Here is a 46,602-nt window from a genome sequence, read left to right on the forward strand (position 1 = left end):
AAGGCCGAGGCCGCGGCGGGGCACCGCGCGCGGCATGCGCGCTTTCGCAAGCTCTATCCGCTGCTGCGCGCGTCGTTCGAGGCCTGACCCTCCCCATCGGGGAGAGGGTCCGGCGCCTCAGTGCGCCGCGACGATCGCGATGCCCTTGATCTGCCCCGCGGCCTTGGTCGAGGCCGGCGCCGGATAGCGCTGCGGCCGCAGCCGGTGCAGCAGTTCGGCTTCGCGCGCACGCGCCAGTGCGAGGTTGCCGATCTTCACGTGGCCGTAGCCGCGAATCGTCATCGGCAGCGCGGCGATGTCGGCCAGCAGCTTCTGGTCGGCGGCCGCCATGTCCTGCGCCAGTTCGTCGAGCCGGGCCTCGAAGTGGGCGATCAGCTCGCGTTCCAGCCGCCGCTCCTGCGTACGGCCGAAGGGATCGAAGGGCGTGTGGCGCAGCGCCTTGCCGTGCGCGAGCACGCGCATCGCCGGCAGCATCCAGGCGCCGAAGCGGATCTTGCGCGGGGCCTGGCCATTCTTCGGCGGTGCGAGGAAGGGCGGCGCCATGTGGAACTCGAGCTTGATCTTCTCGCCCTCGAACTGCTCCATCAGGCTGCGCTGGAAGCTGCCGTCGGTGTACAGGCGCGCCACCTCGTACTCGTCCTTGTAGCTCATGAGCTTGAGCAGGCTGCGTGCCGCGTTGCGCGTGAAGGGCAGCGAGGCATCGCCGCCGAGCGCCGATTCGCGCTGCTGCAGCGCGCGGATGCGGGTCTCGAAGCGCCGCGCCCAGGCGGCGTTCTGGTAGCCCGAGAGATGCGCCACGCCGCGCGCGACGATGGCCTCGAGATCGTTGCCGTCGGCCGCGTTCGCGAGGTCCATCGCCGACGCGGGCTGCAGCGTGTCGCCCAGGCGCTTGAGCCCTTCGGGATCGGCCGCGGCCATGCGGCCCAGAGCGAAGGCCAGGCGATTGGCGGCGACCGCCACGCCGTTGAGTTCGATGGCGCGCATCAGCGCCTCGAAGCCCAGCGGCACCAGGCCGAGCTGCCATGCGTAGCCCACGGCGAGGATGTTGGCGGCCAGCGTGTCGCCGATGAACTCCTCGGCCAGCGCCTGCGCGTCGAAGGTCTTCACCTGTTCCTCGCCGGCCGCGAACTGCAGCTTCTCGAGCAGCAGGTCGATGTGCAGCTCGGCGTCGGGATTGCGCAGCGACTCGGCGACCGGGATCTCGTGCAGGTTCGCGAGGATGCGCGTGCGGCCGTGGCGCACCGCCTGCAGCGCTTCGGGCGAGGCGCCGACGACGAGGTCGCAGGCCAGCACGGCATCGGCCTGCTGGGTGTCGATGCGGGCCTGGTTCAGGCGCTCGGGATGGCTCGCCATGCGCACGAAGCTCAGCACCGAGCCGCCCTTCTGCGCGAAGCCCATGAAGTCGAGCACGCTCGCGGCCTTGCCCTCGAGGTGCGCGGCCATCGCGACCAGCGCGCCCACGGTCACCACGCCGGTGCCGCCGACGCCGGTGACCAGCAGGTCGTAGGGCGCGTTGTCCCAGTCGTGGCCCGGGGGCTGCGGCAGCGCGGCGGCGCGCGCCAGCACGGCGTCCTTCTCGCGCTGCAGCGCGCCGGCCTTGCGGCGCAGCGAGGCACCGGTGACGCCGACGAAACTCGGGCAGAAGCCCTGGGCACACGAATAGTCCTTGTTGCAGTGGGTCTGGTCGATCTGGCGCTTGCGGCCCAGCGGCGTCTCGTGCGGCACCACGGCCACGCAGTTGCTCTGCACCGTGCAGTCGCCGCAGCCTTCGCACACCGCCTGGTTGATGAACAGGCGCTTGGGCGGATCGGCGAGCTCGCCCTTCTTGCGCCGGCGGCGCTTCTCGGCGGCGCAGGTCTGCTCGTAGATCAGCACGGTGACGCCCGCCACCTCGCGCAGCTCGCGCTGCACCGTGTCGAGCAGGCTGCGGTCGTGGAAGCCGGTGCCGGCCGGGAAGCGGTCCTTCTGGCCGTCGTACTTGCGGATGTCGTCGCTGACCACCACCACGCGCGCCACGCCTTCCGACTCCACCTGGCGCGCGATCGCGTCGACGGAGATCACGCCGTCCACCGGCTGGCCGCCGGTCATCGCGACCGCGTCGTTGAACAGGATCTTGTAGGTCATGGTGGCCTTGGCCGCCACCGCCTGACGGATCGCCAGGTAGCCCGAGTGGTAGTAGGTGCCGTCGCCGAGGTTCTGGAACACGTGCGGCACGCGCGTGAACTTGGAATGCGAGATCCAGTCCACGCCTTCGCCGCCCATCTGCACCAGGCCCGCGGTGCCGCGCTCCATCCAGCTGGCCATGAAGTGGCAGCCGATGCCGGCCCGCGCGGTCGAGCCCTCGGGCACCTTGGTGCTGGTGTTGTGCGGACAGCCGGCGCAGAAGTAGGGCAGGCGCTTGACCGCATCGCTGGCGTTGGCCAGCAGGTCGGGCGGCGTGAAGTCGCGCACGCGCTCGGTCGGGCGGCCGATGCCGTCGGCGCCGCCGACGTGGCGCTCGAGCCATTCGGCCACGCGCTCGATCAGCCGCGAGGGCCGCAGCTCGCCGAGCGCCGAGATGAAGGGGCGGCCGTCGCGGTCGTGCTTGCCGACCAGCGCCGGGCGTGCGTCGGCCGGCGCGTTGTAGAACATGTCGCGCAGCTGGCTCTCGACGAAGGCGCCTTTCTCCTCGATCACCAGCACCTCGGCCAGGCCCGCGGTGAAGGCGCGCATGCGCGTCTGCTCGAGCGGGAAGCTCAGGCCCACCTTGTAGATGCGCACGCCGGCCGCGGCCAGGCGCTCGGTGGAGATCTCGAGGCGGCGCAGCACCTCCATCAGGTCGTAGTGGGCCTTGCCGCAGGTCACGATGCCGACCCGGGCCTCGGGGCTCTCGACCGCCACGCGGTCGATGCTGTTGACGCGCGCGAACGCGGCCACCGCCTCGTGCTTGTCGGCCAGCCGCGATTCGATGCGCAGCGAGGGCAGGTCGGGCCAGCGGTAGTGCAGGCCGTCGGTCGGCGCGCGGTGGCCGGTGGCTTCGCGCACGCCGTCGGCATCGAGCCAGGCGGCGCTGCGCGCGAGGATCAGGTCGAGGTCGACCGTGCTCGAGCTCTCGACCACCTCCGACAGCGCCGGCATGCCGACCCAGGTGCCCGAGTAGCGCGAGAGCGCGTAGCCGTAGAGCCCGAACTCCACCAGCTCGGCCACGTTGGCCGGCTGCACCACCGGCATGCCCCAGGCCGCGAAGGCCTGGTCGGACTGGTGCGGCATCGACGAGGACACGCAGCCGTGGTCGTCGCCCGCCACCACCAGCACGCCGCCGTTGGGCGAGGCGCCGTAGGCATTGCCGTGCTTGATCGCGTCGCCCGCGCGGTCCACGCCCGGGCCCTTGCCGTACCACATGCCGAACACGGCCTCGACCTCGCGCTCGGGGTCGGACTCCACGCGCTGGGTGCCGAGCACCTGGGTGGCGGCCAGTTCCTCGTTGATGGCGGGCACGAAGCGCACGCCCTCCTGCTCGAAGCGGCTGCCGGCCTTCCAGATCGCCTGGTCGACCATGCCGAGCGGCGAGCCGCGGTAGCCGCTGACGAAGCCGCGGCTGTCGAGGCCGCGCGCGGCATCGCGCTGGCGCTGCATGCACAAGAGGCGCACCAGCGCCTGCGTACCGGTGAGGAAGACCACGCCCGAGCTCGCCCAGAGGTTGTAGTCGAGCTGGTAGCCCGGACGGGCGAGGGTGGTCGTGGCGGCGGTTTCGGCGGCGCGGGTGGGGGCTGCGGCCGAAGAGTGGTCATTCGAATTCATTGCGAGATTGTTGTTCTCGCTCAGGAGGAATATTCTCTTGAATCACTACAGGGTGACCCTGGAATCAGGAATATCCATCTCGAAAATCGCCATGAACGACGAATTTATCCCTCTCGACCATCATTCGCTGCGCATCCTCGACGAACTGCAGCGCGACGCGCGCCAGACCGTGCAGCAGATCGCCGACGCGGTGGGGCTGTCGCCCACGCCGTGCTGGCGCCGCATCAAGGACATGGAGGCCAGCGGCGTGATCCGCGGCTACACGGTGATCGTCGACCGCGAGAAGGTGGGGCTCAACCTCGCGGCCGTGACGGAGGTGAACCTCGACCGCCACAGCGAGGCCAAGGTGCGCGACTTCGAGCGTGCCGTGGCCGCGAGCCCGCAGGTGGTGCGCTGTGCCTCGGCCACCGGGCCGGCCGACTACATCCTCACGGTGCTGGTGCCCGACATCAAGCACTACGAGCAGTTCCTGCACACCACGCTGTTCGAGCAGGCCGGCGTGACGCACGTGCGCTCGGCGATCGTGCTGCGCGAGGTCAAGGCCGACGCGCCGCTGCCGATCGACATGGCGTCGACCGCAGCGGGGCCGCGGCGCAGGGCGCGCGGCTGAAGCGGCGCGCCCAAAGAAAAAGGCCGGGGCGAACCCCGGCCTTCCGTCGTGTCTGAACGACCCGCCCGTCGAACGCCGAAGCGCTCGCCGGGCGAGAGGCAATTACATGCCCATGCCGCCCATGCCACCCATGCCGCCCATGTCGGGCATGCCGCCGCCGGCAGGAGCGTCGTCCTTCGGAGCGTCAGCCACCATGGCTTCGGTCGTCAGCAGCAGCGAGGCCACCGAAGCGGCGTTCTGCAGCGCGGTGCGGGTCACCTTGGTCGGGTCCAGGATGCCCAGCTCGAGCATGTCGCCGTACGAGTCGTTGGCGGCATTGAAGCCGTAGTTGCCCTTGCCGGCCAGCACCGCGTTCACCACCACCGAGGCTTCGCCGCCGGCGTTGTTCACGATTTCGCGCAGGGGGGCTTCGATGGCCTTCAGGACCAGCTTGATGCCGGCGTCCTGGTCGGCGTTGTCGCCCTTCACGCGGTCGCCCACGGCTTGCTTGGCGCGCAGCAGGGCCACGCCACCACCGGCAACCACGCCTTCTTCCACTGCAGCGCGGGTGGCGTGCAGGGCGTCTTCGACGCGAGCCTTCTTTTCCTTCATTTCGACTTCGGTGGCAGCGCCGACCTTGATCACTGCAACGCCGCCGGCCAGCTTGGCCACGCGCTCTTGCAGCTTTTCACGGTCGTAGTCGCTGGTCGCTTCCTCGATCTGCACGCGCACTTGCTTCACGCGGGCTTCGATGTCGGCAGCAGCGCCCGAACCGTCGATGATGATGGTGTTTTCCTTGCCCACTTCGATGCGCTTGGCTTGACCCAGGTCGGCCAGCGTCACCTTCTCGAGGGTCAGGCCGACTTCTTCGGCGATGACCTTGCCGCCCGTCAGGATGGCGATGTCTTCGAGCATGGCCTTGCGGCGGTCGCCGAAGCCAGGCGCCTTGACGGCCACGACCTTCAGGATGCCGCGGATGGTGTTCACGACCAGCGTCGCCAGGGCTTCGCCCTCGACTTCTTCGGCAATGATCAGCAGCGGACGACCGGCCTTGGCGACTTGTTCCAGCGTGGGGAGCAGGTCACGGATGTTGCTGATCTTCTTGTCGAACAGCAGCACGAAGGGGTTGTCGAGCAGCGCCGATTGCTTCTCGGGGTTGTTGATGAAGTAGGGCGACAGGTAGCCGCGGTCGAATTGCATGCCTTCGACGACGTCCAGTTCGCTGTCCAGCGACTTGCCGTCTTCGACGGTGATCACGCCTTCCTTGCCGACCTTGTCCATCGCGTCGGCGATGAGCTTGCCGATGGTTTCGTCGCTGTTGGCCGAGATCGAGCCGACTTGAGCGATTTCCTTCGACGTGGTGGTGGGCTTCGAAGCCTTCTTCAGCTCTTCGACCAGGGCCGTCACGGCCTTGTCGATGCCGCGCTTCAGGTCCATCGGGTTGATGCCGGCGGCCACGTACTTGAAGCCTTCGCGAACGATGGCTTGTGCCAGCACGGTCGCGGTGGTGGTGCCGTCACCGGCGTTGTCCGAAGTCTTGGAAGCCACTTCCTTCACGAGCTGGGCGCCCATGTTCTGCAGCTTGTCCTTGAGTTCGATTTCCTTGGCGACCGACACACCGTCCTTGGTCACGGTGGGGGCGCCGAACGAGCGCTCGAGCACCACGTTGCGGCCCTTGGGGCCCAGGGTCACTTTGACCGCGTTGGCCAGGATGTTCACACCCTCGACCATGCGTGCGCGGGCTTCTCCGCCGAAGACGACGTCTTTTGCTGCCATGTTTGTTTACTCCGAATGGGATGGGTGGATTACTTCTCGACGACCGCGAACAGGTCGTCTTCCTTCATGACGAGCAGCTCGTCGCCATCGACCTTGACGGTCTGGCCGCTGTACTTGCCGAACAGGACGCGGTCGCCGACCTTCACGGTCAGGGCCGACAGGTCGCCCTTGTCATTGCGCTTGCCCGGGCCCACGGCCAGGACTTCACCCTGATCGGGCTTCTCGGCGGCGGCGTCGGGGATGACGATGCCCGAGGCAGTCTTGGTTTCGCTGTCGATACGCTTGACGATCACGCGATCGGCCAAAGGACGAAGTTTCATTGCATCTCCTGGATAAGAAACTGGGTGGTGGTTTTTTGGGCGCCCATCCTGCAGGACCGGTTGCCCGTCGACTGGAGGCGAGGCTTGTTAGCACTCAACCACAGCGAGTGCTAATCATAAGGGCAATCGCCGGGGTTTCAAGCGCCGGAGCGGGTTGCGCGGGAAGTCGGTTGCCACGATTCAATATTTCAACGATAATTGAAGTATGGAAGAAGAAGCCGTCATCCGCGCCCTCATGGCCCTCGCACAGAGCGTGCGCCTGCGTGTGTTTCGCGCCCTGGTCGTGGCCGGCCCGCAGGGCATGACGCCCGGCGCGCTGACCGAAACGCTGGGCGTTCCGGCCACGGGCCTGTCGTTTCATCTCAAGGAGCTGGGCCGTGCGGGCCTGGTGTCGCAGGAGCGGCAGGGGCGCCACCTGATCTACCGCGCCTCGTTCGACCAGATGAACGGGCTGCTGGCCTATCTGAGCGAGAACTGCTGCCAGGGGCAGCCCTGCGAAGTCGATGCGCAAGGCGCGTCCTGCGACTGCTGACGGTCGGCGCCGCATCGTTTCCTCGCCCCATGCTCACCGCCGTTCTCATCTTTCTCGCGACCCTGGTGCTCGTCATCTGGCAGCCGCGCGGCCTCGGCATCGGATGGAGCGCCGCGCTGGGCGCGCTGGTGGCGCTGGCCCTCGGCGTGGTGCATCTGCCCGACGTCGTGCGGGTCTGGCAGATCGTCTGGAATGCCACCGGGACCTTCATCGCCGTGATCGTCATCAGCCTGCTGCTCGACGAGGCCGGCTTCTTCGAATGGGCCGCGCTGCACGTCGCGCGCTGGGGCGGCGGCAGCGGCGGCCGGCTGTTCGCCTTCATCGTGCTGCTCGGCGCGGCCGTCTCGGCGCTGTTTGCCAACGACGGCGCCGCGCTGATCCTCACGCCGATCGTGATGGCCATGCTGGTGGCGCTGGGCTTCACGCCGGCCACCACGCTGGCCTTCGTGATGGCGGCCGGCTTCATCGCCGACACCGCGAGCCTGCCGCTGATCGTCTCGAACCTCGTCAACATCGTCTCGGCCGACTTCTTCGGGATCGGCTTCAACGCCTACGCGGCGGTGATGGTGCCGGTCAATCTCGCCGCGGTGGTCGCCAGCCTGCTGGCCTTGCTGCTCTACTTTCGCCGCGACATCCCCGCGCGCTACGACGCCAGCCGCTTGAAGCGCCCGGCCGATGCCATCCGCGACCCGGCCACCTTTCGCGCGGGTTGGGTCGTGCTGGTGCTGCTGCTCGTCGGTTTCTTCGGCCTCGAGCCGCTGGGCGTGCCGGTCAGCGCCGTGGCGGCCGTTGGCGCGCTGCTGCTGCTGGCCGTGGCGGCCCGCGGCGAGGTCATCGCCACGCGCAAGGTGCTGCGCGGCGCGCCCTGGCAGATCGTCGTGTTCTCGCTGGGCATGTACCTGGTGGTCTACGGCCTGCGCAATGCCGGCCTGACCGAGCAGATATCGACGCTGCTCGACGTCTTCGCGCAAGGCGGCATCTGGGGCGCGGCCCTGGGCACGGGCTTCCTGGCGGCCGCGCTGTCTTCCGTGATGAACAACATGCCGACGGTGCTGATCGGCGCGCTCTCCATCGATGCCTCGGGCGCCACCGGCGTGGTGAAGGAGGCGATGGTCTACGCCAACGTCATCGGCTGCGACCTGGGCCCGAAGATCACGCCGATCGGCAGCCTCGCCACCTTGCTGTGGCTGCACGTGCTCGCGAAGAAGGGCACCACCATCGGCTGGGGCTACTACTTCAAGGTGGGCGTCGTCATGACGGTGCCCGTGCTCGCCCTGACCCTCGCCGCGCTCGCACTGCGCCTGAGCTTCGGCTGATCTGCTTTCTCACCAGCGACATCCCTCCCTTCCATGAGCGACATCACGATCTATCACAACCCCGACTGCGGCACCTCGCGCAACGTGCTCGCGCTGATCCGCAACAGCGGCGAGGAGCCGACCGTCATCGAGTACCTCAAGCATCCGCCGAGCCGCGCAACGCTCGAGCAACTGGTCGCCGACATGGGCATCGGCGTGCGCGACCTGCTGCGCCAGAAGGGCACGCCCCACGACGAGCTCGGGCTGGCCGATGCGAAGTGGACCGATGCGGAACTGATCGGCTTCATGCTCGCGCATCCGATCCTCATCAACCGCCCGATCGTTGTCACGCCGTTGGGCACGCGCCTGTGCCGGCCATCGGAGGCCGTGCTCGACCTGCTGCCGCACGCCCAGCGCGGCGCGTTCTCGAAGGAAGACGGCGAGCCCGTCATCGATGCGAAAGGCCAGCGTGTCGCCAAGCCCTGAGCTGCCGAACCTGGATGCGGAGGCCTTCCGGCTGCCGGACCCACAGCAGCTGTGGCCCGCCGAGCGCTCGACGCACGCGCCGCGCATCCTGCTGCTCTATGGCTCGGTCCGCGAGCGTTCGTACAGCCGCCTGCTGACCGAAGAGGCCGAGCGGCTGCTGCGCGCGCTGGGCGCGCAGACCCGCGTCTTCGATCCGCGCGGCCTGCCGCTGCCCGACAGCGAGCCCGAGGACCATCCGAAGGTGCAGGAGCTGCGCGCGCTCGCGCAGTGGTCCGAAGGCATGGTCTGGTGCTCGCCGGAGCGCCATGGCGCGATGACCGGCATCATGAAGGCGCAGCTCGACTGGATTCCGTTGTCGGTCGGCTCCGTGCGGCCGACGCAGGGCAAGACGCTGGCCGTGATGGAGGTCTCGGGCGGCTCGCAGTCCTTCAATGCGGTGAACCAGCTGCGCGTGCTCGGACGCTGGATGCGCATGATCACCATCCCGAACCAGTCCTCGGTCGCCAAGGCCTACCTCGAGTTCGACGAAGCCGGGCGCATGAAGCCCTCGCCGTACTACGAACGCGTGGTCGACGTCATGGAGGAGCTGGTCAAGTTCACGCTGCTGACGCGCGACTGCGCCGGCCATCTGGTCGATCGCTACAGCGAGCGGCGCGAGAGTGCCGAGGCCCTGTCGCGGCGCGTGAACCTGCGAAGCATCTAGCGCCGTGCCTTGCCGGGCGCGGTCCAGCCCGACGGCAGGGCCGGCGCGCCCGCGACCAGCGCATCCCAGAGATGGCGCGACGCGTTCGTGTGATGGCGCGTGCGTGAACGCACGAGGCAGGCCTTGCGCTGCAGTTCGACGCAGTCGATCGGTACCGCGTCGTGCACCGCCAGGCTCGATGCGGCCGCGGCATTGAGGATCGCGACCATGCCGCTCTCGCGCGCGGCCGCCACCAGGTCTTCGAGTGCATCCGATTCGAGCTGGACCTGCGGCTTGAGGCCCTGCGAGGCAAAGGCCGCGTCGAGCTCGCGGCGCATCATGTATTCGCTCGGCAGCAGCGCGAGCCTGCAGGGCGCGAGCTGCGCCAGCGTGAGCCGCCGCGCGCGCCGCGGCGGGGCGCCGACGGCAACGGCCCGCTCGACGAAGCACTGCGCGATCTCGAGGTCGGCATGGGGATGCGGATCGAAGCTCACCGCGAACTCGAAGTCGCCGCGCAGCACGCCTTCCTCGAGCGCGTGCGCGGTGCGCCGCCGCAGCGCCACGGACAGCGCGGGCCAGCGCGCCTGCGCCACGCGCATCACCGGCACCACCCAGCAGGCGCCGTAGGACTGCACGAGTCCCACGCGCACCAGGCCCGAGATGGTGTCGGCCCGCTCGGGCACCTCGCGCAAGGCCGACTGCAGTTCGAGCAGGCTGCCCGCGATGCGGCGTTCGAGTTCGTGCCCCGACAGCGTGGGGACCGCGCGGCCCCCGGTGCGGTCGAAGAGCGGCACGCCCAGCACCTGCTCGAGCAGCGCGATCTGTTCCGACAACGCGGGCTGCGAGATCGAGCATTCGCGCGCCGCCCCGTTGAAGCTGGGCGCGCGCATCGCGGCGCTGAAGTAGCGCAGTTGCCGCAGCGAAACGAGCTCGAGGGGATCGCGTGCGCGCTGGGCGCGGCTGCTGGGGCGTGCGGTCATGGCGATCGGATTATCCGATGGGGTGTGCCGAAAAATGCGATTTGCCGCGGCCGGCGCATGCTCTGAAACTGCTTCCCAAGACGAGACATCAGGAAGCACCGATTCATGCAGCGACGAAATTTTCTCCAGGCCGGCGCGGCCCTTGCCATCCCCGGCCTTGCCGGCGCATCGCACGCACAGGCCTTTCCTTCCAAGCCGATCCGCATCGTCTGCCCATACCCGGCCGGCGCCACCACCGACGCGATCTCGCGCCTGATGGCGCATGCGTTGCAGACGGAGAGCGGCGCCACGGTGCTCGTGGACAACCGCGGCGGCGCGGGCGGCAACATCGGCACCGAAGCCGTGGCGCGCGGCGAGGCCGACGGCCACACGCTGCTGCTCGCGGCGCTCGGCCCGATGGCGGCGAATGCCGCGCTCTATCCCAAGCTCAACTACGACCCGGCCAAGGACTTCGCGCCGCTGGCCTGGGCCGCGTCGGTGCCGCTGGTGATGGTGGCGCATCCCTCGTTCCCCGCGCCGAACCTGCGCGCGGCGCTCGAGGTGCTGCGCAAGGCACCGGGCCGCTACTCCTACGCCTCGGCGGGCAACGGCACGCCGCAGCACCTGGCGGCCGAACTCTTCAAGCGCGAGGCGCAGGTGTCGATCCTGCACGTGCCGTACCGTGGCTCGGCGCCGGCGCTCAACGATCTGATGGGCGGCTCCGTGCAACTGCTGTTCGAGGCCACGCCGGCGGTGCTGCAGCACATCGTGTCGGGCCGGCTCAAGGCACTCGCCGTGACCAGCCCCGCGCGCATCCGCGCGCTGCCCGAGGTCCCGACGCTCAAGGAGAGCGGCGTCGATGCGCAGATCGGCGGCTGGTACGGCTTCGTCGCGCCCGCGGCCACGCCGAGCGAACGCCAGGCCTGGCTGGTCGAGCACATGGGCCGCGCGCTGGCGCAGAAGAACACGCGCGACAAGCTCGCGGAACTGGGATCGATAGCCGTCGACAGCTCGCCGCAGGCCTTCGCGCGGATGATGGCCGACGAGCGCATCCGCTGGCAGCAACTGATCCGCGAGGCCGGCATCAAGCTGGACTGAGGTCGCGCGCCATGCCCCACATCGTTGTCGAGGCGTCGCCTCCTCTGCTCGCGGCCATCGATTGGCCGCAGACCCTGCGGACGCTGCACCGCGCGCTCGCGGACAGCGGATCGGCCGCGCTTGGCGATCTGAAATCGCGCGTGCAACCCATCGTGGCCGAGCTCTGCGGCGACGAGCCCGGCGCGCAGCAACTGATCGCCACGCTGGTGCTCACGAATCCGCGCGCGAGCGAAGTGAGCCAGCGGATGGCCGACACCGCGTTCACGGTGCTGTCCCGCGCGGTCGAGGCACTGTCGCCCGACCAATGGGTGCAGTGCTGCGTGTTCCTGCGCGAACACCCCAAGGCGAACTACTGGAAGCAGCAGTGGAACCCGCCCTCGAACCCCCACCATCCATGAAAGGGATCCTCCAGATGAACGCCAACCCCTCCATCGGCAGCCTCGAGCGCCGCAACATCCTGCGCGGCGGCGCGGGCACGGTGGCGGCCGCCGCGCTGTCCGGCCTCGCGGCCGGCGAAGCGTGGGCCCAGGCGCGACCGAAGACCGCAGCCACGGCCGGTACCGGCCGCTACTGGCCGAACGGTGCGCGGCTCGTGATCTCGGTGTCGATGCAGTTCGAGTCGGGCGCGCAGAGCGAGCACGACAACGGCTCGCCGTTTCCGCCCATGGATGCGAAGTACCCGGACCTGCCGGCGCGCACCTGGTTCGAATACGGCGTGCGCGAAGGCATCCCGCGGCTGCTCGACCTGTGGGACCGGCATGGCGTGAAGGTGACCTCGCACATGACCGGCCAGGCGGTCGAGCGCAACCCGCAGCTCGCGCGCGAGATCGTGCAGCGCGGCCACGAAGCCGCCGCGCATGGCCAGACCTGGACCCCGCACTGGGACATCTCGCCCGAGCAGGAGCGCGCCTCCTACCAGGCCAACATCGATGCGCTGGTCAAGGCCACCGGCACCCGGCCCGCGGGCTACAACGCGTTCTGGCTGCGCGGCACGCCACGCACGCTCGGCATCCTGCAGGAACTGGGCTTCACGTACCACATCGACGACCTCTCGGCCGACGAGCCGATGACGACGCAGGTCAACGGCAAGCCCTTCGCGGTCGTGCCCTACACGCTGCGCATGAACGACATCGCCCGCTTCGGCGCGGAGGGGCCGCTCACGGCCGCGGCCTTCGGCCAGGAGCTCAAGGACGAGTTCGACCAGCTCTATGCCGAGGCGGCCGGACGCCGGCGGATGATGTCGATCTCCACCCACGACCGCATCGGCGGCACGCCCGCGCGCGTGAAGGCGCTGGGCGAGTTCCTGGCCTATGCGAACAAGCACCCGGGCGTGGCCTTCGAGCGCAAGGACCGGATCGCGCAGTGGGCACTGTCGATGTCGGGCGTGCCGAGCCGCACCTATTGAGCGGGAGAACCGGCTCAGGGACTGAAGAGGAGCAGCCCGAAGATCGCGAACAGCGCCAGGTTCATCCAGCCCTGGACCGCCGAGGTCTTCTGGCCGTTGAAGCTCAGCATGCCCAGCGCCACGGTGGCGATGTAGAGCACCGTCTCCGCGTTCGAGATGCCCATGATCACCTGCTTGCCGGTCACGAGGCCGATCACGAGCACGGCCGGCACCGTCAGCCCCACGGTGGAGACGAAGGCGCCGAGGCACAGGTTGATGGCGCGCTGCATCTCGTTGTTCATCGCGGCCTTCACGGCCGTGATGGACTCGGGCGTGAACACGATGATGGCGATCAGGACACCGCCCAGGGCGGTGGGCGCGCCGGCCGCCGCGATGCCGTAGTCGGTGACCACCGCGAGATGGTGGGCGAGCAGCACGATCGGCAGGATCAGCGCGATCAGCAGGGCCGAGCGCAGCACGAGGAACTTCGTGTCCGTCCGCGCGGGCTGGGGCAGCAGGCCGACGGCCTGGCGGGCCGGATCGGCATCGAGGCCCGGTGCGGGCTCCATGTACAGCTTGCGGTGGCTCCGCATCTGCAGGCCGAGGAAGACCGCGTAGACCACGGCCGTGACCGCCGTGATGCCGATGGCCTGGAAGGTCGTGAACTCGCCCGCGCCGCTCAGGTACTTCGGCAGCACCAGTGCGATGCTGGCCAGCAGTACCACCATCGACAGGTACGAGGCGGTGCCCTGCGCGTTGTAGCCCTGATGGCCGTTGCGGCCGTAGCCTGCGATCAGGCACAGGCCCATCACGAGGTTCATGATGATCATCATGACGGCGAAGATCGAGTCGCGGCCGATGGTGGGGAAGTCGCCCGGCCCCAGCAGCACGGAGGCGATCAGCACCACCTCGATCAGCACGATCGACAGCGTGAGGATCAGGGTGCCGTAGGGCTCGCCCAGCGCATGCGCGAGATGGTCGGCTTCCTTCACCACGCCGAAGGACGCGGCCAGGATCGTGACGAACAGCGCCGCGAACGCGATGCCCGCCGTGACCGGTGTCATCGAGGGGCCGAGCCAGCCGGCGCCGAAGACGGCGAACGCGCCGACGACGGCCCAGGCGGCGATCAGCAGCAGCCAGGTCGACGGTGGAACGGAAGGTTGGAGGGCAGCGCCCGGAGGCGGCAGTTTGCGAGGAGTGACCATGGTTGAACTTCAGCAGAAGCGCAGGGTCGTCCCCGAACGGTGATCGCGTCTTGGAGTCGTCCCCAAAGGCGAGCGCGGCAGGCGCGCTGGAGGCACTCTATCACAGGCAACACCGGGTGAAAGGTGCACCGTCCGCGGCCCAACGCCATCAAGTTGCATTGCCGAGCGCAGGGTGCACCAGGGTGGCCATGAGGCCGTCCAGGCTCTTCTCGACGCGTTCCATGTCGAGCTTCGGCTCGCGCACCGCGCGAATCAACAGGCCCTCGACGAAGCATTCGAGCGTGAGGACGCGGATCCCGATCTCCTGCTCGCCCAAGGCCGCGCCGGACTTGCCGAGGAGATCGCTCAGCCAGGCCGCCAGCGATGTCCTGGCTTCTCCGTCCACCTTGGTGATCTGCTGCGCGATCGCTTCGTTGCGCGTGCTCTCGGCGCTCATCTCGAGGATCAGCGTGGCGCTCGGCACGTCGGGATCGCCCGCCAGCCAGCGGCGCAGGTATTCGCAGATGCGCGTGGTCACGACCTTCGGCGGCAGGCCCACCAGGTTCACCCCGTTGCCGGTGCTGATCTGCTGGTGCATGAGCGCGAGAACGATCTCTTCCTTGCTCGCGAAGTAGCGATAGATCAGCCCCGGGCTCATCTGTGCCGCTTCGCTGATGCGGGCGATGGTGCCCGCATGCAGCCCGTCCTCGATGAAGCACTCCCTGGCGGCCTTCAGGATCCTCTGTCGCTGCGACTCCGCCCGCAGTTCGCTCTTGGGGGACGAGCGCTTGGTCGTGCTATTCACTCGGGAATTCCTTGAGGGTGGTGTTGCATGAGGGGGTGGCGTCGACGTTCATGAAAGTCTTGAAAGTATAAACATTCATTCATGTTGTGAGGGGTGCCGGCCGCTGACAAGGGGGATTGGCGCCATTCCCAGCACCGGACCAGGCCATCTTTCACGAAGAGGGACGTTGCCGACAATTTGATGACGCAGAAGCAAGGTATCGAGAACTAGTTCCGGTTTTCGCGTGAATGTTGTTGCTTTCCCCTAGGAATCAGGCGGACTGGGCCCTCCAGAAAGAGCCAGTAGGTTAACCTAAGAAAAAATGAATATTCACTCTCTTCAATGCAACAGATTCTGTCTGTTCAGCATGCGTCGAAAGGATTCAAGTGGTACAGGAAACAGGGATGAAGCAAGCGGGCGGTGCGCACGATGAAAGTTCATCGCGCAACCGCATTCTTTCGGTGGCGGCCATGTGCTTCGCGCAGCGTGGCATCCGGGCCGTATCGATGGTCTGCATCTGCGATGCGGCCGAAACGAGTCCTGACGAGATTCGTCGCCACTTCGCGACCAAGGACGACATCGTGCTGGCCTTGCTCGACCGTCTGCAGGGGCTGGGGCTCGGCAGCCTGACGGAGCTCACCCCCGAGGCCGTGGCGGCCTTCGTTTGCGACCGGATGCGCTGCTGGCGCTCCACCGGCGCGGCAAACGCGGCATTCATGCTGGAAGCGGTCGCGGAGGGCACACGCCGGGCACGCGTGGCCGGCGCCAACGCGCAGGCCGTGATTCGCGAACGCCAGGCGCTCGTCGCCCTGTTGCAGGCCCGCCTGCGCCAGGCCAACCGCTCTTTGCCCGAGGCGGAGATTCGCGGCCGGGTGTTTGCGTTGCAATGCTTCGTCGAAGGCGTGGTGCTGCGCGCGTCGCGCGAGCCTGACATGGACCTCGATGTGGTCCGCGAAAGCGTCCGGCGCTTCGTGGCCGAGCTGGTCCCGAGCTCCGAATCGGCGGCGCCGGCGCCTGGAGCGTACGCATGAGCCCGACGACGAACGCCGGGCTCTCGAACCCGGGATCCATCTCCTCGCTGGCGCTGGTCTTCGGCGACGACCGCAACCGAGGTGCGTTGCGCGATGCGCTCGATTCGCAAGGGTTCGCCTCGGCGGCCTTCGATTCGGTGCAGAACCTGTGGGATTCGCTGTCCTCGGGCCGCCGCTACGACGCGCTGATCGCCTGTGCCGACAAGGCGTGGAGCCCGCGGCGCTGGGTCAACCTGCGCAGCATGGTGAAGCTGCCGATCCTCGTGGTCGTCTCGCGCGATGCCCTGGAGCTCGCGTCCACCTTCGACGACGAATCGATCAACGGCGAACGGATCGAGTTCGCCACGGCGCCGGTGGACGGTGCCGAGCTGGCCATGCGCCTGCGGCTGCTGCACTCGCGCAGGAACGGCACCAGCGCGCCGCCGGTCGAGGAAGACCTGATCTGGGGCAGCTTCCATTTCAAGCGGCAGGCGCGCGTGGTGCTGGTCGATGGCGTGGAAGTCCGCCTGCAGCCACGCGAGTTCGAGGTGGCGCTGATCCTGTTCCAGAACCTCGGCAAGGTCATCGGCCGCGCGGAGATCGAAGCGCAGCTCTTCGACCGGCCCGCCAGTCCCGGTTCGCGGGTGCTCGACGTGCACGTGACCCGCGTGCGAAGAAAGCTTTCGCTGGGGCCGGAGAAGGGGGTGAGGCTGTTGACGATCTATGGGGTCGGCTACCGCCTGGTGGCCCTGAATCCCCCCTCGGAAGCGCGGTCAGGGTGACGGTATTGGTGTTTTGCAGACACAGGAGACAGTATGTTTTGGCAGGGTTCCATCTCTCGTGGCTTTCATGGCGGTCATGCGCGCGCGTTGTCGCGCAAAGCCGAAATGCCCCAGAGCGACAAATGGAGTGTTTCGAGGCACCGCATCGAGATGGACTCCGAAGAAGAGCGCTGCGCTGAGCAGCCATTGCAGATTGCGCTGCTGGGCGACGATACGGCACAGGCCGAGGCGCTCGCCAGCTTGCTCGTGGACCTCGGCTATTCGATTCGCACCATGGCGCTCGACGTTCATTCCGTCGAGAAGGACGACACGGGAAATGCCGGCCTGTTCGTCCTCGACCTGCACCGTTTCTCCGCCGAGAAGGCCTGCCTGTTGATCGAGCGTATCCGTGCGCGGGTCGGTGACCTGCCACCCGTTCTGCTTCTGAGCACGGAACTCCGTGAAGACGTCATCGCCACCCTGTATGCGGCCGGTGTCGACGATGTCCTGCCGAGGCCCGCGCATCGCTCCGTGTTCGCGGCGCGCATCCAGGCCCTGGCCCGGCGCGCCTATCCGCACCTCGAGCTCCCCAGCGATGTATTGCGCGTGGGTGTCTATGCCATCGACCTTCCCGCCCGTCATCTCTGCCTGTACGGCCAGCCGGTCAAGTTGTCGCGTCGGGAGTTCGATCTGGCGCTGTATCTGTTCCGCAATGTCGGCAAGCTCGTCACGCGAACCATGCTCGAAAAGGCCATCTGGGGCCGGGAACTCGGTATCGATTCCAAAACGCTCGACACGCATATCTACCGATTGCGCGTCAAGCTGAAATTGCAGCCCGAGAACGGGGCGCAATTGGCAAGCGTCTATGCGCAGGGATTCCGACTGGTGCGTGTCGTGACATCGAGTGGCGATCGATCGCAGTCCGAATTGCCAGTCATACCTTAGTTGCAATATTGAACAATTGTCAAAGTTCAATTTTTGACGTGTTTTTCCTGAATAGACTTCGCTCCGCCATCTCGGCACTGGTCTCTTAATTTATCAATCCAATTCCCTAGGAAATACAAATGAATCAATTCACGGTCGCAAAGATCGTCGCTGTCGCCGCGTTGGGTGTCGCCGCCCAGAGCGCTTTCGCGATCGATGGCACTGTCAACTTCAAAGGCAAGATCATCGAGGCGCCTTGCTCCATCGCTGGCGAGAGCAAGAACCAGAACGTGGAACTGGGCACCATTTCCACCGCCTACATGGCCACCGCGGACGGCACCAAGTCCACGCCGGTGCCGTTCGTGATCAAGCTGATGAACTGCGGCGAAACGGCCACCGGCGCCACGGTGACGTTCAGCGGACCGCCCCATGCCGACAACTCCGCGTATCTGGCCGTCGGCCTGGGCGAAACCGACCCGGCGGTCGGCGTCGGCATCGAAGTGCTCGACTCCGCCGGCAGCCAGATCGCGAACAACGCGGCGTCCGCCAACTACAGCCTGGGCAAGGGCGACTTCTCGCTGCAGTTCAAGGCTGGCTACGTGACGACCAAGAAGGACACCGTCAAGAGCGGTTCGGCCAACGCCGTCGCGAACTTCACGATCGCCTACAAGTAAATCCGGAACCCGTCCGGCGGCAGCCGGATGGGATGTTCCAACCGGATACGGCCCGCTCCTTCACGGGCCATTTTTTCCCTCTTCTTCTTTCTTCTTCTTGGCGCCGGACCGGCTCGCCGCGCACCTGAGGTGCGTCACGCGCCGCCTGGATTGCGCATCGGGGAATTCCATGCTTTTCAAAAACGCGCTGCGCTCGGCAGGTGTCACGTTGATGGTAGTCGGCTTGCTGGGTGTGCATATCGCGCCGGCCGATGCCGCCGTCATGCTCGGTGGTACCCGCGTCATCCTCAACGAGAAAGACCGCGAAGCATCGATCTCGATGAAGAACGAAAGCGGTTCGCCGTATGTCGTGCAAGCCTGGATCGATGCCGGCGAAGGCAAGAACAAGACACCTTTCCTGGTCACGCCGCCTCTCTCGCGGCTGGACCCCGGCGTGGAAAACATTCTGCGCGTACTGCGCACATCCAAGGATCTTCCCGCCGACCGCGAATCGGCGTTCTGGCTCAACGTGAAGGAGATTCCCGAGAAGGCGCAGGAAGACAACGTGCTGCAGATCGCGGTGCGCACGCGCATCAAGCTGTTCTATCGGCCCACGGCCCTGCGCGATGGCGATCCGGCGGCCGCCCGGAACCGGTTGAAGTGGGCCATCGTGGCGGGGCAGGACGGCAAGGGCGCCGCATTGAAGATCGTCAATCCGACACCCTATCACGTCACCTTCACCTATCTCCATGTCAATGGAAATCAGCAGGAGATCAATCCCGACATGTTGCCGCCGATGGAGGAGCGCATCTATCCGCTGAACAACATCACGGAACCGCAGGCTGTTTCCGTGAAGTTCACCACGATCAACGATTTCGGCGGGCAAACCCCTCAGGAAAGCGTCCGCGTTCCCGCGGCGAACGAGCCCGTGGAACTCCAGCCTCAAGCCGCGGCAACCGACAAGCGGCCATGACGTCACGGAGATGAATGTCGTGAGTGCCTACGTCCCCCCTCGAAATGTTCGAAAGCACGCGCTTTCGGCCATTGCGCTCGCGCTCGTGGCACACGCCGGCCATGCGCAGAAGCCGAAGGAAAGCATCTTCAACGAGAAATTCCTGACCATCAACGGCGACCAGGCGAACGCCGATCTTTCGATGTTCTCGTTCGGCAATCAGGTGATGCCCGGCGTCTACATGGTCGAAATCATCCGCAATGGCGCCCCGCTGAGCAAGGTGGAGGTCCGCTTCGATGCGGTGGAAGGAAAGCGCGATGCCGTGCCCTGCCTCACGGTGGACCTGCTGCGCAGCTCGGGCGTGAACGTGGAGGTCTTCTCCAGCCTGTCGACGCTGCCGCCCGAAAGCTGCGTCGACCTGAACGCCGCGGTGCCGGAGGCCACGGCCACCTACGACGCAGGCCAGCAGCGGCTGCTGCTGAGCATTCCCCAGGCGGCCCTGAAGCGCTCGGCCCGGGGGGCCGTCGAGCCGTCGAAATGGGACCATGGCATCAGTGCCGCCATGCTGGACTATCAGCTCAGCGTGTCGCGCAACCATGGATCGAACAGCCTCTCCTATCGAGGGCCGACCTCGACCGGCGCCTTCGGCGGCGAGAAGGTCGAGCGCAACACGTTCTACGCCTCGGTGCTGGGAGGGTTCAACCTTGGCGATTGGCGTTTTCGCCACCGCTCCAACTACGACCGCGGCTTCGACGCCAAAGGGCGCTGGCAGGCCGTCCAGACGTACGCGCAGCGCGATCTTCCTTCGATCGGCGGCCAGCTGCTGATCGGCGATGGCTTCACATCGGCCGAGCTGTTCGACGGCTTCCAGTTCCGAGGCGTGCAGGTGGCCTCGGACACCGCCATGCTGCCGGACAGCCTGCAAGGCTATGCGCCCACCATCCGGGGCGTGGCGCAGACCAATGCCCGCGTCACGGTGAAGCAGAACGGCTACATCATCTACAACACCTACGTCGCGCCCGGCCCTTTCGCGCTGGACGACCTGTACCCGACTTCATCGGGTGGCGACCTGGAAGTGACGATCACCGAGGCCGATGGCCGCGAGACGCGCTACATCCAGGCCTTCGCCGCGGTGCCCACGCTGCTGCGCGAAGGCACGTGGCGCTACAGCGCCACCGCGGGCCAGTTCCGCAGCGGTGACGAGCGCTACAGAGGCAACGCCGAGCGCCCCTATTTCGTCCAGGGCACGCTGGCGCGAGGCTTGCCGAAGGATTTCTCCGTCTATGGCGGCGCCACGCTGGCGCGCGGCTATCAGGCCGGGATGATCGGCTCGGGCAAGAACATGTATGGCCTCGGCGCGGTGTCGCTGGACCTCACGCATGCCCGAACCGAAGGCCAGGGCGACCAGACCCTCAGCGGCCAGTCGCTGCGGGCCCTGTATTCCAAGACGATCGATGACACGGGCACCACGTTTCGCATGGCCGGCTACCGTTATTCGACGAGCGGCTTCCGGACCTTTTCCGAATCGGTCGAGATGCGCTATGCAGCGGAGAACCAGTTGCCCTTCTTCAATCGGCGCAGCGAGGTGCGGCTGGACTTGGCGCAGCCGTTGGGAGAGTGGGGCTCGTTCTACGCGTCGGCCCGGCAGCAGAGCTACTGGGGCAGCGACCGCAAGGACAAGCTCGTGCAGGTCGGCTATTCCGGCAGCTACGGGCGGGTGGGCTACAACATCTTCTACAGCCAGGTCTCCAACCTCCGGGGACCGGCCAATCGCCAGGTCATGCTGACGCTGTCGATTCCGCTCGGATCGAACGTCAATGCGAGCTACGCCGTCTCGCGCAACAACCAGGGCCGTGTCACCCATCAGGCGGGGGTTTCCGGCAGCGCATGGGACGACTTCCGCCTGACCTACGGCCTGACGGTGGACCGCTCCAACGAGGACGGATCGAATGGCAGCGCGAACCTGAACTACAAGGGACGCAGCGGCCAGGTGAACCTGAGCCACAGTCAGGGCCAGGGCTATGGCCAGACCAATATCAGCGTGGCGGGCGGCCTGGTGGCGCATGGCGAAGGCGTGACCTTGTCGCAGCCCCTGGGCGAAACCATCGCGCTCGTGCGTGTTCCCAAGGCCTCGGGCGTGGGCATCGAGTCGCAGTCCGGCGTGAGCACCGACGGCTCGGGCCATGCCGTCGTGCCCAATCTCACGCCCTATAGAAACAACCGCCTCGCACTGCTGACACAGGACCTGGACGACAAGGTCGAAGTCAAGCATGCCGCGCGCGAGGTCGTGCCCACGCGAGGCGCCGTGGTGCTGGCGCCGTACGAGACCTCGGTCGGCTATCGGCTGATGTTGACGCTGACCAATCCGCAAGGCCGGCCGCTCCCCTTCGGCGCGCGCATCGACAACGAGGCGGGGCAGGAAGTGGGCGTGGTCGGGCCCGAGGGCCAGGCCTACGTGACCGGCGCGGGTGAGACGGGCACCTTGAAAGTCATCTGGGGCGACCGTGCCGGCGCGCAATGTCAGGTCAGCTATCGCGTACCTGCTCAGGACGTTGCGGCGCCCATCCACGAAATGAAGGAGATCTGCCGATGAGCGCGCTTTATCGTTGCTTTCTCGGGTTCGGTGCTCTGGCGGGGTTGAGCATCGCGTCGGGCAGTGCGTTCGCGAACTGCGAATACAGCACCAACATGAACAAAGGCGCACGCACGTTCAATGTGTCAGGAACGACCACCGCATTGCGGACGGCAAAGGTCGGTGAGACCATTTTGAGCAGCAATGTCATCAAGTTTTCAAGCTATCCATTCTGGATTGGTCAGTGCAATAAAACGGCCGCGGGCGTTCGTGCCGTGCTTTCACCGCTTCGGGGCGCACTGGTGCCTGGACTGTCTCCCCCGACGTACTCGACCAATATCGACGGCATCGGCTACAGAGTGAAGATAGCGGGAAGCAATATCGATCTCAATGACACCTACACCGGAAATTGGCCGACCACTACGTCATCCGTTTATATCGGATGGACAGGAGTGATCATCGATTTGGTCAAGACGGCGCCAGTCGTCGGAAACGGGTTAATTGCTGCCGGCGAATATGCTCGTTTTCATACAAGGGGGGACTCTACGCAGCAGTGGTTCACCGCGAACATCGGCACCGTGAGGATCCTCGCGCCCACCTGCCAGATCACCACGGCGACGCAGAACCAGACGGTCTCGCTGGGGGATGTGCGAATGAATCGCTTCTCGGGCGTGGGCAGCACGGCGGCGGAAAAAACTTTCAATATCGGCGTGGCTTGCGATGTGTCGGAGCATCAGCAGGGCAATACCGTGTCTCTGATCCTCGAAGGGACGGCGGATCCGTCGGAAAAGCCTGGCGTGCTCCAGCTCTCTTCCGATGCCGACAAGGTCGCCGTCGGCGTGGGTATACAGATACTCGACGGCAAGACCAACACGCCGGTGAAATTCGGCCAGCCTGTCGCGATCGGCAATTCCGCGGCTGGCACGATCGACATGCCGTTCAAGGCGCGCTACTACCAGACGGCCAAGGACATCGTCCCCGGTCAGGCCGACGGCATGGTCACGTTGACGCTGGCCTACAAGTAAGCAGGGGCGGCCGGCTCGCGCGGCAACTTCACAGCTGATCCGTCGGCACGAACCACGAGAACAGCAGCAGCTGAAACCGCGTCAGCATGCTCGAATCGGGCTCGCTGTCGAGCACCTCGTTGTTGACGTCCCCCGTGCCGATCCACTGCACGTTCTCGCCATCGGGCTTGAGCACGACGCGGTAGACGCCCTCGATGTCGTCGAGCTGGTAGGCATAGAGCAGGGCCTGGGTCAGGTCGAAGCTGCGCACGCGCACGCCGAACTCGGTGTTGAGCAGGGCCGAGCGCGGGTCGAGGTTCATGGAGCCCAGCATCACCCATTCGCGGTCGATCAGCGCGAGCTTGGCATGCAGCCGGCCGCGCGCCTTCTTCAGCAGGTCGCGGAACTGGCCGCTGCGCTTGAGCTGCTGGGTACTGACCTCGTAGAGCTCCACGCCGAGCTTGAGCATGTCGACGCGGTAGCGGTTGTAGTTGATGTTGACCAGCGGCTCGTCGCTGTCGGCCAGCGAATTGGTGATCACGCTGACCTGCACGCCGCGTCGGCGGCCTTCGCGGATGCGCGCCATGCCTTCGTCGCCCGGGATGAAGTAGGGCGAGATCACGAGCACGCTCGAGCGCGCGGTGGCGGCCAGTTCGTGGAAGCGCTGCGCCACCGATTCGGTGGGGTGACGCATCACGCCCAGCGCCTTGTTCGGGCTGTCGGCGCTGGCGTGCGCGTCGGCGCGCATCCATTGCAGGGTGGGGATGTTCAGCAGTTGCAGGCCCAGCGGCGGATCGCCGAGCACGTCGCCGTCGCCCGGCGGATCGGGCCAGGGCGCGAAGCGCAACGAGGTGGCGGTTTCGAAATCGGCCTTCAACACGGCGGACGTGCGGTGGTTGATGGCCACGGTCTCGATCGGATAGACGACGTCGCTGTTCCAGTAGGTGTCGAAGACCGCGGCCGATTCGGCCACCACCGGGCCGGCCATCAGCAGTTCGAAGTCGATGAAGTTGGCGACTTCGCTGCGCAGGAAGTATTCGTCGGCGAGGTTGCGCCCGCCCGCGATGGCGATGGCGCCGTCGGCCACGAACAGCTTGTTGTGCATGCGGTGGTTGAGCCGCCGGAAGTCGCCGAGGAACTCCATCCAGCGCGTGGCCGAGTGGTCGCGCGCATTCACGAAGGGGTTGAACAGCCGCACCGAGGCATTCGACTCGGCCGCCAGGCCGAGCAGCAGCGGGTCCATGCCGGAGGTATAGAAGTCGTCGAGCAGGAGCCGCACGCGCACGCCGCGGCGCGCGGCATCGCGCAGTTCGCGCAGCAGCAGGCGGCCGGTCTTGTCGTTGCCGAGCTGGTAGGTCTGCACGTCGAGCGAGCTCTGCGCGCGGCGGATCAGCTCGAGCCGCGCATCGAGCGCGAACGAGGCCTCGATCAGCGGCCGCACGCTCGACAGCCCGTCGCGCGGCGCGTCGAGATGGGCCGCGGCGCGGCCGAGCAGGGTGGCATTGGAGGCCGGGATGGCGAGCACCGGCGTGTCGGCGGCCCGCGGCGGCAGGCCGGCACAGCCCGCGAGCACGAAGGCGGCCGCCAGCGCGAGCAGCCATGCCGCGGCGCCGCGCAGGGCGAGGAACCGGGAGGCGAGGGTGGTGTGCATGACGGCGGACGCGCGAATGTTGCAGGGGCGGCGGACGAAGCTTGACGGGACTATCCCGCGGCTGGCGCGCGCCGATGCTAGCTGTGTTGCGCCGAAACCACGAGTCGCAAGGTCAGGCGGCACCCCTTGGATCCACCCGGATTTGGCGGAAATGTGAATTATTCCGTTTTAGAATGAGAATGGTTCTTAATATCTAGAGGAGTGGAGTCGGAATGGCGGTCTTGTTGACGCAGCGCAATGCCTTGGCGCTGATGGGGTGTCTGGCGATCTACGCGAACCAGCAGGTGCTGGCACAAACGGCCGCCACGACGGCACTGCCCGAAATCCGGGTCGAGGCCCCGGCCGAAACGGCGACCACGCCGGTGAACGGCTACCGCGCGAGGAATGCGGCGACCGCCACCAAGACCGATACGCCGCTGGCCGAAACGCCGCAGTCGGTGACGGTCGTGACCCGCGACCAGATCCTGGACCAGGGCGCCACCAACCTGCAGGATGCGCTCACTTACGCGGCCGGCGTGCGCTCCGATGCCTACGGCCTGGACTCGCGCTCCGACAGCTTCCTGGTGCGCGGCAGCGATGCCTCGGTCTACCTCGACGGGCTGCAGCTCTTCTCCGCGGGCTGGTACACCGCGACCGCGCGGCCCGATCCCTACACGCTCGAGCGCCTCGAAGTGCTGCGCGGCCCGTCGGGCATGCTGTTCGGCGCCGGCACGGCGGGCGGCGTGATCAACATGGTCAGCAAGCGGCCGCAGACGCAGGCCGCGCGCGAAGTGGGCGTGCAGTTCGGCTCCTGGGGCCGCAAGCAGATCCAGGCCGACCTGACCGGCCCGCTGACGGCCGATGGCGACTGGTCGTACCGCTTGGTGGCGCTGCAGCGCAAGGCCGACACCCAGGTCGACTACGTGCCCGACGACCGCACGCTGGTCATGCCCTCGCTGACCTGGCGCCCGAGCGCCGCCACCTCGCTGACCCTGCAGGGCCTCTACCAGAAGGACAAGACCGGCAGCACCTCGCAGTTCCTGCCGTGGCAGGGCACGATCCTGCCGAACGTCAACGGCAAGCTGCCCGTGAGCCGCTTCATCGGCGAGCCCGGCGACGGCTACGACACCGAGCGCAAGACCTTCGGCTGGCTGTTCGAGCACCAGTTCAACGACCACTGGTCGTTCCGGCAGAACTTCCGGATGTCGCGCACCTACAACGACTCGCACTACCACTATGCGGACTTCTTCTCCATCCCCGGCGGCTGGGGCATGGACCCGATCGGCCAGCGCGTGATCGGCCGCATCAACGACAAGTCGCTGACCTGGACCCGCATGACGGGCATCGACAACCATGTCGAGGGCCACTTCGACACCGGCGCCCTGCGCCACACGCTGCTGGTGGGCGCCGAGTATTCGCGCCAGCGCCAGGACAAGTACGAAGGCTCGGCCTACAGCGCCATCGACGCCTACACCCCGGTCTACGGCCTGGGCTACGTGCCCGTGACCGACCTGAGCTGGAAGCCCCGCACCACGCAGCGCAATGCCGGCGTGTACCTGCAGGACCAGATGAAGCTCGACAACTGGATCTTCGTCGCGGGCCTGCGCTACGACCGCAGCACGGCCGGCACCGAAGGCAGTGCCTCGGAGACCACCACCGCCACCTCGCGCCGGCTCGGCGTGATGTACACGCTGCCCTCGGGCTGGGCGCCCTATCTGAGCTACACCGAGTCGTTCACGCCGCAGGCCGGCACCGATGTCAACGGCCGGCTGTTCAAGCCGCTGCGCGGCGAGCAGGTCGAGGCCGGCGTCAAGTACCAGCCCGCGGGTTCGCCGACCAGCTTCACGGCCTCGGTCTTCTCGCTCAAGGAGAAGAACCGCACCGTCTTCGACAGCACCAACCCGAACTACGGCCGCCAGGTCGATTCGAGCAAGAACAAGGGCCTCGAGCTCGAGCTCAAGACCACGCTCGCGCGTGACCTCGACCTGATCGCCAACTACACCTACATCGAGGTCGATCCCAAGCTCACCGACACGCCGCGCAACCAGCTCTCGGTGTGGGGCAAGTACCGCTTCGCCGTCGGCGGCATCACGGGCTTCTCGGCCGGCGCCGGCGTGCGCTACATGAGCGGCTTCCGCGACATCGAAAGCACGGGCGCGGGCCCGCGCGTGCCGTCGGTGGCGCTGCTCGACCTGATGCTGGCCTACGAGTCGGACAAGTGGCGCTATGCGCTCAACATCAACAACGTGACCGACAAGATCTACTTCAGCACCTGTCTGGCCCGCGGCGACTGCTGGTACGGCACGCGCCGCAACGTGGTCGCCACCGCGACTTACAAGTTCTGAGGTTTTTCGAGCCGCCGCCACACCGAGCCTCGGGGACAATTCCGCCATGTCGATGAACAGCCGAAAGATCAAGACCTGGGCCTGGGTGCACAAGTGGAGCAGCCTCGTGTGTACGGTCTTCATGCTGCTGCTGTGCCTGACGGGCTTGCCGCTGATCTTCCACCACGAGATCGGCCACCTGCTGGGCACCGAGGTCGAGGCGCCGAAGATGCCCGCGGGCACGCCGCGCGTGAGCCTCGATCGCGTGCTCGAGGTGGCGCGCGCGCAGCACCCCGACCGCGTGGTGCAGTTCGCCTCGCAGCCCGAGGACGACGACGGCCTGTGGTTCGTCACGCTCACGCCCACGCCCGCGCCCACCGACGACTTCAAGTCGGTCGCGGTCGATGCGCGCACCGGCGTCATCCTCGCGCAGCCGAAGTTCGACGAGGGCTTCATGTACGTGATGTTCAAGCTGCACGTCGACCTGTTCGCGGGCCTGCCGGGCAAGCTGTTCCTCGGCTTCATGGGCTTCCTGCTGCTGGTCGCGATCGTCTCGGGCGTGGTGCTGTATTCGCCGTTCATGCGCAAGCTCGAGTTCGGCACGGTGCGCCGCGAGAAGCGGCCGCGCCTCAAGTGGCTCGACCTGCACAACCTGCTGGGCATCGTCACGCTGGTGTGGCTGTTCGTGGTCGGCGCCACCGGCATGATCAACACCTGGGCCGACCTGGTGATCAAATACTGGCAGTACGACCAGCTCACCACGCTGCTGGCGCCCTACAAGAACGAGCCCGTGGTCGCCGTGAGCGAGCGCGGCTCGGTGCAGCGCTCCTACGAGGCGGCGATGCAGCAGGCGCCGGGCAACCGGCTGTCGTTCATCGCTTTTCCGGGCACCTCGTTCTCGAGCCCGCACCACACCACCTTCTTCCTGCAGGGCAAGGAGCCCTTCACCTCGAAACTGCTGCAGCCGGTGCTGGTCGATGCGAAGACCGCGCAGGTCACGGCGGCGCCGAAGCTGCCCTGGTACCTCACGGCGCTGCTGGTGTCGCAGCCGCTGCACTTCGGCGACTACGGCGGCATGCCGATGCAGATCCTCTGGGCGCTGCTCGACATCGCGACCATCATCGTGCTGGGCAGCGGGCTGTATCTGTGGCTCAAGCGCGGCAACACCGTGCCCGCGGCGGCTGCCAGGGCGGCCGCCGAACGTCCGCAGCGCGAGGAGGGGGGCGCACCGCAAGCCGATCCCGCGCCCGCATTGAAAGCCTGAGCCCATGACCGCAAAGCATCCGCAGCACCACAGCTTCTGGCGCCTCTGGGGCTGGCCGATCGTCCTCGGCCTGCTCACTAGCTTCGGCCTGATCTCGGCGCTGTTCAGCGACGGCGGGCTCGGCGACGTCCTGGCCTGGATCACGCTCGGCATTCCGGTGGCGGTGGGCGCGTGGTATGGCTGGCGCCGTCCGCGTCCGGCCAGCGAGTAGTTCGCCTCGTCGTATCGGTTCGCGCGTTCCGCGCGCCACGGTGAGAAACCCCGAGGCTTCACGTCGGCGCGACACCGCAGAATCGGCGGCATGAAACCCGTTGCCGCCGCTGCCGTCGCCTGTCTCCTGCTCGATCTCTCCACGGCCTCGCGCGCGCAGTCTGCGACCGAAACACCGTCGCCGTTCGCGGGCGCCTCGCTGCGCGAGATCACCGTCTCCACGCCGCGCGGCGAGGTCGCGCCCTTCAACGTGCCGGGCTCGGTCGATCGCGTCGACGGCGAGTCCATGCGCGACGGCCGCCTCGGCGTGAACCTGTCCGAGAGCCTGGGCGCGGTGCCCGGGCTGCAGGTGCAGAACCGGCTCAACTACGCACAGGACCTGCAGCTCTCGATCCGCGGCTTCGGCGCGCGCTCGACCTTCGGCGTGCGCGGCGTGCGGCTCTACGTCGACGGCATTCCCGCCACCTTGCCCGACGGCCAGGGCCAGACCTCGAACATCGACATCGGCTCGCTCGACCGCGTGGAGATCCTGCGCGGTCCGTTCTCGGCGCTCTACGGCAACTCCTCGGGCGGCGTGCTGCAGGCCTTCACCGCGTCGGGCGAGGGCCGGCTGAAACTGTCCTACTCGGCGGCGGGAGGCAGCAACGGCACCTGGCGCCAGTCGCTGCAGGCCAGCGGCTCGCAGGGCGCCATCGACTACCTGCTCGGCGCCAGCCGCTTCCAGACCGACGGCTGGCGCGAGCACAGCGCCGCGCGGCGCGACATCGCCAACGGCAAGCTCGGCATCGCGCTCGACAACGGCGACCGGCTCACGCTGGTCGTCAACAGCGTGCGCATCGATGCGCAGGACCCGCTGGGCCTCACGGCCGACCAGTACGCGCTGGCGCCGCGGCTCGCGCCGCTGGCCGTGCAGTACGACACCCGCAAGACCGTCGAGCAGACCCAGGCCGGGCTGCTCTACGAGCGCCGCCTGAGCCAGACGCAGCAGTTGCGCCTGATGGTCTACGGCGGCGAGCGCAAGACCACGCAGTACCAGTCGATCCCGCCCTCGGCGCAGCAGAACCCGCTGCATGCGGGCGGCGTGATCGACCTCACGCGCCAGTACGGCGGCCTCGACCTGCGCTGGACCGGTGCCTTCACCCTGGCGGATCGTCCCTTCGAGCTGGTGGCGGGCCTGGGCTACGACAGCCTGCGCGAATGGCGCCGCGGCTACGAGAACTACCTCGGCAGCGGCGCGGCCCAGATCCTCGGCGTGCAGGGCCGGCTGCGGCGCTACGAGCGCAACGAGGTCTGGAACCTCGATCCTTATGCGCAGGCCACCTGGCGCTTCGCCGAGCGCTGGACGCTCGAGGCCGGCCTGCGGCGCAGCAGCGTGCACTTCGACTCGGGCGACCGCTACATCGTCGGCAGCAACCGCGACGACAGCGGCAGCGCGCGCTATGCCAAGACCCTGCCCGCGGCCTCGCTGCGCTTCCAGGCCACGCGCGACATCGCGCTCTACGGCTCCATCGGCCGCGGCTTCGAGACGCCGACGCTCAACGAGCTGTCGTACCGCGCGGGCGGCGCGAGCGGGCTCAACTTCGCGCTGCGGCCCTCGGTCAACGACAGCCTCGAGCTCGGCGCCAAGGCGCGGCTCGGCGGCGGGTTGCTGACCGCGGCGCTGTTTCGCACCCGCACGCGCGACGAGATCGTGACCGACACCAACCTCGGCGGCCGCGCCACCTTCCAGAACGCGGGCCGCACGCGGCGCAACGGCTTCGAGCTGGCCTGGCAGCACGAAACCGAGAACCACTGGCGCACGCAACTGGCCTACACCTGGCTCGACGCCACCTACCGCGACGCCTTCTGCTCGCCCTCGCCGTGCGCGGCCGCCAACACGGTGGGCGCGGGCAACCGCATCCCGGGCATCGCGCGGCAGTCGCTGTTCGCCTCGTTGGGCTGGGTGCCGCCCGAGGGCTGGCGCGCGGGCGTGGAGATGCGCGCGCTGGGCCGCATCAAGGCCAACGACCTCAACAGCGCGAGCGCGCCCGGCTACGCGGTCGCGGCGGCCTATGCCGGCTACCTCAAGAAGTGGGAGCGCTGGGAGTTCAACGCCTTCGCGCGCGTGGACAACCTGTTCGACCGCCGCTATGCCGGCTCGGTCATCGTCAACGAAGGCAATGCGCGCTATTTCGAGCCCGCGCCGGGGCGCAACTTGACGGTGGGCATGAGCGGTTCGTACCGCTTCTGAGCCTGCGGGCCGCCATGAAAAACGGCGGGCACTGCCCGCCGTCGCGATGGAGCGCTGAGCGCGTCAGAAGGCCGCGGGCCGCCACTTCAGCAGCCGCTTCTCGAGCGAGCTCAGCAGGAAGTCGGCCGCCAGCGCGACCACCGCGAGCACGATCATCGCCGCGAACACGCCGCTGGCATTGAAGGCGCCCTGCGCGGTCGAGATCAGGAGGCCGATGCCTTCCTTGGCGCCGAGGAACTCGCCGACCACCGCGCCGACCAGCGCGAAGCCGAAGCTCACGTGCAGGCTCGCGAGGATCCACGACATCGCCGAGGGAATCACCACCGCCATCGTGAGCTGGCGCGGCGAGGCGCCGAGGATCTGCGCGTTCGCGATCATGTACTTGTCGGCCTCGCGCACGCCCTGGAAGGCATTGCCGAAGACCACGAAGAACACCATCACCACCGCGAGCGCCACCTTCGAGGCCATGCCCAGGCCGAGCGCGATCACGAAGATCGAGCCGAGCACCACGCGCGGGATCGAGTTGGCGATCTGGATGTAGAGGCTGAACACGTCCGACAGCAGCTTGTTGCGCCCGAGCACGATGCCGCAGATCACGCCGGCGATGGAGCCGATCAGGAAGCCGATCACCGTCTCCTCGAGCGTCACCGCGACCTGCATCCACAGCGACCCCTGGGCCGTGCCGTCGCGCATCCATTCCACGAGCTGGTCGTAGATCATCGTGGGCATCGAATAGAAGAAGGGGTCGATCCACTTCAGGCGCGCCGCGAGCTCCCAGCCGCCGAGCGCGACCACCAGCACGACCAGCCGCAGCGCGATGATCATGCGGCGCCGGCCGCGGATGGCCGCCTGCGCGATCTCGGATTCGCGCGCGAGCGCGGCGTCGCTGAGGGCCGAGGGCAGTTGCGCGGCGGCAGGCGTGGTGGTGGAGGTGCTCATGGCGTTATGGGAGGGTGTGACAGCGTTGTTCATTGGATGACGACCTCTTCGCGCAGGTCGTTCCAGATGTGCTTGGACAGTTCGATGAACTGCGCGTCGTAGCGCACCTGCGCCATCACGCGCGGGCGCGGCAGATCGATCTCGTAGACGCGCTTGAGCGTGGCGGGCCGCGCCGAGAGCACGAACACGCGGTCGGCCAGCGCGATCGCCTCCTCGAGGTCGTGCGTCACGAAGACCACGCTGCCGCCGTTGTTCGACCACAGCTGCAGCAGCTCGTCCTGCATCAGCGTGCGGGTCTGCATGTCGAGCGCGGAGAAGGGCTCGTCCATCAGCAGGATCTCGGGGTCGTTGATGAAGGTCTGGGCCAGCGCCACGCGCTTGCGCATGCCGCCCGAGAGCTGGTGCGGGTAGTGCTTGCCGAACTTGCTCAGGCCCACGCGGTGGATCCACTGCTGCGCCAGTTCCATCGCTTCCTTCTTCGGCTTGCCGCGGAAGATCGGGCCGGCGGCCACGTTGTCCTCCACGCTGCGCCACGGGAACACTGCGTCGGCCTGGAACACGAAGCCGATGCGCGGATCGACGCCGGTCACCGGCTGGCCCATCACGCGCACGTGGCCGACGGTGGGCTTGAGCAGCCCGGTGATCATGTTGAGCGTGGTCGACTTGCCGCAGCCCGTGGGCCCGACGATGGCGACGAACTCGCCGCGCGCCACCGACATGCTGAAGTTGCGCAGCGCGACCGTGGCGTTGCCGTCCTGCGAGATGAAGCGCAGCGACACGTCGTCGAAGTCGATCGCGGAGGTGGTCGCGACGTTGCCGCCGCCGGGAGAGGGAGTGCCGTGGCGCATGGTCATTTCGCCGCCGCGAGGTAGGCGTTGCTGTAGGTCTTCGACAGGTCGATGTTCTTGCTCTTCACGAGCGGCTTGTAGGTGGCCAGCACCTTGAGCACGGTCTCGGGGCCGCCGGCGGGCATCTTCGCGTCGGCGGTGAACATCGGCAGCGAGGCCTTGAGCGCCTGCACGTAGAGCGCCTTGTCGTTGCCGTAGTAGTCGCGCGGCACCTTCTCGGCGATCTCCTCGGCGCTGTGCGACTGGATGTACTGCATGGTGCGCGCGAAGGCACGCGCCAGCTTGCCGGCCTCGGCCTTGTGCGACTCGGCCCAGGTGTTCTGCACGTAGAGGCTGGCGGCCGGATAGAGGCCGCCGAGCGCCTTCACCGTGTCGGCCTCGGTGCGCAGGTCGACCAGCACCTGCGCATCGCCGCTCTTGACCATCTGCGACACCGTGGGCTCGGTCGTCATGCCGGCCTGGATGCGGTCCTGCTTCATCGCGGCGATGAAGGTGTTGCCCGCGCCCACGGGCAGCAGCGAGTAGTCCTTCGAGGCCACGCCCGCGCGGTCGGCGAGGTAGCGCGTGAGGAAGTCGGTGGACGAGCCCAGCCCGGTCACGCCCAGGGTCTTGCCGCCCTTGGCGTCGGCCATGCTCTTGAAGCCGGCCGCGGCGGCCTTGGTGCTGACCAGCTCGACCTCGCCCGGCACCTTGCAGAAGACGGCGATCGCCTGGATCTCCTTGCCCTTGCTCTGCAGGTCGATGGTGTGGTCGTAGAAGCCGACCACGCCCTGCACGGCGCCGGCGATCAGCTGGTTCTCGGCGTCGACGCCCGCGGGCTGCGACTGCAGCTCGACGTTCAGGCCCTCGTCCTTGAAGTAGCCCAGCGCCTCGGTGAGCTTGGCCGGCAGGTAGATGATCTTGTTGATGCCGCCCACCATGATGGTGATGGGCGCGTCGGCGGCCTGGGCGAAAGGCGTGGCGAAGGCGGCGCAGAGGGTGGCGGCGAGCAGGGTGCGGCGGGTGGCGGACATGGGGTCGGGTGTCTCCGGTCGAGGTTGTTCGGTCGGGCCAGTCTAGGAATCGCCATCCTTCGGCCAGCTTTCAGCGCCGCGCGCGATTCCTCATGGTTATCCCTAGGCCCGTGCCCTGGCCGCCACCCTTCCTAGAATCCACGGCCACGCCCGCCGACCGCATGAAGCTGCTGCTGATCGAAGACAACCCGCAACTCGCGCACTGGCTTTCCAGCCTGCTGCGCGAACAGGACTTCGTGGTCGACCACGTCGCCAACGGCGAAGCCGCGGACCTGCAACTGGCGCAGGCCGGCTACGACGTGGTGCTGCTCGACCTCAACATCCCGGGCCTGCCGGGCAAGGCCGTGCTGCGCCGGCTGCGCGAACGCGGCGACACGGTGCCGGTGATCATCCTCACGGCCACCGCCTCGCTCGACCAGAAGGTGCTGTGCCTGGAGATCGGCGCCGACGACTACCTGGTGAAGCCCTTCGAGATCCGCGAGCTGGTGGCGCGCATCAAGGTGCTGGTGCGCCGGCAGATGCCGGGCAAGGCCAACGACATCGCCTGCGGCGACCTGCGCTACGACCTGCGCACGCGCCAGTTCGCGCTGGCCGGCGAGGAACTCGCGCTGCCGCCGCGCGAGCGCACGCTGCTCGAGACCCTGATGCTCAAGGCCGGCAGCACGGTGTCGAAGCAGGCGCTGATCGACGCCATCTTCGGCCTCGACGACGAGCCCAGCGCGGATGCGGTGGACATCTACATCCATCGCCTGCGCAAGAAGCTCGAGGCCAGCCAGGCCACCATCATCACGCTGCGCGGCGTGGGCTACCTGCTGCGCACGCGCCAGGAAGAATGAAGAAGCGCTCCAGCCTGCGCCTGCGCCTCGCGCTGTGGCTGCTGCTGCCGCTGTCGCTGTTCGTCGCGCTGTGCGGCTGGCTCAACTGGCGCAACGCCGCGGGCGTGGCCGACTACGTGCAGGACCACGACCTGCTGTCCTCGGCCAAGGTGCTGTCGGACCGGCTGATCTGGGAGGACGACGACGTGCAGGCCAGCGTGCCGCCGTCGGCGCTGAGCCTGTTCGTCTCGCCCGAGCACGACCGCGTGTTCCTCAGCGTGACGGGCGCCAACGGCGAGGTGCTGGCCGGCTCGGCCGACTTCCCGCTGCCCGCGCGGCGCAAACCCGAGGGCGTCGACCGCGCCCAGTGGTACGACACGGAATTCGCGGGCCTGCCGCTGCGCGCGGTCGTCACCACGCGCTCGATGTACGAGGTCGGCGGCGCGCGCGACATCACCATCGCCGTCGGCAAGACCGAGCGCAGCCGCGACCACATGCTGCGCACGCTGTGGTGGCCGTCGATGGAGTACCTGCTGATCGCGCTGGCGCTGGCCATCGCGCTCGCCGTGGCGGCGCTGACGCTGGAGCTGCGGCCCATCGTGCGGCTGAGCCAGCAGCTCGCGCAGCGCGATCCGCTGCATCTGGACCTGGTGGTGGATCCCGGCGCGCTGCACTCCGAGCTGCGGCCTGTGGCCGACACCATCAACCGCTTCGTCGCGCAGCTGCGCGCGCACTCGGAGGCGCAGCGGCGCTTCATCGCCGATGCGGCGCACCAGCTGCGCACGCCGCTGGCGATGCAGGCCTCGCAGATCGAGTACGCACGCTACACGCGCCAGCACCGCGGCGAGTGGGACACGCGCCGGGCCGACATGGATGCGATGTGGCTCGCGATGCAGACCAGCAACCGGCGGCTGGTCGACGTCACCAACAAGCTGCTGCTGCTCGCGCAGGCCGAGCATGGCGATGCGCACACGCGGCTCGAGCGGGTCGACCTCGCGGCGGTGGCGCTGCGTTGCGTCGAGCAGCTCGCGGCGCTGGCGGACCGGCGTCGCATCGACCTGGGATTGGAGGCGACTGGCACGGCCTTCGTGCGGGCGCAGCCGGCGCTGCTCGATGCGCTGGTCAGCAACCTGCTCGACAACGCGCTGCGCTACACGCAGGAGGGCGGTCGGGTGACGCTGGGCGTGGGCGTAGACGAGGCCGCGGACGCGGTCGTGCTGAGCGTGGAGGACAACGGCCCCGGCATTCCCGCCGAGGCGCGCGAGCGCGTGTTCGAGCGCTTCTACCGGGTGGCGCAAGACAGCGAGGGAACGGGGCTGGGACTGGCCATCGTGCGCGAGATCGCGCGGGCCTTCGAAGCCGATGTGGACCTGGCGGCCAACCCGCGCGAGGCGAGCGGGCTGCTGGTCACGGTGCGTTTTCCGCCGGCGGGGCCGGCGGAAAACGCGGGGTAGGCCTCAGAGGCCGGCGGCAGCGCGCAGGGCCGCGGCCTGCGTGGTCGCTTCCCAGGTGAACTCGGGCTCCTCGCGGCCGAAGTGGCCGTAGGCGGCGGTCTTCTGGTAGATCGGGCGCAGCAGGTCGAGCATCTGGATGATGCCCTTCGGACGCAGGTCGAAGTGCTCGCGCACGAGTTCGGCGATCTTCTCGTCGGGGATCACGCCGGTGCCTTCGGTGTAGACCGTGATGTTCATCGGCTGGGCCACGCCGATGGCGTAGGCCACCTGGATCTGGCACTGGCGCGCCAGGCCGGCGGCCACGATGTTCTTCGCCACGTAGCGCGCGGCATAGGCGGCCGAGCGGTCGACCTTCGAGGGGTCCTTGCCCGAGAACGCGCCGCCGCCGTGCGGGCAGGCGCCGCCGTAGGTGTCGACGATGATCTTGCGGCCGGTGAGGCCGCAGTCGCCCTGCGGGCCGCCGATGACGAAGCGGCCGGTCGGGTTGATCAGGTAGCGCGTGTTCTGCAGCCATTCCTTGGGCAGCACGGGCTTGATGATCTCCTCGATGATGGCTTCGTTGAACGAGGCCTTCATCTTGGTCGGCGTCTCGCTCTGGTCGGGGCTGTGCTGGGTCGAGAGCACCACGGTGTCGATGCTGTGCGGCTTGCCGTCGACGTAGCGCATCGTCACCTGGCTCTTGGCGTCGGGACGCAGGAAGGGCAGGCGGCCGTCCTTGCGCAGCTGGGCCTGGCGCTCGACCAGGCGGTGCGCGTAGTAGATCGGCGCGGGCATCAGCTCGGGCGTTTCGTCGCAGGCGTAGCCGAACATCAGGCCCTGGTCGCCGGCGCCGGTGTTCAGGTGGTCGTCCGATGCGTGGTCGACGCCCTGGGCGATGTCGTTGGACTGCTTGTCGTAGCAGACCATGACCGCGCAGCCCTTGTAGTCGATGCCGTAGTCGGTGTTGTCGTAGCCGATGCGCTTGATGGTGTCGCGCGCGACCTGGATGTAGTCGACGTGCGCGTTGGTCGTGATTTCGCCGGCGAGCACCACGAGGCCGGTGTTGGTCAGCGTCTCGGCGGCCACGCGGCTGCGCGGGTCCTGCTCGAAGATCGCGTCCAGGATGGCGTCCGAGATCTGGTCGGCCACCTTGTCGGGGTGGCCTTCGGAGACGGATTCGGAAGTGAAGAGGAAGTCGTTCGCCATTTGTTCAAAGCTCCTTGAAGTGGTTTGGCGCGTTGCCAACTCTGCGGAGCCCTGGCGAACGCTTTAGCAGAATGCCGATGAGCCATCGGCGGGCACAATCGCCATGCGGCGCCCGTGCTTGTCGCCCTGCAAGTTGTTCCGTAACTCGGCGACAATTTCGATTCTATTCGAGCCGCGCCAAACCGTGCGCGCGCGTCCTTGACCCCATTCCCGACCTGTCCATGATCGCTCTCTTCCGATTGCTTGCCCGCGTACCGATGCCCGTGATGCATTGGTTCGGCGCGGGGCTCGGATGGCTGGTCTGGGCCCTGGCGCCCGACTACCGGAGGCGCTTCCGGGCCAATGCCCACAGCGCCGGCTTCGGCCCCGACGCCTACCGCCCGGCCATCGCCGCGGCCGGCAAGATGGCCTCCGAACTGCCCTGGCTCTGGCTGCGCCCCCATGGCGAGACGGTGCTGCCGCGCGTGCTGCGCTGGGAGGGCGTGGAAGCCTTCGAGGCCGCGCTGCAGGCGAAGAAGGGCGTGATCCTGGTCGCGCCCCACCTGGGCAGCTGGGAGATGTGCGGCCAGGCGATCGGCGAGCGTTTCCATGAACGCTATGGCCCGATCACCGCGCTGTTCCGTCCCGCGCGCAAGAAGTGGATGGCCGCGCTGATCGCCGCCGGCTCGCGCGACCGGCCCGGGCTGCAGACCCTGCCGACCAGCATCACCGGCGTGCGCGGCCTGATGCGCACGTTGCGCAACGGCGGCTACACCGGCATCCTGCCCGACCAGGTGCCGCCGCTGGGGCAGGGCGTGTGGGCGCCGTTCCTGGGCCGGCCCGCCTACACCATGAGCCTGCTGCCGCGGCTCGCGCAGCAGACCGGCGCGGCCTGCTTCCTCAGCGTCTGCGAACGGCTGCCGCGCGGCGCGGGCTACGTGATCCGCTTCGAGCCGATCGTGGGCACCGCGCTGACCGACCCGAAGGCCTCGCTCGAGGACGCGGCCGCGGCCATGAACGAGGCCATCGGCCGCCTGATCCGCAGCCTGCCGGGCCAGTACGTGTGGGACTACGCGCGCTACAAGGAACCGCGCGGCGACGCGCCCGTGGTGGCCGAGGCCGGGGGGGCTGCACGATGAGTCTGGGTTCCCGTCTGGGCATCGGCTTCATGCGCGTGATCGCGCCGCTGCCGCTGCCGCTGGTGCGTGGCTTCGGCGCCTTCCTGGGCCGCGTGCTGCACACGATCGCGCTGCCGCGCCGGCGCGTGGTCGACACCAACCTCGCGGTCTGCTTCCCCGAGAAGTCCGAGGCCGAGCGGCGCGCGATCGCGAAGGAAAGCTTCGTCTACGTGGCGCAATCTTGGCTCGACCGCAGCTGGCTCTGGCATGCGCCCGAGAAGGTGGTGGCGAGCCGGCTGAAGATCGTGGGCGCGGCCGCGGAGATCCGCGAGATCGCCGAGGGCAGCGAGCCGATGATTTTGTTCGCGCCGCACTTCTACGGCCTGGACGCCGCGGCCACCGCGCTCACGATGCACACGGCGCGGCCCTCGGCCACCATCTACACGACCCAGCGCGACCCGATGGTCGATGCCTGGATCCGCGAGGGCCGCACGCGCTTCGGCGACGTGGCGGCGCTCAACCGGGTCGACGGCATCAAGCCGGTGCTCTCGGGGCTGCGCAAGGGCGGGCTGCTGTACCTGCTGCCCGACATGGACTTCGGCCGCGACCAGACCATCTTCGTGCCCTTCTACGGCGTGCAGGCGGCCACCGTGCCGTCACTCTCGCGCTTCGCTCGGCTGGGCAAGGCGAAGGTGGTGCCGATCGTCGCGAAGCTCACGCGCGGGGGCTACGAGATCGAGGTGCTCGAGACCTGGCGCAACTTCCCGACCGACGACGTCGAGGCCGACACCGCGCTGATGAACACGCGGCTGCAGGGCTACATCGATCCGATGCCGGCCCAGTACTACTGGGTGCACCGCCGCTTCAAGACCCGCCCCGAAGGCGACCCGCCGATCTACTGAGCCCCCCGGCTTTTCAGTCGCTTCGCGCCTGTAACTCCACCCCCCGAGGGGGGAGGCGCGGTCCGCCTTGGGGCGGCCCGGCGGCGGCCGCCTCAGTGGCGATTGAGGAAGGCCTCGATCTCGCTCGCCACGAGCCGCGGCTGCTCGTGCACGATCCAGTGGGTGGCGTTCGGCACCTTCTTGACCACGAGATCGGGCACGTACTCGTCGAGCCCTTCGAGCAGGCCCGGCAGCAGCGCGGCGTCGTCGAGCGCCCAGAACACGAAGGTCGGCACGTTGACCACCAGCCGCTCGCGCGGCAGCACCGGGATGCCGTCGATGGTCTGGCCCGGCAGCGGCGGCTTCATCGGCGTCACGCGGTAGAGGTTGCAGGCACCCGTGAGGCCCGCGCTCCAGACCTCGCGGTACTGCTGCTTCACCTCCTCGGTGAGCCAGCCGAAGCCGTCGGGGCCGGCCTTCATCAGCAGGAAGAAGGGCCACATGCGCTTGAAGTCGTCGGCCGCGAGCAGGGCCTCGGCATCGGGCCGCGCGAGGAAGTTCATGTAGGCGCTGGCCTGCTGCTGCGCCGCGCTGTTGCGCAGCTCGCGCGTGAAGGTGCCGGGATGCGGCGAGTTGATGATCACCAGCTTGCCGACCTGCTGCGGGAACGCGTTGGCATAGCCCCAGCCGAAGGCGCCGCCCCAGTCGTGCGCGACCAGCGCGGCCATGGTGCCGTCCTTGCTCTCGGTGGCCACCAGTTGCTGGATGTCCTGGATCAGCAGCTGCGCCTTGTACTCGGCCACCTCGGTGGGCGCGCTCGACTTCTCGAAGCCGCGCAGGTTCGGCGCCACGCAGCGGTAGCCGCCATGCGCGGGGTCGGCGAAGTAGGCGAGCAGTTCGTCCCAGATGAACGCGGCCTCGGGAAAGCCGTGCAGGAACACCATCAGCGGGCGGCCGGGCTCGCCGGCGGCGCGGCAGCTCAGGGTGATGCCGTTGGGCAGGCTGCGTTGGAAGGTCTCGATCATGCGTCTTGTCTCCTCTTGGTTGCTATCTTTTCGATAGTGAATTCGGCAGATGGGACGGCCGCTGCAGCCGGTCGTGCTCAGGATTCCTCGGGCGGCTCCGCGGCGGGCCCGCCGCTGTCCTCGTCGGGCTGGGCCGAGGCATCCTCCGTGTGGACCCAGCGCGACAGCAGTTCGGCCGCCTCGCCCACGCCCTGTTTCTTCAGTGCCGAGAACAGTTTGACCTCGCCGCCGCCGGCCTGCAGTCGCACGATGGACAGCACCTTCGCGCCCTCGGAGCGCGTGAGCTTGTCGGACTTGGTCAGCAGCACCAGGAACTTGAGGCCCTGCTCGACGCGCGGGCGGATCACCTCGAGCAGGATCTCGTCGAGCTCGGTCAGGCCGTGGCGCGGATCGCACATCAGCACCACGCCGCGCAGGTTCTCGCGCGTCATCAGGTAGTTGCCCATCACGCGCTGCCAGCGCAGCTTGGCCTCGCGCGGCACGGCCGCGTAGCCGTAGCCGGGCAGGTCGGCGAGCACCGCGTCGTCGACCTTCTGCCGGCCGATGCCGAACAGGTTGATGTGCTGCGTGCGGCCCGGCGTCTTCGAGGCGAAGGCCAGCCGCGTCTGCTGCGTGAGCGTGTTGATGGCGGTGGACTTGCCGGCGTTGGAGCGGCCGACGAAGGCGATCTCGGGCAGGGCGAAGGGCGGCAGGTGCTCGAGCTGCGGGGCGCTGGTCAGGAAGTGCGCGGTGTGCAGCCAGCCCAGCGCGGCACGTTCGCGTTCGGCGGTCTCGGGGTCTTTGGCGGGGGCCGCGCGGGAAGGAAATGCGGTGCTCTTGCGCGACGGCGTGGTCATCAATGGGCTTTCGGAACGGGGCGCCATTGTAGAATCGCGGGGTTTTGCGCCAATAAATTCGAGCCCCCGATATGAAGTTGTTTGCCAATTTTCTGCTTGCGGCCCTCGTGGGGATCGCTGGTACCGCAGTCAGCACTGGTGCTTTTGCCGAGGAGACGGCAGCCGCACCGACCACACCGGTCAAGGCCAAGCCCGACCCGGCCAAGGGCGACACCATCTTCAATGCCACCCCGGCCAACAGCCAGAGCTGCGCCTCCTGCCACAACGCGGATGGCAACTCGGCGATCCCGGCCAATCCCAAGCTGGCGCAGCAGCACCCCGAATACATCCTCAAGCAGCTCGAGGACTTCAAGTCCGGCAAGCGCAAGAGCGCGATCATGAAGCCGCTGGCCTCGGCGCTGTCCGAGGAGGACATGCGCAACATCGCCTGGTTCGTCGGCTCGAAGAAGGTCAAGCCCGGCTTCTCGAAGGACAAGGACACCATCGCCCTGGGCGAGCGGATCTACCGCGGCGGCATCGCCGACCGCCAGGTCCCGGCCTGCGCCGGCTGCCACAGCCCGAACGGCGCCGGCATGCCCGCGCAGTACCCGCGCCTGGGCGGCCAGCACGCCGACTACACCGCGGCCCAGCTCACGGCCTTCCGCGGCGACGGCACCACGGTGCGCGCCAACAACGCCGTGATGACCGGCGTGGCCGCCAAGCTCAACGACCGCGAAATCAAGGCCGTGGCCGACTACATCGCCGGTCTGCGTTGATCCCGCACGCGCGAGCGTGAACTAACCGCCGACAACAACCCCAAAAGAGGGCGGGCCGATCCAGAAGGATGGCCCGCCCTTTTGCGTTTCGCTTCTTCCGGACGCCTTTTCTTCTCTCTTCTCTAGCAATCGATGTCAGTCTCCACTCACGGCCTTCGCGTCCATCGCGGCCCGCAAGCGGTTCGCGCGGCGGTGGAACTGCTGTCGTCGATGCGCTTCGCGATCGCGCTGCTCACGATCATCTGCATCGCCTCGATCATTGGCACGGTGCTCAAGCAGCACGAGCCGATCAACAACTACATCAACCAGTTCGGGCCATTCTGGGCCGAGGTGTTCCGCGCCGCGCGGCTCGACTCGATCTACAGCGCCTGGTGGTTCCTGCTGATCCTGCTGTTCCTGGTGATCAGCACCACGCTGTGCATCGTGCGCAACACGCCGCGCATCGTGGTCGAGCTGCGCACCTTCAAGGAAGACATCCGCACCCAGAGCCTCAAGGCCTTCGGCCAGCGCGCGCAGACGCAGCTCGGCGAAACGCCCGACATGGCGGCCAACCGCATCGGCCAGCTGCTCGTGAGCGGCGGCTGGAAGGTCAAGCTGCAGCAGCGCGAGGCCACGGGCGACGGCAAGACGCCGGCCGGCTGGATGGTCGCCGCGCGTGCCGGCGGGGCGCACAAGCTCGGCTACATCGCGGCGCACAGCGCCATCGTGCTGGTGTGCATCGGCGGCCTGCTCGACGGCGACCTCGTGGTGCGCGCACAGACCTGGTTCAACGGCAAGAGCGTGTTCACCGGCGGCGGCATGATCGCCGACGTGCCGCCGCAGCACCGGCTGTCGGCCAGCAATCCGACCTTCCGCGGCAACATCCTGGTGCCCGAGGGCGGGCAGGGCAGCGTGGCGATCCTCAACCAGGCCGACGGCGTGCTGCTGCAGGAGCTGCCGTTCTCGATCGAGCTCAAGAAGTTCATCGTCGACTACTACTCGACCGGCATGCCCAAGCTGTTCGCGAGTGAGGTGGTGCTGCACGATCGCGAGACCGGCGCGCAGGTGCCCGCGCGCATCGAGGTCAACCATCCGGCCAGCTACAAGGGCGTGGAGATCTACCAGTCGAGCTTCGACGATGGCGGCTCGACGGTGAAGCTCAAGGCGGTGCCGATGGCGGCCGCGGCCAAGCCTTTCGAGGTCGAGGGCGTGATCGGCGGCCCGAGCAGCGAGATCACCAACGGCAAGGAGAAGCTCACGCTGGAGTTCGCCGCGCTGCGCGTGATCAACGTCGAGAACTTCGCCGACGGCGGCGCCATGGGCAGCGGCGCCGACGTGCGCAAGGTCGACCTGCGCCACGACATCGAGTCGCGCCTGGGCGCGGCCAACAAGACCAACAAGCCCAAGGTGCTGCGCAACATCGGCCCGAGCATCGGTTACAAGCTGCGCGACGCGGCCGGCCAGGCGCGCGAGTACCAGAACTACATGGTGCCGGTCGACACCGGCGACGGCCAGCCGGTGTTCCTGCTGGGCATGCGCGAGAAGCCCGAGGAGCCGTTCCGCTACCTGCGCGTGCCGGCCGACGAGCAGGGCTCGATGGACGGCTTCGTGCGCATGCGCGCCACGCTCGAGGACCCGGCGATGCGCGCGCGCGCCATCGAGCGCTACATCGCCAAGGCCAGCGATCCGCAGCGCCCCGAGATGGCCGACCAGCTGCGGGTGTCGGCCACGCGCGCGCTCGCGCTGTTCGCGGGCAGCGAGCCCGCGCGCGCCGATGCCGCCGCCTCCGCGGGCGGCTGGCAGGCGATCGCCGAATTCATGGAGAGCAACGTGCCCGAGGCCGAGCGCGAGCGCGCGGGCGCGGTGCTGGTGCGCATCCTCAACGACGTGCTGTACGAGGTGCTGAACCTCAGCCGCGAAGGCGCGGGCCTCGCGGCCCTGCCCGGCGACGAGAAGTCGCAGGCCTTCCTCACGCAGGCGGTGATCGCGCTGAGCGACGCCCACTTCTATCCGGCCCCGGTCGCGATGATGATGACCGACTTCACCCAGGTGCAGGCCAGCGTGTTCCAGGTGGCGCGCGCCCCTGGCAAGAACGTCGTCTATCTGGGCTGTCTGTTGCTGATCGTCGGGATTTTTGCCATGCTGTACGTGCGCGAGCGTCGGCTCTGGGTGTGGCTGACACCCGCCGGCGCCGCCGGAGACAACACCACCGAGACAGCCGCGACGATGGCGTTCTCGGTCAATCGCAAGACCATCGACAGCGATCGGGAGTTCGAGCATCTGAAGCACAAGCTGCTCGCCCTGAAGAAAGAAGAGCCAGCCTCACCATGAACACCACCACCCTCACGCTCAACGAAAGCTGGCTCTCGCGGCGCAACCTGTTCGACTGGGTGTTCGCGGCGCTAGTGCTCGCGGGCGGCCTGTTCGCCTTCGCGCGCCACGCGGGCTCGATGGATTCCTACGAGAAGCCGATCCTGGTGGGTGCGCTGATCTGCGTGATCGCCATGGGCTGGTTCTGGCGCCCGCTGCGGGTGCTGGCGATCGTGGTCGCGGCGGCCTCGCTGCTGGCCATCGCGTCCTACCAGGGCGACCTGGCGCGGGCCGACACCGTGTTCTGGCTCAAGTACTTCCTCTCGAGCCAGTCGGCCATCCTCTGGATGAGCGTGCTGTTCTTCATGAGCACGCTGTTCTACTGGCTCGGTTTCTTCGGCGGCAAGCAGGGCGATGCGCTCGAGGCGATCGGTTCGCGGCTGGCCTGGGCCGCCATCACCATGGCGCTGATCGGCACCATGGTGCGCTGGTACGAAAGCCACCAGCTCGGCCCCGACATCGGCCACATTCCGGTCAGCAACCTCTACGAGGTGTTCGTGTTGTTCTGCTGGCTCACGGCCGCGTTCTATCTCTACTACGAAGAGCACTACCGCACGCGCGCGCTGGGCGCCTTCGTGATGCTGGTGGTGAGCGCGGCGGTCGGCTTCCTGCTCTGGTACACGCTGGTGCGCCAGGCTCACGAGATCCAGCCGCTGGTGCCCGCGCTGCAGAGTTGGTGGATGAAGCTGCACGTGCCCGCCAACTTCATCGGCTACGGCACCTTCTCTCTCGCGGCCATGGTGGCCTTCGCCTACCTCGTGAAGGAACAGGCGAGCGAAACCCGCTGGTACAAGCTCACGCCGATCTGGCTGCTGGGCATGGCGCTGTGCTTCGTGCCGGTGGCGTTCCGCCAGCGCGTGCAGGAGGCCGGCGGCAGCTACTGGGTCGCCTATGCGGCGATCTCGGCGCTGATCGCGGCCGGCATCCTGCTGGGGCGCAAGCGCATCGCGGCGCGCCTGCCGGCCAACGAGGTGCTCGACGACGTCATGTACAAGTCGATCGCGGTCGGCTTCGCCTTCTTCACCATCGCCACCGTGCTGGGCGCGCTGTGGGCGGCCGATGCCTGGGGCGGCTACTGGAGCTGGGACCCGAAGGAGACCTGGGCGCTGATCGTCTGGCTCAACTACGCGGCCTGGCTGCACATGCGCCTGGTCAAGGGCCTGCGCGGCACCGTGGCGGCCTGGTGGGCGCTCGCGGGGCTGGCGGTCACGACCTTCGCCTTCCTCGGCGTCAACATGTTCCTGAGCGGCCTGCACAGCTACGGCACGCTGTAGGCGCGCGCCGGCCGCCTTTCGCGAAGAATTGAAACCGCACGCCCCGCGTGCGCGTAACCGAATCGGGGGTAGCCACGAACTACCTTCCGAGTACAACGATTCCAGCGAAAGGCCCGTCATGTCGTTCCATTCCCGTCCGTCGCGCCGCAGCTCCAGCGGTTTCATCCATCCGCTGTCCAGCGAGATCACGCCGCGCGCCCTCTACGAAGGCCGGCGCGACCTGCTCAAGCTGATGGCCGGCGGTGCCGCCGGTGCCGCGCTGGCCTCCTTCGCGGGCCGCGAGGCGCTGGCCCAGACGGCGCGGCCGAACAAGCTGGAAGCGCTGCCGGGCGCGAAGTCCGCGGTGCCCGGCGCGCAGACGATGGAAAAGCTCACCGACTACAAGGACGCGACGAGCTACAACAACTACTACGAGTTCGGCACCGACAAGGGCGATCCGGTCAAGAACGCCGGCACGCTCAAGACCCGGCCCTGGACCGTCGAGGTCGAGGGGCTGGTGAAGAAGCCCGGCAAGTACGCGATCGAGGACCTGCTCAAGCTCAGCGCGCAGGAAGAGCGCATCTACCGGCTGCGCTGCGTCGAGGGCTGGTCGATGGTGATCCCGTGGGTCGGCTATTCGCTGGCCGAGCTCATCAAGAAGGTCGAGCCGCAGGGCAATGCCAAGTTCATCGAGTTCGTGACCCTGGCCGATCCCAAGACCATGCCCTTCGTCGGCTCGCGCGTGCTCGACTGGCCCTACACCGAGGGCCTGCGCATGGACGAGGCGATGCATCCGCTCACGCTGCTGGCCTTCGGCATGTACGGCGAGGTGCTGCCGAACCAGAACGGCGCGCCCGTGCGGCTCGTGGTGCCATGGAAGTACGGCTTCAAGTCGGCCAAGTCGATCGTGAAGATCCGCTTCGTCGAGAAGGAGCCGAGCACCGCCTGGAACAAGGCGGCGGCGCAGGAGTACGGCTTCTATTCGAACGTGAACCCGAACGTCGACCATCCGCGCTGGAGCCAGGCGACCGAGCGCCGCATCGGCGACGGCGGCGGCCTGTTCGCCAAGCGCAACAAGACGCTGCTGTTCAACGGCTACGAAGCGCAGGTCGGCCAGCTCTATGCGGGCATGGACCTGAAGAAGAACTACTGAGGCGGGCGCGCACCCCTGCCTCTGGCAGGGGCGCGACCCGAACGCCATGAACAAGCTGCTGCTGCATCCCGCCGCCAAGCCTTTCGTCTTCCTGCTGTGCTTGCTGCCGTTCGCGTGGCTGGCCTACGGCGTGGTGGTCGATCAGCTGGGCCCCAATCCCCAGGAGTACCTGATCCGCGCGACCGGCGACTGGACCTTGCGCTTCCTGTGCATCGTGCTGACGGTCACGCCGCTGCGCGTGACGACGAAGTGGAACGGGCTCGCGCGCTTTCGGCGCATGCTGGGCCTGTACGCCTACTTCTACGTGGTGCTGCACCTGCTGTGCTACGCGTGGTTCGACATGGGGCTCGACTGGGGCGAGATCGCGAAGGACATCGCGAAGCGGCCGTTCATCCTGGTGGGCTTCTCGGCCTTCGTGCTGCTGACCCCGCTGGCGCTGACTTCGTTCAACCGCGCGATCAAGGCCATGGGTGCGAAGCGCTGGCAGCTGCTGCACAAGCTGGTCTACCTGATCGCGGGGCTCGGGCTGCTGCACTTCTTCTGGATGCGCGCGGGCAAGAACAACTTCGCCGAGGTGTTCGTCTACGCGGCGATCA

The 46,602-nt window shown here is 67.7% G+C and carries 41 protein-coding genes; 28 read left to right on the plus strand and 13 right to left on the minus strand.

The window, feature by feature from the left end:
• Positions 1 to 117: 117 nt before the first annotated feature.
• On the minus strand, positions 118 to 3,780 hold the full coding sequence (locus AC27VN_RS00875) for an indolepyruvate ferredoxin oxidoreductase family protein (protein ID WP_490875279.1): 3,663 nt from the start codon (positions 3,778 to 3,780) through the stop codon (positions 118 to 120).
• 91 nt (positions 3,781 to 3,871) lie between these two features.
• Here AC27VN_RS00875 and AC27VN_RS00880 point away from each other — a divergent pair, with 91 nt between their 5' ends.
• Complete coding sequence (locus AC27VN_RS00880; RefSeq protein WP_057597712.1) at positions 3,872 to 4,390, plus strand: Lrp/AsnC family transcriptional regulator; 519 nt, start codon at positions 3,872 to 3,874, stop codon at positions 4,388 to 4,390.
• Between the two features lie 102 nt (positions 4,391 to 4,492).
• Here the strand turns inward: AC27VN_RS00880 and groL are convergent, their stop codons facing one another.
• Both groL and AC27VN_RS00890 read right to left on the minus strand, forming a co-directional pair.
• Positions 4,493 to 6,145: a chaperonin GroEL gene (gene groL, locus AC27VN_RS00885; protein ID WP_057597713.1), complete on the minus strand. Its 1,653-nt coding sequence runs from the start codon at positions 6,143 to 6,145 to the stop codon at positions 4,493 to 4,495.
• Between the two features lie 29 nt (positions 6,146 to 6,174).
• Positions 6,175 to 6,465 (minus strand): co-chaperone GroES, encoded by a 291-nt coding sequence (locus tag AC27VN_RS00890; protein ID WP_057597714.1) that lies wholly within the window; start codon positions 6,463 to 6,465, stop codon positions 6,175 to 6,177.
• Between the two features lie 205 nt (positions 6,466 to 6,670).
• Here AC27VN_RS00890 and AC27VN_RS00895 point away from each other — a divergent pair, with 205 nt between their 5' ends.
• Genes AC27VN_RS00895 through arsH form a run of 4 tightly spaced genes read left to right on the plus strand, consistent with a single transcriptional unit; the run spans position 6,671 to position 9,481 of the window.
• Positions 6,671 to 6,997 carry an ArsR/SmtB family transcription factor gene (locus AC27VN_RS00895; RefSeq protein ID WP_093352126.1) on the plus strand — a complete coding sequence of 109 codons (327 nt, stop codon included), beginning with the start codon at positions 6,671 to 6,673 and terminating at the stop codon, positions 6,995 to 6,997.
• A gap of 29 nt (positions 6,998 to 7,026) precedes the next feature.
• Positions 7,027 to 8,313 carry an arsenic transporter gene (locus AC27VN_RS00900; protein ID WP_490875280.1) on the plus strand — a complete coding sequence of 429 codons (1,287 nt, stop codon included), beginning with the start codon at positions 7,027 to 7,029 and terminating at the stop codon, positions 8,311 to 8,313.
• Between the two features lie 33 nt (positions 8,314 to 8,346).
• Positions 8,347 to 8,778 (plus strand): arsenate reductase (glutaredoxin), encoded by a 432-nt coding sequence (gene arsC / locus AC27VN_RS00905; RefSeq protein ID WP_261209707.1) that lies wholly within the window; start codon positions 8,347 to 8,349, stop codon positions 8,776 to 8,778.
• Positions 8,747 to 9,481: an arsenical resistance protein ArsH gene (gene arsH / locus AC27VN_RS00910; protein ID WP_490875281.1), complete on the plus strand. Its 735-nt coding sequence runs from the start codon at positions 8,747 to 8,749 to the stop codon at positions 9,479 to 9,481. Before arsC ends, arsH begins: the two co-directional genes overlap by 32 nt.
• Here the strand turns inward: arsH and AC27VN_RS00915 are convergent.
• Positions 9,478 to 10,440, minus strand: coding sequence for a LysR family transcriptional regulator (locus AC27VN_RS00915; protein WP_490875282.1), 963 nt, complete (start codon positions 10,438 to 10,440; stop codon positions 9,478 to 9,480). The two genes, arsH and AC27VN_RS00915, sit on opposite strands and share 4 nt — an antisense overlap.
• Positions 10,441 to 10,545: 105 nt before the next feature.
• Here AC27VN_RS00915 and AC27VN_RS00920 point away from each other — a divergent pair, with 105 nt between their 5' ends.
• The 3 genes from AC27VN_RS00920 to AC27VN_RS00930 are packed head-to-tail and all read left to right on the plus strand — an operon-like array spanning position 10,546 to position 12,922.
• Entirely contained in the window at positions 10,546 to 11,517 is a 972-nt protein-coding gene (locus tag AC27VN_RS00920) for a Bug family tripartite tricarboxylate transporter substrate binding protein (RefSeq protein WP_490875283.1), read from the plus strand.
• A gap of 11 nt (positions 11,518 to 11,528) precedes the next feature.
• Positions 11,529 to 11,915, plus strand: a complete 387-nt coding sequence (locus AC27VN_RS00925; RefSeq protein WP_296783153.1) for a 5-carboxymethyl-2-hydroxymuconate Delta-isomerase — start codon at positions 11,529 to 11,531, stop codon at positions 11,913 to 11,915.
• Positions 11,912 to 12,922: a polysaccharide deacetylase family protein gene (locus tag AC27VN_RS00930; protein WP_490875284.1), complete on the plus strand. Its 1,011-nt coding sequence runs from the start codon at positions 11,912 to 11,914 to the stop codon at positions 12,920 to 12,922. Before AC27VN_RS00925 ends, AC27VN_RS00930 begins: the two co-directional genes overlap by 4 nt.
• A gap of 14 nt (positions 12,923 to 12,936) precedes the next feature.
• Here the strand turns inward: AC27VN_RS00930 and AC27VN_RS00935 are convergent, their stop codons facing one another.
• The gene (locus tag AC27VN_RS00935) at positions 12,937 to 14,106 is read right to left on the minus strand and encodes a calcium:cation antiporter (RefSeq protein WP_490875285.1); all 1,170 of its coding nucleotides are present in this window, start codon (positions 14,104 to 14,106) and stop codon (positions 12,937 to 12,939) included.
• Positions 14,107 to 14,254: 148 nt separating this feature from the next.
• Complete coding sequence (locus tag AC27VN_RS00940) at positions 14,255 to 14,890, minus strand: TetR/AcrR family transcriptional regulator (RefSeq protein ID WP_398498004.1); 636 nt, start codon at positions 14,888 to 14,890, stop codon at positions 14,255 to 14,257.
• A gap of 383 nt (positions 14,891 to 15,273) precedes the next feature.
• Between AC27VN_RS00940 and AC27VN_RS00945 the strand changes: the two genes are divergently transcribed.
• The 7 genes from AC27VN_RS00945 to AC27VN_RS00975 all read left to right on the plus strand — a co-directional run bounded on the left by AC27VN_RS00945 (position 15,274) and on the right by AC27VN_RS00975 (position 22,766).
• Positions 15,274 to 15,900, plus strand: coding sequence for a TetR/AcrR family transcriptional regulator (locus tag AC27VN_RS00945; RefSeq protein ID WP_490875286.1), 627 nt, complete (start codon positions 15,274 to 15,276; stop codon positions 15,898 to 15,900).
• On the plus strand, positions 15,897 to 16,661 hold the full coding sequence (locus AC27VN_RS00950; RefSeq protein ID WP_490875287.1) for a winged helix-turn-helix transcriptional regulator: 765 nt from the start codon (positions 15,897 to 15,899) through the stop codon (positions 16,659 to 16,661). Before AC27VN_RS00945 ends, AC27VN_RS00950 begins: the two co-directional genes overlap by 4 nt.
• 33 nt (positions 16,662 to 16,694) lie before the next feature.
• Entirely contained in the window at positions 16,695 to 17,585 is an 891-nt protein-coding gene (locus AC27VN_RS00955; RefSeq protein WP_490875288.1) for a response regulator transcription factor, read from the plus strand.
• Positions 17,586 to 17,704: 119 nt separating this feature from the next.
• On the plus strand, positions 17,705 to 18,238 hold the full coding sequence (locus AC27VN_RS00960) for a fimbrial protein (RefSeq protein ID WP_296783135.1): 534 nt from the start codon (positions 17,705 to 17,707) through the stop codon (positions 18,236 to 18,238).
• Positions 18,239 to 18,407: 169 nt separating this feature from the next.
• On the plus strand, positions 18,408 to 19,190 hold the full coding sequence (locus tag AC27VN_RS00965) for a fimbrial biogenesis chaperone (protein WP_490875289.1): 783 nt from the start codon (positions 18,408 to 18,410) through the stop codon (positions 19,188 to 19,190).
• A gap of 10 nt (positions 19,191 to 19,200) precedes the next feature.
• Positions 19,201 to 21,762 (plus strand): fimbria/pilus outer membrane usher protein, encoded by a 2,562-nt coding sequence (locus AC27VN_RS00970; protein ID WP_490875290.1) that lies wholly within the window; start codon positions 19,201 to 19,203, stop codon positions 21,760 to 21,762.
• Positions 21,759 to 22,766 carry a fimbrial protein gene (locus AC27VN_RS00975; RefSeq protein WP_177239509.1) on the plus strand — a complete coding sequence of 336 codons (1,008 nt, stop codon included), beginning with the start codon at positions 21,759 to 21,761 and terminating at the stop codon, positions 22,764 to 22,766. The genes AC27VN_RS00970 and AC27VN_RS00975 overlap by 4 nt, the downstream gene beginning before the upstream one ends.
• A gap of 28 nt (positions 22,767 to 22,794) precedes the next feature.
• Here AC27VN_RS00975 and AC27VN_RS00980 read toward each other — a convergent pair whose 3' ends face one another.
• The gene (locus AC27VN_RS00980; RefSeq protein ID WP_490875291.1) at positions 22,795 to 24,396 is read right to left on the minus strand and encodes a phospholipase D-like domain-containing protein; all 1,602 of its coding nucleotides are present in this window, start codon (positions 24,394 to 24,396) and stop codon (positions 22,795 to 22,797) included.
• Between the two features lie 212 nt (positions 24,397 to 24,608).
• Here AC27VN_RS00980 and AC27VN_RS00985 point away from each other — a divergent pair, with 212 nt between their 5' ends.
• From AC27VN_RS00985 to AC27VN_RS01000, 4 genes are all read left to right on the plus strand, one after another.
• Entirely contained in the window at positions 24,609 to 26,720 is a 2,112-nt protein-coding gene (locus AC27VN_RS00985; protein WP_490875292.1) for a TonB-dependent siderophore receptor, read from the plus strand.
• Between the two features lie 52 nt (positions 26,721 to 26,772).
• Positions 26,773 to 27,963 carry a PepSY-associated TM helix domain-containing protein gene (locus AC27VN_RS00990; RefSeq protein ID WP_490875301.1) on the plus strand — a complete coding sequence of 397 codons (1,191 nt, stop codon included), beginning with the start codon at positions 26,773 to 26,775 and terminating at the stop codon, positions 27,961 to 27,963.
• A 4-nt stretch (positions 27,964 to 27,967) separates the two neighbouring features.
• A complete protein-coding gene (locus AC27VN_RS00995) occupies positions 27,968 to 28,174 on the plus strand; it encodes a hypothetical protein (protein ID WP_490875293.1) in 207 nt (68 codons plus the stop codon).
• A gap of 90 nt (positions 28,175 to 28,264) precedes the next feature.
• On the plus strand, positions 28,265 to 30,403 hold the full coding sequence (locus tag AC27VN_RS01000) for a TonB-dependent receptor domain-containing protein (protein WP_490875294.1): 2,139 nt from the start codon (positions 28,265 to 28,267) through the stop codon (positions 30,401 to 30,403).
• A 63-nt stretch (positions 30,404 to 30,466) separates the two neighbouring features.
• Here AC27VN_RS01000 and AC27VN_RS01005 read toward each other — a convergent pair whose 3' ends face one another.
• From AC27VN_RS01005 to AC27VN_RS01015, 3 genes are read right to left on the minus strand one after another with little or no spacing between them, the layout of a single operon-like run.
• Positions 30,467 to 31,342 (minus strand): ABC transporter permease, encoded by an 876-nt coding sequence (locus AC27VN_RS01005; protein WP_490875295.1) that lies wholly within the window; start codon positions 31,340 to 31,342, stop codon positions 30,467 to 30,469.
• Positions 31,343 to 31,371: 29 nt separating this feature from the next.
• Positions 31,372 to 32,190 carry an ABC transporter ATP-binding protein gene (locus tag AC27VN_RS01010; protein ID WP_490875302.1) on the minus strand — a complete coding sequence of 273 codons (819 nt, stop codon included), beginning with the start codon at positions 32,188 to 32,190 and terminating at the stop codon, positions 31,372 to 31,374.
• Between the two features lie 2 nt (positions 32,191 to 32,192).
• Positions 32,193 to 33,203, minus strand: coding sequence for an ABC transporter substrate-binding protein (locus AC27VN_RS01015; RefSeq protein ID WP_490875296.1), 1,011 nt, complete (start codon positions 33,201 to 33,203; stop codon positions 32,193 to 32,195).
• A 161-nt stretch (positions 33,204 to 33,364) separates the two neighbouring features.
• Here AC27VN_RS01015 and AC27VN_RS01020 point away from each other — a divergent pair, with 161 nt between their 5' ends.
• The gene (locus AC27VN_RS01020; protein ID WP_057596005.1) at positions 33,365 to 34,039 is read left to right on the plus strand and encodes a response regulator transcription factor; all 675 of its coding nucleotides are present in this window, start codon (positions 33,365 to 33,367) and stop codon (positions 34,037 to 34,039) included.
• A complete protein-coding gene (locus AC27VN_RS01025; RefSeq protein WP_490875297.1) occupies positions 34,036 to 35,472 on the plus strand; it encodes a sensor histidine kinase in 1,437 nt (478 codons plus the stop codon). Before AC27VN_RS01020 ends, AC27VN_RS01025 begins: the two co-directional genes overlap by 4 nt.
• A 3-nt stretch (positions 35,473 to 35,475) precedes the next feature.
• Here AC27VN_RS01025 and metK read toward each other — a convergent pair whose 3' ends face one another.
• Positions 35,476 to 36,657, minus strand: coding sequence for a methionine adenosyltransferase (metK, locus tag AC27VN_RS01030; protein WP_093352062.1), 1,182 nt, complete (start codon positions 36,655 to 36,657; stop codon positions 35,476 to 35,478).
• Positions 36,658 to 36,878: 221 nt separating this feature from the next.
• Here metK and AC27VN_RS01035 point away from each other — a divergent pair, with 221 nt between their 5' ends.
• A complete protein-coding gene (locus AC27VN_RS01035) occupies positions 36,879 to 37,775 on the plus strand; it encodes a lysophospholipid acyltransferase family protein (protein ID WP_296798804.1) in 897 nt (298 codons plus the stop codon).
• Positions 37,772 to 38,656: an LpxL/LpxP family acyltransferase gene (locus AC27VN_RS01040; RefSeq protein ID WP_431511759.1), complete on the plus strand. Its 885-nt coding sequence runs from the start codon at positions 37,772 to 37,774 to the stop codon at positions 38,654 to 38,656. The genes AC27VN_RS01035 and AC27VN_RS01040 overlap by 4 nt, the downstream gene beginning before the upstream one ends.
• A 92-nt stretch (positions 38,657 to 38,748) precedes the next feature.
• On the opposite strand, the gene AC27VN_RS01045 is transcribed toward AC27VN_RS01040, so the two are convergent.
• Together AC27VN_RS01045 and yihA are read right to left on the minus strand one after the other, a co-directional pair.
• Complete coding sequence (locus AC27VN_RS01045; RefSeq protein WP_490875298.1) at positions 38,749 to 39,660, minus strand: alpha/beta fold hydrolase; 912 nt, start codon at positions 39,658 to 39,660, stop codon at positions 38,749 to 38,751.
• Between the two features lie 77 nt (positions 39,661 to 39,737).
• Positions 39,738 to 40,496, minus strand: coding sequence for a ribosome biogenesis GTP-binding protein YihA/YsxC (gene yihA, locus AC27VN_RS01050; RefSeq protein WP_431511760.1), 759 nt, complete (start codon positions 40,494 to 40,496; stop codon positions 39,738 to 39,740).
• Between the two features lie 71 nt (positions 40,497 to 40,567).
• Between yihA and AC27VN_RS01055 the strand changes: the two genes are divergently transcribed.
• From AC27VN_RS01055 to msrQ, 5 genes are all read left to right on the plus strand, one after another.
• Entirely contained in the window at positions 40,568 to 41,251 is a 684-nt protein-coding gene (locus AC27VN_RS01055; RefSeq protein ID WP_093352047.1) for a c-type cytochrome, read from the plus strand.
• Positions 41,252 to 41,383: 132 nt separating this feature from the next.
• Positions 41,384 to 43,561, plus strand: coding sequence for a cytochrome c biogenesis protein ResB (locus tag AC27VN_RS01060; RefSeq protein WP_490875299.1), 2,178 nt, complete (start codon positions 41,384 to 41,386; stop codon positions 43,559 to 43,561).
• Positions 43,558 to 44,874, plus strand: a complete 1,317-nt coding sequence (gene ccsB, locus AC27VN_RS01065) for a c-type cytochrome biogenesis protein CcsB (RefSeq protein ID WP_093352042.1) — start codon at positions 43,558 to 43,560, stop codon at positions 44,872 to 44,874. Before AC27VN_RS01060 ends, ccsB begins: the two co-directional genes overlap by 4 nt.
• A gap of 118 nt (positions 44,875 to 44,992) precedes the next feature.
• Positions 44,993 to 46,006, plus strand: a complete 1,014-nt coding sequence (msrP, locus tag AC27VN_RS01070; protein ID WP_093352039.1) for a protein-methionine-sulfoxide reductase catalytic subunit MsrP — start codon at positions 44,993 to 44,995, stop codon at positions 46,004 to 46,006.
• 46 nt (positions 46,007 to 46,052) lie between these two features.
• Positions 46,053 to 46,602, plus strand: a 550-nt coding sequence (gene msrQ / locus AC27VN_RS01075; RefSeq protein ID WP_490875300.1) for a protein-methionine-sulfoxide reductase heme-binding subunit MsrQ, incomplete at its 3' end; no start/stop codon positions are given.

Source organism: Variovorax sp. 20P10.2.4, assembly GCF_058244205.1.

What these genes read in the sequence shown, in the direction of transcription:
- AC27VN_RS00985 (WP_490875292.1), top strand. Translation starts at nt 24,609, where the DNA reads ATGGCGGTCTTGTTGACGCAGCGCAATGCCTTGGCGCTGATGGGGTGT.
- AC27VN_RS00990 (WP_490875301.1), top strand. Translation starts at nt 26,773, where the DNA reads ATGAACAGCCGAAAGATCAAGACCTGGGCCTGGGTGCACAAGTGGAGC.
- AC27VN_RS00945 (WP_490875286.1), top strand. Translation starts at nt 15,274, where the DNA reads ATGAAGCAAGCGGGCGGTGCGCACGATGAAAGTTCATCGCGCAACCGC.
- AC27VN_RS01000 (WP_490875294.1), top strand. Translation starts at nt 28,265, where the DNA reads ATGAAACCCGTTGCCGCCGCTGCCGTCGCCTGTCTCCTGCTCGATCTC.
- AC27VN_RS01015 (WP_490875296.1), bottom strand. Translation starts at nt 33,203, where the DNA reads ATGTCCGCCACCCGCCGCACCCTGCTCGCCGCCACCCTCTGCGCCGCC.
- yihA (WP_431511760.1), bottom strand. Translation starts at nt 40,496, where the DNA reads ATGACCACGCCGTCGCGCAAGAGCACCGCATTTCCTTCCCGCGCGGCC.
- ccsB (WP_093352042.1), top strand. Translation starts at nt 43,558, where the DNA reads ATGAACACCACCACCCTCACGCTCAACGAAAGCTGGCTCTCGCGGCGC.
- AC27VN_RS00950 (WP_490875287.1), top strand. Translation starts at nt 15,897, where the DNA reads ATGAGCCCGACGACGAACGCCGGGCTCTCGAACCCGGGATCCATCTCC.
- AC27VN_RS00875 (WP_490875279.1), bottom strand. Translation starts at nt 3,780, where the DNA reads ATGAATTCGAATGACCACTCTTCGGCCGCAGCCCCCACCCGCGCCGCC.
- AC27VN_RS01020 (WP_057596005.1), top strand. Translation starts at nt 33,365, where the DNA reads ATGAAGCTGCTGCTGATCGAAGACAACCCGCAACTCGCGCACTGGCTT.
- msrP (WP_093352039.1), top strand. Translation starts at nt 44,993, where the DNA reads ATGTCGTTCCATTCCCGTCCGTCGCGCCGCAGCTCCAGCGGTTTCATC.
- AC27VN_RS00965 (WP_490875289.1), top strand. Translation starts at nt 18,408, where the DNA reads ATGCTTTTCAAAAACGCGCTGCGCTCGGCAGGTGTCACGTTGATGGTA.
- AC27VN_RS01010 (WP_490875302.1), bottom strand. Translation starts at nt 32,190, where the DNA reads ATGCGCCACGGCACTCCCTCTCCCGGCGGCGGCAACGTCGCGACCACC.
- AC27VN_RS00890 (WP_057597714.1), bottom strand. Translation starts at nt 6,465, where the DNA reads ATGAAACTTCGTCCTTTGGCCGATCGCGTGATCGTCAAGCGTATCGAC.
- AC27VN_RS00975 (WP_177239509.1), top strand. Translation starts at nt 21,759, where the DNA reads ATGAGCGCGCTTTATCGTTGCTTTCTCGGGTTCGGTGCTCTGGCGGGG.
- AC27VN_RS00930 (WP_490875284.1), top strand. Translation starts at nt 11,912, where the DNA reads ATGAAAGGGATCCTCCAGATGAACGCCAACCCCTCCATCGGCAGCCTC.
- AC27VN_RS00970 (WP_490875290.1), top strand. Translation starts at nt 19,201, where the DNA reads ATGAATGTCGTGAGTGCCTACGTCCCCCCTCGAAATGTTCGAAAGCAC.
- AC27VN_RS00960 (WP_296783135.1), top strand. Translation starts at nt 17,705, where the DNA reads ATGAATCAATTCACGGTCGCAAAGATCGTCGCTGTCGCCGCGTTGGGT.
- AC27VN_RS00935 (WP_490875285.1), bottom strand. Translation starts at nt 14,106, where the DNA reads ATGGTCACTCCTCGCAAACTGCCGCCTCCGGGCGCTGCCCTCCAACCT.
- arsH (WP_490875281.1), top strand. Translation starts at nt 8,747, where the DNA reads ATGCGAAAGGCCAGCGTGTCGCCAAGCCCTGAGCTGCCGAACCTGGAT.
- AC27VN_RS01055 (WP_093352047.1), top strand. Translation starts at nt 40,568, where the DNA reads ATGAAGTTGTTTGCCAATTTTCTGCTTGCGGCCCTCGTGGGGATCGCT.
- AC27VN_RS01060 (WP_490875299.1), top strand. Translation starts at nt 41,384, where the DNA reads ATGTCAGTCTCCACTCACGGCCTTCGCGTCCATCGCGGCCCGCAAGCG.
- AC27VN_RS01005 (WP_490875295.1), bottom strand. Translation starts at nt 31,342, where the DNA reads ATGAGCACCTCCACCACCACGCCTGCCGCCGCGCAACTGCCCTCGGCC.
- AC27VN_RS00995 (WP_490875293.1), top strand. Translation starts at nt 27,968, where the DNA reads ATGACCGCAAAGCATCCGCAGCACCACAGCTTCTGGCGCCTCTGGGGC.
- metK (WP_093352062.1), bottom strand. Translation starts at nt 36,657, where the DNA reads ATGGCGAACGACTTCCTCTTCACTTCCGAATCCGTCTCCGAAGGCCAC.
- groL (WP_057597713.1), bottom strand. Translation starts at nt 6,145, where the DNA reads ATGGCAGCAAAAGACGTCGTCTTCGGCGGAGAAGCCCGCGCACGCATG.
- AC27VN_RS00895 (WP_093352126.1), top strand. Translation starts at nt 6,671, where the DNA reads ATGGAAGAAGAAGCCGTCATCCGCGCCCTCATGGCCCTCGCACAGAGC.
- AC27VN_RS00915 (WP_490875282.1), bottom strand. Translation starts at nt 10,440, where the DNA reads ATGACCGCACGCCCCAGCAGCCGCGCCCAGCGCGCACGCGATCCCCTC.
- AC27VN_RS00955 (WP_490875288.1), top strand. Translation starts at nt 16,695, where the DNA reads ATGTTTTGGCAGGGTTCCATCTCTCGTGGCTTTCATGGCGGTCATGCG.
- AC27VN_RS00980 (WP_490875291.1), bottom strand. Translation starts at nt 24,396, where the DNA reads ATGCACACCACCCTCGCCTCCCGGTTCCTCGCCCTGCGCGGCGCCGCG.
- AC27VN_RS00925 (WP_296783153.1), top strand. Translation starts at nt 11,529, where the DNA reads ATGCCCCACATCGTTGTCGAGGCGTCGCCTCCTCTGCTCGCGGCCATC.
- AC27VN_RS00900 (WP_490875280.1), top strand. Translation starts at nt 7,027, where the DNA reads ATGCTCACCGCCGTTCTCATCTTTCTCGCGACCCTGGTGCTCGTCATC.
- arsC (WP_261209707.1), top strand. Translation starts at nt 8,347, where the DNA reads ATGAGCGACATCACGATCTATCACAACCCCGACTGCGGCACCTCGCGC.
- AC27VN_RS01045 (WP_490875298.1), bottom strand. Translation starts at nt 39,660, where the DNA reads ATGATCGAGACCTTCCAACGCAGCCTGCCCAACGGCATCACCCTGAGC.
- AC27VN_RS01025 (WP_490875297.1), top strand. Translation starts at nt 34,036, where the DNA reads ATGAAGAAGCGCTCCAGCCTGCGCCTGCGCCTCGCGCTGTGGCTGCTG.
- AC27VN_RS01035 (WP_296798804.1), top strand. Translation starts at nt 36,879, where the DNA reads ATGATCGCTCTCTTCCGATTGCTTGCCCGCGTACCGATGCCCGTGATG.
- AC27VN_RS01040 (WP_431511759.1), top strand. Translation starts at nt 37,772, where the DNA reads ATGAGTCTGGGTTCCCGTCTGGGCATCGGCTTCATGCGCGTGATCGCG.
- AC27VN_RS00880 (WP_057597712.1), top strand. Translation starts at nt 3,872, where the DNA reads ATGAACGACGAATTTATCCCTCTCGACCATCATTCGCTGCGCATCCTC.
- AC27VN_RS00920 (WP_490875283.1), top strand. Translation starts at nt 10,546, where the DNA reads ATGCAGCGACGAAATTTTCTCCAGGCCGGCGCGGCCCTTGCCATCCCC.